Origin of the sequence: Stenotrophomonas maltophilia group sp. RNC7 (genome assembly GCF_030910085.1) — a bacterium.
Classification (GTDB): Bacteria; Pseudomonadota; Gammaproteobacteria; order Xanthomonadales; family Xanthomonadaceae; genus Stenotrophomonas; species Stenotrophomonas sepilia.
This window is the reverse complement of sequence record NZ_JAVFVN010000348.1, coordinates 1-57671: the sequence shown is the minus strand read 5'-3', so window position 1 is coordinate 57671 and position 57671 is coordinate 1. Positions and strand designations below refer to the sequence as shown.

Annotated in this window: 47 protein-coding genes and 1 pseudogene (1 of these 48 running past the window's edge); 26 read left to right on the top strand and 22 right to left on the bottom strand. The window is 67.9% G+C overall.

The features are described 5' to 3' along the window. The 4 genes from yidC to RCF13_RS05660 form a co-directional block, all read left to right on the top strand. Window positions 1-1098 carry the 3' portion of a membrane protein insertase YidC gene (gene yidC, locus RCF13_RS05675; RefSeq protein WP_061480431.1) on the top strand. The gene continues 618 nt to the left of window position 1, outside the view, so 1098 of the gene's 1716 nt are visible here — the last part of the coding sequence; its start codon lies beyond the left edge, outside the window; it ends in the stop codon at window positions 1096-1098. Between the two features lie 115 nt (window positions 1099-1213). Next, window positions 1214-3883 carry a polysaccharide deacetylase family protein gene (locus RCF13_RS05670; RefSeq protein WP_134968174.1) on the top strand — a complete coding sequence of 890 codons (2670 nt, stop codon included), beginning with the start codon at window positions 1214-1216 and terminating at the stop codon, window positions 3881-3883. A 3-nt stretch (window positions 3884-3886) separates the two neighbouring features. After that, window positions 3887-5236 (top strand): tRNA uridine-5-carboxymethylaminomethyl(34) synthesis GTPase MnmE, encoded by a 1350-nt coding sequence (mnmE, locus tag RCF13_RS05665; RefSeq protein ID WP_231352418.1) that lies wholly within the window; start codon window positions 3887-3889, stop codon window positions 5234-5236. Between the two features lie 137 nt (window positions 5237-5373). Beyond that, window positions 5374-6480: a glycerophosphodiester phosphodiesterase gene (locus RCF13_RS05660; protein ID WP_111201476.1), complete on the top strand. Its 1107-nt coding sequence runs from the start codon at window positions 5374-5376 to the stop codon at window positions 6478-6480. 144 nt (window positions 6481-6624) lie between these two features. Here the strand turns inward: RCF13_RS05660 and RCF13_RS05655 are convergent, their stop codons facing one another. Together RCF13_RS05655 and RCF13_RS05650 are read right to left on the bottom strand one after the other, a co-directional pair. Then, window positions 6625-7395 carry a rhomboid family intramembrane serine protease gene (locus RCF13_RS05655; RefSeq protein ID WP_134955687.1) on the bottom strand — a complete coding sequence of 257 codons (771 nt, stop codon included), beginning with the start codon at window positions 7393-7395 and terminating at the stop codon, window positions 6625-6627. 106 nt (window positions 7396-7501) lie between these two features. Beyond that, complete coding sequence (locus RCF13_RS05650) at window positions 7502-8464, bottom strand: TerC family protein (protein ID WP_308140946.1); 963 nt, start codon at window positions 8462-8464, stop codon at window positions 7502-7504. Window positions 8465-8813: 349 nt separating this feature from the next. On the opposite strand from RCF13_RS05650, the gene RCF13_RS05645 reads away from it, so the two are divergent. The 4 genes from RCF13_RS05645 to RCF13_RS05630 all read left to right on the top strand — a co-directional run bounded on the left by RCF13_RS05645 (window position 8814) and on the right by RCF13_RS05630 (window position 12468). Further along, window positions 8814-9983, top strand: a complete 1170-nt coding sequence (locus RCF13_RS05645) for a class I SAM-dependent rRNA methyltransferase (protein ID WP_049417152.1) — start codon at window positions 8814-8816, stop codon at window positions 9981-9983. Window positions 9984-10079: 96 nt separating this feature from the next. Then, window positions 10080-10760 (top strand): YafY family protein, encoded by a 681-nt coding sequence (locus RCF13_RS05640; protein ID WP_061480426.1) that lies wholly within the window; start codon window positions 10080-10082, stop codon window positions 10758-10760. Window positions 10761-10819: 59 nt separating this feature from the next. Further along, window positions 10820-11122, top strand: a complete 303-nt coding sequence (locus RCF13_RS05635; protein ID WP_061480425.1) for an antibiotic biosynthesis monooxygenase — start codon at window positions 10820-10822, stop codon at window positions 11120-11122. A 104-nt stretch (window positions 11123-11226) separates the two neighbouring features. Next, window positions 11227-12468, top strand: a complete 1242-nt coding sequence (locus RCF13_RS05630) for a dipeptidase (protein WP_134968176.1) — start codon at window positions 11227-11229, stop codon at window positions 12466-12468. Between the two features lie 93 nt (window positions 12469-12561). On the opposite strand, the gene RCF13_RS05625 is transcribed toward RCF13_RS05630, so the two are convergent. The 4 genes from RCF13_RS05625 to RCF13_RS05610 form a co-directional block, all read right to left on the bottom strand. Beyond that, on the bottom strand, window positions 12562-13989 hold the full coding sequence (locus RCF13_RS05625) for an amino acid permease (RefSeq protein WP_134968177.1): 1428 nt from the start codon (window positions 13987-13989) through the stop codon (window positions 12562-12564). Window positions 13990-14147: 158 nt separating this feature from the next. Continuing rightward, entirely contained in the window at window positions 14148-14567 is a 420-nt protein-coding gene (locus RCF13_RS05620) for a hypothetical protein (protein ID WP_134968178.1), read from the bottom strand. Beyond that, on the bottom strand, window positions 14564-15193 hold the full coding sequence (gene leuE, locus RCF13_RS05615; protein WP_049417162.1) for a leucine efflux protein LeuE: 630 nt from the start codon (window positions 15191-15193) through the stop codon (window positions 14564-14566). Before leuE ends, RCF13_RS05620 begins: the two co-directional genes overlap by 4 nt. A gap of 14 nt (window positions 15194-15207) precedes the next feature. Beyond that, window positions 15208-16179 carry a LysR family transcriptional regulator gene (locus RCF13_RS05610; protein WP_134968179.1) on the bottom strand — a complete coding sequence of 324 codons (972 nt, stop codon included), beginning with the start codon at window positions 16177-16179 and terminating at the stop codon, window positions 15208-15210. 91 nt (window positions 16180-16270) lie between these two features. Between RCF13_RS05610 and RCF13_RS05605 the strand changes: the two genes are divergently transcribed. Next, window positions 16271-17278 carry a zinc-binding alcohol dehydrogenase family protein gene (locus tag RCF13_RS05605; RefSeq protein WP_134968180.1) on the top strand — a complete coding sequence of 336 codons (1008 nt, stop codon included), beginning with the start codon at window positions 16271-16273 and terminating at the stop codon, window positions 17276-17278. Between the two features lie 161 nt (window positions 17279-17439). On the opposite strand, the gene RCF13_RS05600 is transcribed toward RCF13_RS05605, so the two are convergent. Further along, on the bottom strand, window positions 17440-18045 hold the full coding sequence (locus tag RCF13_RS05600) for a glutathione S-transferase N-terminal domain-containing protein (RefSeq protein ID WP_134968181.1): 606 nt from the start codon (window positions 18043-18045) through the stop codon (window positions 17440-17442). A gap of 45 nt (window positions 18046-18090) precedes the next feature. On the opposite strand from RCF13_RS05600, the gene rmuC reads away from it, so the two are divergent. From rmuC to RCF13_RS05585, 3 genes are all read left to right on the top strand, one after another. Continuing rightward, window positions 18091-19647: a DNA recombination protein RmuC gene (gene rmuC, locus RCF13_RS05595; RefSeq protein WP_134968182.1), complete on the top strand. Its 1557-nt coding sequence runs from the start codon at window positions 18091-18093 to the stop codon at window positions 19645-19647. Between the two features lie 71 nt (window positions 19648-19718). After that, a complete protein-coding gene (locus tag RCF13_RS05590; protein ID WP_061480418.1) occupies window positions 19719-20114 on the top strand; it encodes a hypothetical protein in 396 nt (131 codons plus the stop codon). Between the two features lie 124 nt (window positions 20115-20238). Next, window positions 20239-20784, top strand: a complete 546-nt coding sequence (locus RCF13_RS05585) for a glutathione peroxidase (RefSeq protein ID WP_061480417.1) — start codon at window positions 20239-20241, stop codon at window positions 20782-20784. A gap of 85 nt (window positions 20785-20869) precedes the next feature. Here RCF13_RS05585 and RCF13_RS05580 read toward each other — a convergent pair whose 3' ends face one another. The 6 genes and pseudogenes from RCF13_RS05580 to RCF13_RS05555 all read right to left on the bottom strand — a co-directional run bounded on the left by RCF13_RS05580 (window position 20870) and on the right by RCF13_RS05555 (window position 24954). After that, window positions 20870-21871 carry a VacJ family lipoprotein gene (locus tag RCF13_RS05580; RefSeq protein ID WP_154351674.1) on the bottom strand — a complete coding sequence of 334 codons (1002 nt, stop codon included), beginning with the start codon at window positions 21869-21871 and terminating at the stop codon, window positions 20870-20872. A gap of 1 nt (window position 21872) precedes the next feature. Continuing rightward, entirely contained in the window at window positions 21873-22184 is a 312-nt protein-coding gene (locus RCF13_RS05575) for an STAS domain-containing protein (RefSeq protein WP_049417176.1), read from the bottom strand. Then, window positions 22174-22836, bottom strand: coding sequence for an ABC transporter substrate-binding protein (locus RCF13_RS05570; RefSeq protein WP_061480753.1), 663 nt, complete (start codon window positions 22834-22836; stop codon window positions 22174-22176). The genes RCF13_RS05575 and RCF13_RS05570 overlap by 11 nt, the downstream gene beginning before the upstream one ends. A gap of 56 nt (window positions 22837-22892) precedes the next feature. Continuing rightward, a pseudogene (gene mlaD, locus RCF13_RS05565) lies at window positions 22893-23357 on the bottom strand (outer membrane lipid asymmetry maintenance protein MlaD); the annotation flags it as partial. Window positions 23358-23416: 59 nt separating this feature from the next. After that, window positions 23417-24166, bottom strand: a complete 750-nt coding sequence (locus tag RCF13_RS05560) for an MlaE family lipid ABC transporter permease subunit (RefSeq protein WP_005414955.1) — start codon at window positions 24164-24166, stop codon at window positions 23417-23419. Next, window positions 24166-24954: an ATP-binding cassette domain-containing protein gene (locus tag RCF13_RS05555; protein ID WP_014039019.1), complete on the bottom strand. Its 789-nt coding sequence runs from the start codon at window positions 24952-24954 to the stop codon at window positions 24166-24168. The genes RCF13_RS05560 and RCF13_RS05555 overlap by 1 nt, the downstream gene beginning before the upstream one ends. Before the next feature lie 192 nt (window positions 24955-25146). Here RCF13_RS05555 and recC point away from each other — a divergent pair, with 192 nt between their 5' ends. The 4 genes from recC (at window position 25147) to RCF13_RS05535 (ending at window position 34703) form a co-directional block, all read left to right on the top strand. Further along, complete coding sequence (recC, locus tag RCF13_RS05550; protein ID WP_231352416.1) at window positions 25147-28491, top strand: exodeoxyribonuclease V subunit gamma; 3345 nt, start codon at window positions 25147-25149, stop codon at window positions 28489-28491. Further along, the gene (gene recB / locus RCF13_RS05545) at window positions 28488-32168 is read left to right on the top strand and encodes an exodeoxyribonuclease V subunit beta (protein WP_231352415.1); all 3681 of its coding nucleotides are present in this window, start codon (window positions 28488-28490) and stop codon (window positions 32166-32168) included. The genes recC and recB overlap by 4 nt, the downstream gene beginning before the upstream one ends. Then, complete coding sequence (gene recD / locus RCF13_RS05540) at window positions 32165-34045, top strand: exodeoxyribonuclease V subunit alpha (protein WP_231352413.1); 1881 nt, start codon at window positions 32165-32167, stop codon at window positions 34043-34045. The genes recB and recD overlap by 4 nt, the downstream gene beginning before the upstream one ends. Window positions 34046-34175: 130 nt before the next feature. Further along, complete coding sequence (locus tag RCF13_RS05535) at window positions 34176-34703, top strand: hypothetical protein (protein WP_134969383.1); 528 nt, start codon at window positions 34176-34178, stop codon at window positions 34701-34703. 277 nt (window positions 34704-34980) lie between these two features. Here RCF13_RS05535 and RCF13_RS05530 read toward each other — a convergent pair whose 3' ends face one another. The 6 genes from RCF13_RS05530 to RCF13_RS05505 form a co-directional block, all read right to left on the bottom strand. Next, window positions 34981-35379 (bottom strand): hypothetical protein, encoded by a 399-nt coding sequence (locus RCF13_RS05530; protein WP_134969384.1) that lies wholly within the window; start codon window positions 35377-35379, stop codon window positions 34981-34983. Between the two features lie 94 nt (window positions 35380-35473). Next, window positions 35474-37513, bottom strand: coding sequence for an FUSC family protein (locus tag RCF13_RS05525; protein WP_134969385.1), 2040 nt, complete (start codon window positions 37511-37513; stop codon window positions 35474-35476). A 3-nt stretch (window positions 37514-37516) separates the two neighbouring features. After that, entirely contained in the window at window positions 37517-38986 is a 1470-nt protein-coding gene (locus tag RCF13_RS05520) for an efflux transporter outer membrane subunit (RefSeq protein ID WP_231352411.1), read from the bottom strand. Continuing rightward, window positions 38983-39900, bottom strand: coding sequence for an HlyD family secretion protein (locus RCF13_RS05515; protein WP_061480710.1), 918 nt, complete (start codon window positions 39898-39900; stop codon window positions 38983-38985). Before RCF13_RS05515 ends, RCF13_RS05520 begins: the two co-directional genes overlap by 4 nt. After that, window positions 39897-40106: a DUF1656 domain-containing protein gene (locus RCF13_RS05510; protein WP_134969452.1), complete on the bottom strand. Its 210-nt coding sequence runs from the start codon at window positions 40104-40106 to the stop codon at window positions 39897-39899. The genes RCF13_RS05515 and RCF13_RS05510 overlap by 4 nt, the downstream gene beginning before the upstream one ends. A gap of 108 nt (window positions 40107-40214) precedes the next feature. Then, on the bottom strand, window positions 40215-40670 hold the full coding sequence (locus RCF13_RS05505; RefSeq protein ID WP_012481667.1) for a MarR family transcriptional regulator: 456 nt from the start codon (window positions 40668-40670) through the stop codon (window positions 40215-40217). An 838-nt stretch (window positions 40671-41508) separates the two neighbouring features. Between RCF13_RS05505 and folE the strand changes: the two genes are divergently transcribed. The 4 genes from folE to RCF13_RS05485 all read left to right on the top strand — a co-directional run bounded on the left by folE (window position 41509) and on the right by RCF13_RS05485 (window position 47787). Continuing rightward, window positions 41509-42120 (top strand): GTP cyclohydrolase I FolE, encoded by a 612-nt coding sequence (folE, locus tag RCF13_RS05500; protein WP_004141296.1) that lies wholly within the window; start codon window positions 41509-41511, stop codon window positions 42118-42120. Window positions 42121-42232: 112 nt separating this feature from the next. Next, window positions 42233-43702: a DUF3375 domain-containing protein gene (locus tag RCF13_RS05495; RefSeq protein WP_134968863.1), complete on the top strand. Its 1470-nt coding sequence runs from the start codon at window positions 42233-42235 to the stop codon at window positions 43700-43702. Next, window positions 43689-44390 carry a DUF4194 domain-containing protein gene (locus RCF13_RS05490; RefSeq protein WP_005421303.1) on the top strand — a complete coding sequence of 234 codons (702 nt, stop codon included), beginning with the start codon at window positions 43689-43691 and terminating at the stop codon, window positions 44388-44390. Before RCF13_RS05495 ends, RCF13_RS05490 begins: the two co-directional genes overlap by 14 nt. A gap of 16 nt (window positions 44391-44406) precedes the next feature. Then, the gene (locus RCF13_RS05485; RefSeq protein ID WP_053496750.1) at window positions 44407-47787 is read left to right on the top strand and encodes an SbcC/MukB-like Walker B domain-containing protein; all 3381 of its coding nucleotides are present in this window, start codon (window positions 44407-44409) and stop codon (window positions 47785-47787) included. 105 nt (window positions 47788-47892) lie between these two features. Here RCF13_RS05485 and RCF13_RS05480 read toward each other — a convergent pair whose 3' ends face one another. Beyond that, window positions 47893-48672 (bottom strand): TSUP family transporter, encoded by a 780-nt coding sequence (locus tag RCF13_RS05480; RefSeq protein ID WP_061480655.1) that lies wholly within the window; start codon window positions 48670-48672, stop codon window positions 47893-47895. A gap of 102 nt (window positions 48673-48774) precedes the next feature. Between RCF13_RS05480 and RCF13_RS05475 the strand changes: the two genes are divergently transcribed. Then, a complete protein-coding gene (locus RCF13_RS05475) occupies window positions 48775-49167 on the top strand; it encodes a YchJ family metal-binding protein (RefSeq protein WP_134968864.1) in 393 nt (130 codons plus the stop codon). A gap of 3 nt (window positions 49168-49170) precedes the next feature. Here RCF13_RS05475 and RCF13_RS05470 read toward each other — a convergent pair whose 3' ends face one another. Next, window positions 49171-50451 (bottom strand): GGDEF domain-containing protein, encoded by a 1281-nt coding sequence (locus tag RCF13_RS05470; RefSeq protein WP_134968865.1) that lies wholly within the window; start codon window positions 50449-50451, stop codon window positions 49171-49173. A 166-nt stretch (window positions 50452-50617) separates the two neighbouring features. On the opposite strand from RCF13_RS05470, the gene egtB reads away from it, so the two are divergent. From egtB to RCF13_RS05445, 5 genes are all read left to right on the top strand, one after another. Continuing rightward, window positions 50618-51889: an ergothioneine biosynthesis protein EgtB gene (egtB, locus tag RCF13_RS05465; protein WP_134968866.1), complete on the top strand. Its 1272-nt coding sequence runs from the start codon at window positions 50618-50620 to the stop codon at window positions 51887-51889. Then, window positions 51886-52860 (top strand): L-histidine N(alpha)-methyltransferase, encoded by a 975-nt coding sequence (gene egtD, locus RCF13_RS05460; RefSeq protein ID WP_134968867.1) that lies wholly within the window; start codon window positions 51886-51888, stop codon window positions 52858-52860. Before egtB ends, egtD begins: the two co-directional genes overlap by 4 nt. A gap of 83 nt (window positions 52861-52943) precedes the next feature. Next, window positions 52944-54212, top strand: a complete 1269-nt coding sequence (locus RCF13_RS05455) for a lytic murein transglycosylase (protein ID WP_154351667.1) — start codon at window positions 52944-52946, stop codon at window positions 54210-54212. A gap of 40 nt (window positions 54213-54252) precedes the next feature. After that, window positions 54253-55119: a D-hexose-6-phosphate mutarotase gene (locus RCF13_RS05450; RefSeq protein ID WP_134968869.1), complete on the top strand. Its 867-nt coding sequence runs from the start codon at window positions 54253-54255 to the stop codon at window positions 55117-55119. A 50-nt stretch (window positions 55120-55169) separates the two neighbouring features. After that, entirely contained in the window at window positions 55170-55943 is a 774-nt protein-coding gene (locus RCF13_RS05445) for a DUF2628 domain-containing protein (protein WP_231352410.1), read from the top strand. A gap of 6 nt (window positions 55944-55949) precedes the next feature. Here RCF13_RS05445 and RCF13_RS05440 read toward each other — a convergent pair whose 3' ends face one another. Further along, a complete protein-coding gene (locus RCF13_RS05440) occupies window positions 55950-57140 on the bottom strand; it encodes a benzoate/H(+) symporter BenE family transporter (RefSeq protein WP_134968871.1) in 1191 nt (396 codons plus the stop codon). Between the last annotated feature and the right edge of the window lie 531 nt (window positions 57141-57671).

Sequence of the window (57671 nt, the reverse complement as noted above, 5' to 3'; positions counted from 1 at the left end):
TGGAACGGCTACGTCTACCGCACCCTGGACCGCACCCCGACCATCCTGTCGCGGAGCATGACCAACCCGGACTCCTTCAGCTTCAACGGTGCCACCTGGTACGACAACGACAAGAAGTACCAGCGTCGTGCGTTCAAGGACTACCTGGAAGACGGCACGCTCAACCAGAACATCACCGGCGGCTGGCTGGCGATGCTGCAGCACCACTTCTTCACCGCCTGGATCCCGCAGAAGGACCAGACCGCACACTACGTGCTGTCGCAGGTGGCCGGTCGTGACCTGATCGAAGCGCGTGGCCCGGCCTTCACCGTGGCGCCGGGCCAGTCCACCAGCACCGAAGCCCGCCTGTGGGTCGGCCCGAAGCTGGTCAACCTGATTGCCAAGGAAGACGTGCCGGGCCTGGACCGCGTGGTCGACTACAGCCGCTTCTCGATGATGGCGGTGATCGGCCAGGGCCTGTTCTGGGTGCTGAACCAGGTGCACAAGCTGGTCGGCAACTGGGGCTGGGCGATCGTCGGCCTGGTGGTGCTGCTGAAGCTGGTGCTGTACCCGCTGTCGGCGACCCAGTACAAGAGCGGTGCCAAGATGCGTCGCTTCCAGCCGCGCATCGCGCAGCTGAAGGAACGCTATGGCGACGACCGCCAGAAGTTCCAGACCGCGATGATGGAGCTGTACAAGAAGGAAAAGATCAATCCGATGGGCGGCTGCCTGCCGATCCTCATCCAGATGCCGATCTTCTTCGCCCTGTACTGGGTGCTGGTGGAATCGGTCGAACTGCGCCAAGCGCCCTGGTTCGGCTGGATCCAGGACCTCACTGCACGCGACCCGTACTTCATCCTGCCGGTGATCAACGTGGCGGTGATGTGGTTCACCCAGAAGCTGACCCCGGCACCGGGCATGGACCCGATGCAGCAGAAGATGATGCAGTTCATGCCGCTGGTGTTCGGCGTCATGATGGCCTTCATGCCGTCCGGCCTGGTCCTGTACTGGGTGGTCAACGGCGGCCTGGGCCTGCTGCAGCAGTGGTGGATGACCAAGCGCCATGGCGGCGAGCCGGTCCCGGCCACCACCGCTCCGGCTCCGGTCAAGAAGAAGTAATCGGCAGAGCCGGCCACTGGCCGGCCGACCCCAGCAGAAGCCCGCCGCAAGGCGGGCTTTTCGCATGCGGCGTTAGAATCGCCTGCACACCGTTCCTCCCATCTTCGAGTCCGCCATGCGTGCGTCGTCGTTCCGCCTGTTCCTGCCCTCGCTGCTGTTGACCCTGGCCGTAGCGGGCTGTGGCGACAAGGACGCGAAGGTGCCGGCGAGCACGGTCACCCAGCCCAGCGCGCAGGCCGCCGCCGCTGCCGATCCGGCCGCCGCGCCGTTGCTGGCCGCGCTGCAGAAGCAACTCGATGGCTACCGCCGGATCATCGTGCTGCTGGCCGACGAGGAGCAGCAGTCGACCGCCGACCGTGGCACCTCCACGCGTGTGGGCCAGCAGCTGTTCCACGATGGCCTGGAACAGCGCACGACCATCGCCGCGCAGTTCGACACCCTGCTGCGCGATTCCAGCCCGCAGCGCTTTGCCACCCTCGGCACGGTGCTGGACTACATCGAGTCTGCGCCCGAACTGTTCGACGCCGATCGCCTGGCCTTCCGTGAAGTGCTGCGTGACCTGCATGAGCGGGTCGGCACCGATTCCTCGCTGCCGGCGGTGAAGCTGCACCAGCGCATCGGTGAGGATCTGGAAGCGCTCGATGAGATCGAGCGCAACTACAACCAGGAACTGACCCGCATCTTCAGCCGCTTCGAGCGCACCCGCGCCATCGAACTGAAGCGCGAGAAGTGGGACGACTACATCGCCCACCTGCACAAGGACTACAGCCGTGAAGCGATCCTGCGCGACTACGGGGTGATCGAGCCGTATCCGATGTCGATGAAGGACAGCGACCGCGAGATCTTCGGCCGCGACCTGCCGGCCAAGACGGTGGTGCTGACCTTCGACGATGGCCCGCACAAGGCCTACACCGATGAAGTGGTGGCCATCCTCAAGCGCTACGACGTGCCGGGCGTGTTCTTCGAGGTGGGCCGCAACCTGGGCAAGGTCGAGGCCGATGGCAAGGTCAGCCTCGGCCCGATGGCGAAGATCAGCCGCAACCTGATGGAAGAAGGCTATGCGGTGGGCAACCACAGCCTGACCCATGCGCAGCTGTCGCGTACCACCGGCGATGCGCTGCGCCAGCAGGTGCTGGACACCGACACGCTGCTGAAGGATGTCGACAGCAAGCGCGCGCCGCTGTTCCGCTTCCCCTATGGCGCGCGTAATGCCGAAGGCCTGCAGCTGCTCAACGAAGCCGGGTTGAAGTCGATCATGTGGAACATCGATTCGATGGACTGGGCCGACCCGGTGCCGGAATCGATCGTGCAGCGCGTGCTCGACCAGGTGAACAAGGAACAGCGCGGCATCATCCTGTTCCATGACATCCACGACCGTGCGGTGAAGGCGTTGCCGCAGATCCTCGACCGGCTGATCGCTGATGGCTACCAGTTCGCCGGGTGGAATGGCCGCGACTTCACCGTCGCCCGCGCGCGCAAGGGTGACACCAGCCCCGCCACCGTCACCACCGGCTACGAGAAGTCGTGGGCGATCGTGGTCGGCATCGACAACTACGCCAAGTGGCCAAAGCTGGAATACGCCAGCCACGATGCGCAGGCGGTGGCCGATACCCTGACCGGGCAGTTCGGCTTCCCGTCTTCGCAGGTGATCGTGCTGAAAAACGAGCAGGCCACGCGCAACAACATCCTGGCCGCGTTCCACGACCGCCTGGCCGATGACCGCACCGGGAAGAACGACCGCGTGTTCGTATTCTTCGCTGGCCACGGCGCGACCCGCCAGCTCGCCTCCGGGCGCGATCTCGGCTACATCATCCCGGTCGATTCGGATCCGAAGGAATTCGCCACCGACGCGATTGCGATGACCGACATCCAGAACATCGCCGAAAGCATGCAGGCCAAGCATGTGATGTTCGTGATGGATGCCTGCTACAGCGGCCTGGGCCTGACCCGTGGCGGCCCGTCGTCGTCGTCGTTCCTGCGCGAGAACGCGCGTCGCAGCGCGCGGCAGATGCTGACCGCCGGCGGCGCCGACCAGCAGGTGGCCGATGCCGGCCCGAATGGCCACTCGGTGTTCACCTGGGTGCTGCTGCAGGCGCTGGCTGGCAAGGGCGATCTCAACGGCGATGGCCTGATCACCGGTACCGAGCTGGCCGCCTACGTGGCGCCGGCCGTCTCAGCCGTTTCGCACCAGACCCCGGCCTTCGGCAGCCTGCCGGGTTCGCAGGGCGGCGAGTTCGTGTTCCAGGTGCCCGACAGCCAGGAATTCCTCAACGCCGATACGCGCCAGCTGACTGCCGATGCGATCGCGCTGAACAACAGGGTCGATGCCGCCAGCGAGGCCAAGGGCAGCCAGGCACCGGTGACCGTGGCCGACCTGCAGGGCGGCAAGGCCAAGCTGGTGGTGCCCAGCGCCGGTCCGGCTTCAGACCGCCAGCGCGCACAGCAGGCCAATGACCGCGGCCTGCAGTTGTATCGCGAGAAACAGTACGACGAGGCGGCTGCGCAGTTCACCGAGGCACTGAAGCTGCGCCCGGACTTCGCCCAGGCCGCCAACAACCTCGGCTTCGTCTACTACCGTCAGCAGCGCTACGCCGAAGCCGCACGCTGGCTGGAGAACACGCTGAAGATCGATCCGTCGCGTGCGGTGGCCTATCTCAACCTGGGCGATGCCTACTTCAACGCCGGCGACAAGGCCAAGGCGAAGCAGGCCTACACGACCTACCTGGCGCTGCAGCCGCAGGGCAGTGGTGCCGCGCAGGCACGCGCGCAGCTGGAGAAACTCTGAACCATGAACGACGCGATCCGCACCGACACCATCGTGGCCATCGCCAGCGCTCCGGGCGCCGGCGGTGTCGGCCTGCTGCGCCTGTCCGGCCCGCGCGCTGCAGCGATTGCCAATGCGCTGGGCGCACCTGCATTGCGTCCGCGCCACGCGCACTACGCGCGCCTGCGTGATGCTGACGGCGAGGTCATCGACGATGGCATCGTGCTGTGGTTCCCGGCACCGAACAGCTTCACCGGCGAAGAAGTGGTGGAACTGCAGGGCCATGGCAGCCCCGTGCTGCTGCAGCAACTGGTTGCGCGCTGCATCGCGCTCGGTGCACGCCAGGCGCGGCCGGGTGAGTTCAGCGAACGCGCTTTCCTCAACGGCAAGCTCGACCTGGCCCAGGCCGAAGCCATCGCCGACCTGATCGCGGCCGGCGACAATCGCGCCGCGCGCGCCGCGCGACGTTCGCTGGATGGTGTGTTCTCGCGGCGCATCGACGCCGTGGTCGAGCAACTGGTGCTGCTGCGCATCCACGTGGAAGCGGCCATCGACTTCGCCGACGAACCGCTGGATACCCTCGGTGGCGCGCAGGTGCGGCGTGGGCTGGAACAGGCGCGCAGTGATCTGGCCCTGCTGCGCCGCGACGCCGAACGCGGCCGTCGCCTGCGCGACGGCCTGCATGCGGTGCTGATCGGTCCGCCGAACGCGGGCAAGAGTTCATTGCTGAACGCGCTGGCCGGCAGCGAGCGCGCCATCGTCACCGACATCGCCGGCACCACCCGCGACACGCTGCGCGAGACCATCCGCCTGGACGGCCTGGAGCTGACCCTGGTCGACACTGCTGGCCTGCGCGACGGCGGCGACGCCATCGAACGCGAAGGCATGCGCCGCGCGCACGTGGAAATCGAGCGCACCGACCTGGCGCTGATCGTGCTGGATGCGCGCGATCCGGCTGCGGGAGAAGCCGCACTGGGTGAGGCCGTGGCAGCGGTGCCGCACAAGGTCTATATCCACAACAAGTCGGACCTGCTGGCGGCGCTGCCGACGCTGGATGATCCGGGCCGCGTCTTCGTTTCGGCTGCGACCGGCGCCGGGCTCGAAAATCTGCACGCGCGTTTGCGCTCGATTGCTTCGGCCGGGGCAGGGGAGCAGGTGGACGGTGAGTTCTCCGCGCGCACGCGCCATGTGCATGCCATCGAGCGAGCGCAGGAACACGCGCAGCGCGCCGATGGCGAGCTGGCGAATGAGCACCTGGAACTGGCCGCCGAGGAATTGCGGCTGGCCCATGACGCACTGGGCGAGATCACCGGGCAGATGAGTGCCGATGATCTGCTGGGAAGGATCTTCTCCAGTTTCTGCATCGGCAAGTAACTGTAGAGCCGAGCCCGTGCTCGGCTGTTCTACCGGTCAGCCGAGCATGGGCTCGGCTCTACAGGTGCAGGCTTCCCCCACCTGTCACATTGCCGCCGCATACTGACGGCCATCACATACCGCTTGGGGAAGTCGCAGTGAAGTCGTGGGGTTGTGCGTTGCTGTTGTCGCTGGCCGTGGCACCATCGGTGGCCATGAGTGCTGAATCCTCCACCCCGGCCGCACCCAAGGTGTCGGTCTACGGCCATCGCGGGGCAAGCGCACTGCTGCCCGAGCACACCTTGGCCTCGTATGCGCAGGCGATCGCCGATGGCGCCGACTACATCGAACCGGACCTGGTGATGACCAGGGACGGGGTGATGGTGGCCCGCCACGAGAACGAAATCGGTGGCACCACCGACGTCGCCTCGCATCCGGAGTTCGCCAGCCGCCGCACGAGCAAGGTGATCGACGGTCAGAAGGTCGATGGTTGGTTCACCGAAGACTTCACCCTGGCCGAGCTGAAGACGCTGTACGCACGTGAGCGCCTGCCGGAACTGCGCAGCACCGCCTACGATGGCCAGTTCCGCATTGCCAGCCTGGACGAGATCCTGGCCTTCCTGGTGCAGCAGGCCGGGCGTGCCAACCGCGGCATCGGCCTGGTGCCGGAGATCAAGCACCCGACCTACTTCCAGTCCATCGGCCTGCCGATGGAGGACAAGTTGCTGGCTGCGCTGCGTGGCAACGCGTACACCAATGTCGGGCCGGTCACCATCCAGTCGTTCGAGACCGCCAACCTGCGCTACCTGCGCGGCAGGATCGGCCAGGGCAGCAACATCCGGCTGCTGCAGCTGCTGTGGAAGGGCGATACCCAGCCGGCCGACATCGTCAAGGCCGGCGGCGCGCTGACCTATGCGCAGATGATGACCCCGGCCGGCCTGAAGGACATTGCCGGCTACGCCGATGGTATCGGCCCCGAGCTGCGTTCGATCATTCCACTGGATGCCAAGGGGGCGCTGGGCACGCCGACCTCGCTGGTACGTGATGCGCACGCCGCTGGCCTGATGGTGATTCCGTATACCTTCCGCCCGGAAAACCACTTCCAGCCCAGCAACCTGCGCAAGGGTGCCGACAGCGCGCGCAATGCCGAGGGATCGATTGCCGAGATGCGGGCTTACCTGGCGACGGGCATCGATGCGTTCTTCACCGATGACCCGGCGCTCGGCCGGCAGGCGGTGGATGGGATGGGCGCGGCGGGGAACTGATTCTCCTGGTAGTGGCCGGCCCCGGGCGGCCACCCAACCCAATGGAACCAACCTAGATTAGATATAAGGGCAGCGGCCCGCACCGCCCCCCCCCCCACCTTGTGTACATTTTTGGGCCGCCCCGCCCCCGCCACTACCCTCGCCTCATCCGCGCGGTTCGTCCGGGCGGCGGAACGGGATCACCACGTAGTCCTGGCCCTCGCGCGGCTGCCACAGTACCGGCACGCGCTGCGGTGACGGCGGCTCCAGTTCGTCGTCGGACAGCGGCTCAGCCTCGTCTTCTTCGTCTTCCCAGCTGTAGCGCTGGCGCGGTGGCAGTGGGTCGGCGTTGCGGAACAGCAGCGCGGCGATGATGCCGGCGAAGGCGCCGCCCATGTGCGACTGCCAGGACACACCATCGGCGTGCGGCAGGATGGTCATCAGCATGCCGCCGTAGAACAGCATGCCGATCAGACCGGTGGCGATCGCCGCACGGTCGCGGCGCAGCAGGCCGAGGCTGGCCAGCAGGAACATCAGGCCGTGGGTCACGCCACTGGCGCCCAGGTGCACGCTGCCGGGATTGCCCAGCATCCACGCGCCGAGGCCCGAACCCAGCCACAGCAGGGGCAGCGCGCGTACGGTGGCCTTCGGATACACGCTGCCGGCGAGGGTGCCGAGGATCAGGATCGCGATGCTGTTGGCGGCGATGTGCTCGACCGAGGCATGCAGCATCGGGCCGCCGATCAGGCCGAGCAGGCCCTTGGCTTCCAGCGGTGCGACCGCCCACGGTCGCCAGTCGAACGTGCCCTGCAGGGCGAACACGGCCACCAGCACCAGCACGGCGGCCAGGCTGACATTGAACGCCCGCAGGATGCGTGAGCGATCATTGCGGGGGGCCGGCACGTCGCCGGCGGGCAGGGGCGCGTTGTTGTCCATACCTCAGCAATGGCGGTGACTGGCGCGAAACCAAGGCCACCGTAACGGGAGAGTGGAGGCGGCCGGCGGGACAATCCCACCGGCCGCGCCGTTCAACGGGTCAGGCTCAGGCCTGGCCTTCGCCTTCCTTCGGCGGGTACTTCAGGCTCAGCACCACGGTCGCGGCGATGATCACCGCCACCACGCCCAGCGAGACCGGGGTCGGGATCTTGAACAGGTCGATGATCATCATCTTGATGCCGATGAAGCCCAACAGCAGTGCCAGGCCGTACGGCAGCAGGTGGAAGCGGTCGGCCATGCCGGCCAGCAGGAAGAACATCGCGCGCAGGCCCAGCACCGCGAACACGTTGGAGGTGAGCACAATGAACGGGTCGGTGGTGATCGCGAAGATCGCCGGGATGCTGTCCACGGCGAAGATCACGTCGGTGACCGCAATCAGGATCAGCACCGCGAACAGCGGGGTGAACCAGCGCAGGCCATCACGCTTCACGCTCAGCGCGTTGCCGGCGTAGTCCGGCAGCAGGCGCAGGTGCTTGCGCATCCAGCGCAGGGCCGGATTGGTCTCCAGGTCCGGCTCCTGGCCGGCGGCGAACCACATCTTCCAGCCGGTGAACAGCAGGAAGGCACCGAACACGTAGAGCAGCCAATGGAACTGGCTGATCAGCACGCTGCCGGCGAAGATCATGATCGTACGCAGTACGATCGCACCCAGAATGCCGATGATCAGCACCTTCTGGCGTTGCTCCTCCGGCACCGCGAAGTAGCTCATGATCATCAGGAAGACAAAGATGTTGTCGACCGCCAGCGCCTTCTCGACCAGGTAGCCGGTCAGGAACTCGAGGCCGACCTTGTTGGCCACGACCTGGCCGGCGGTCTCATTCAGGTAGTACCAGAGGCCGGCGTTGAACAGCAGGGCCAGCGCGACCCAGCCGATGGACCACCACAGGGCCTCCTTGAAGGTGACCTTGTGCGGTCCACCATGGCGCATCAACACGAGGTCGACCAGCAGGGCGATGACCACCACCGCTGCGAAGCCGCCCCACAACCACACGTTACCGATCGTCTGCATTGGGAATGTCCGTTGGAAAGATGAATGCCAGGCCGGACGGCGAGGATCTGCAACGGAGGATCGGGAGGGGATCCAGGGACAGAGCTTCGCCGGTACGGCGAAGGTCTCGCTCGCAGTTCCAGTCGGCTGGAACTGCCGTTGCACCGGAGCCTGCGGGCTCGAAATGACGGCGACAACGTCTGGGAGCTACTCCCCTTCTGGCGCCGATTCTGCCGTCTGGCCCCGCCGCCGTCAAATGCCGGTTTGCCGGGGTCGGATCCCCAACGGGGCTCCGACCCTGGGCCGTCGCCACACTGGGGTCAGAGCCCCTGCGGGGATCCGACCCCGGCGCCCGGTTTACAATGGGTGGATGAATACCCCCCTTCCGATTGTCCGCCTCAAGAATGCGTGGCGCTCCAGCCACCCGTGGATCTTCCAGAAACTGGTCGAGAAGCCGACCGTCCGGCCCAAGCCCGGTTCCATCGTCGACGTGGTCGGCATCGATGGCGAGTTCATTGGCCGCGGGTTCTACAACGGACACTCGCGCATTGCCGTGCGCATCCTTGAAACCGATCAGAACGTGCCGGTGGATGCCGGCTGGTTCTCGCGCAAGATCGCCCAGGCGGTGTCGCTGCGCCGTGAGGTGCTCAAGCTCGATGCGGTGTCCGACGCCTGGCGTGTCGTGCACAGCGAAGGCGATGGCCTGTCCGGCCTGGTGGTCGACCGCTACGGCGATCTGGTGGTGGTCGAGTTCTTCGCCGCCGGCATGTTCCGCCACCGCGAGTGGATCTACGACGCCCTGCGCGAACAGTTCCCGGGCTGCCGCTTCCACAGCTTCGCCGACGAGCACGTGCAGAAGCAGGAAAGCTTCGATTTCCACGGCAACACCACCACCGAAGCGTCGGTGATCACCGAGTACGGCATCAAGTTCCGCGCCGACCCGGCCGGTGCGCACAAGACCGGCTTCTTCGCCGACCAGCGCGAGAACCGCGAATGGCTGAGCCAGCAGGTGGAAGGCAAGAGTGTGCTCGACCTGTGCTGCAACACCGGCGGTTTTGCCGTATACGCGGCGGCGCGTGGTGCTTCGGAAGTGATCGGGATCGACATCGACGAGGACGTGATCCAGATCGCCAAGGGCAATTCGCGCCTGAACAACGTGCGCCCGAAGTTCATCCAGTCCGATATCTTCCCGTGGCTGCGCGACGCCGCCAACCGCGGTGAGCAGTACGACGTGGTGATCCTGGACCCGGCGAAGATGACCCGCGACCGCGACCAGGTCATCACCGCGCTGAAGAAGTACCTGGACATGAACAAGCTGGCGCTGGGCGTGGTCAAGCCGGGCGGCCTGTTCGCCACCTTCTCCTGCACCGGCCTGGTGGCCGAGGACCAGTTCCTCGACATGCTGCGCCGGGCGGCGTACTTCTCCGGCCGCACGATCCAGATCCTGAAGGTGGCCGGCGCTGGTCCGGACCATCCGTTCATGGCCCACGTGCAGGAATCGCGTTACCTCAAGGCCGTGTTCTGCCGCGTGGTGGATTGACCGCGGGACCGCCGATCTCTGTAGAGCCGAGCCCACGCTCGGCTGATCGGCCTGGCAGCCGAGCATGGGCTCGGCTCTACACAACCAAGACCGACCATGCGCAAAGCCGACCGCCTGTTCCAGCTGGTCAACCTGATCCGCGTGCGCCAGCCGGTGACCGCCGCCGTGCTGGCGGCGGAACTGGGCCTGTCGGTGCGCAGCATCTACCGCTACGTCGATGATCTGTCCGTGGCCGGCATCCCGCTCTATGGCGAGGCCGGTATCGGCTATCGCCTTGATCCCGGTTTCGAACTGCCGCCCCTGAGCCTGGATGCGGCAGAAGCCGAGGCACTGCAGCTGGCCGTGGAGATGCTGGCCTGCAGTGGCGCGGGCGACCTGCAACCTGCGGCGCGTTCGCTGCTGCACAAACTGCAGGCGGCCATGCCCACGCGTGCGACCAGCCCACGCACTGCCCGCGCGCTGCGTGCCATACCCGTTTCGCTGCCGTGCTGGCAGCCACTGCATACGGCTATCGCCGACGGCCGCAGTGTGCAGCTACGATATCGCACGTTGCAGGGCGCATCGAGCGAGCGGACCGTGCACCCGCTTGGCCTGTTCCACTGGGGCCAGCACTGGACACTGGGCAGCTGGTGCGCGCTGCGCCAGGACTACCGCGATTTCCGCCTGGACCAGATCGAAGCCCTCGCTGAAGCAGAGGGGCTGGACCTGCCGGCGCAGGTCGGTCTGGAAGCCTATCTGCGCCACCAACAGCGGGCCTGGGCGCTGCGCGGCCACTGACACCCCGCTGGCAGCAGGGGCTGCGCAGACTGCGCGCTCCTCCCACAAAGGGCATCTCCATGCACCCTGCTTCTTCCGTCCTCGAACTGGCCGTGTTCACCGTCAAACCGCACGCCCGTGCCGACATGCCGATGCTGCGTGAGCGGCTGCGCGCGGCCATCGCGCAGTTTCCCGGTCTGATCGACTACCAGCCGTTCTCGCCGATGGACGGCGACGACCGCTTCGTCGACATCGCGCACTGGCAGGACCTGGCCAGCGCGCAGGCGGCGGCACAGGCGTTCGCCGGTGGTGATGCGCGCTTTGCACCGTACATGGCCGCCATCGATGAGCTGCAGCTGATGCAGCACTTCCTGCCGGGTTGATCGACGCCTGGCACCCGTCTGTCAGTGCCGGGCTCATGCCCGGCCCTACAAAAAGGCCCGGCGCAGCGCTATGGTCGGGCTCTTCCCATTGCCGGTGAGAGCCCATGCCTTCGTTGCGCCACCTGTCCGTCGTGCTCGCCCTGGCGCTGTGCGCGCCGCTGTCGGCCCACGCCATCGAGTTCAGCGCGCAGGAGCTGGCCCGTGCCAAGGCGCTGCAGCAGCGCCTGGTCACGCTCGACAGCCACCTCGATACACCGGCCAATTTCGGCCGAGCCGGTTTTGACATCGAGCAGCGCCACGACCGCAACGCCCTTTCGCAGGTGGATTATCCACGCATGGTCGAAGGCGCGCTGGATGGCGGCTTCTGGGCGATCTACACCGATCAGGGCGACCGCAGCGCCGCAGCGCATCTGGCCGAACGCGACCACGGGTTGCAGCGGTTGATGCAGATCCGCGAGATGCTGGCGGCCAATCCCGAGCGCTTCGCACTGGCGCTGACCGCCGATGATGCCGCGCGGATCAAGGCCGCCGGCAAGCGCGTGGTCTACATCAGCATGGAAAATGCCAGCCCGCTGGTGGCCGACCCCAGCCTGCTTTCGTTCTACCACCGCGCCGGCCTGCGCCTGCTCAGCACCGTGCACTTCGCCAACAACGAGTTCGCCGATTCGGCCACCGATCCCAAGGGGGCCGAGTGGAAGGGCCTGAGCCCGGCCGGCAAGGAGCTGGTGCGGCAGGCGGTGAAGCTGGGCATCGTGATCGACCAGTCACATGCATCGGATGCGGTGTTCGACGATCTGCTGGCAATGATGCCGGTACCGTTCGTGCTGTCGCACAGCTCGGCCAAGGCGGTCTACGACCACCCACGCAATCTCGACGACGCGCGCCTGCGCAAGCTGGCCAAGGCCGGCGGCGTGATCCAGGTGAATGCCTATGGCGGTTACCTGATCGACACCGCAAAGACGCCCGAGCGCAAGCAGGCCGAGGAAGCGCTGAGCAAACAGCTGGGTGGCTGGGAAGGCATGGGCATCGAACAGGGCGTTGCCCTGCTGAAGGCCGAGCAGGCGCTGGACCACGAGCATCCAGTGCGCCATGCCAGCCTGGACGATTTCTTCGCCCACTTCGAGCACATCCTCAAGGTGGTCGGGCCCGAGCACGTGGGCATTGGCCTGGACTGGGATGGCGGCGGTGGCCTGAGTGACCTGCCCGATGTCAGCCAGCTGCCGAAGATCACCGCGTGGCTGCTGCGCAAGGGCTATACCGAGAAGCAGATTGCCGGCATCTGGGGCGGCAACCTGCTGCGGGTGATGCGCCAGGTGCAGGATTACGCCGCAAAGCAGGGCGGTTGAAACGCCCTGCGGTAGTGCCGGCCGCTGGCTGGCATTGCCCCTGTCAACAGGATGCGGGTTGCCGGCCAGCGGCCGGTACTACCGGTGATCCGTCTACTTCGCGATCAGTGCGTGGCGGCGGCTGTACAGGAAGTACAACACCAGGCCGGCCACGTTCCACAGCAGGAAGTACAGCTGAGTGGTGTGCGGCAGGCTGATGAACAGGTAGACGCAGCCCAGTGCGGCCAGCGGGCCGACCACGAAAGCCACCGGCGTGCGGAAGGTGCGCTCGCGGTTCGGCTCGCGCAGGCGCAGCACCACCAGGCAGACACCCACTGCAGTGAACGCGGCCAGGGTGCCGGCATTGGCCAGCGCCGCGATCTCGTCCAGGCGCGCCACGCCGGCCAGCGCCGACACCACCACCGCGGTGAACAGCGTGGTCGCCACTGGCGTGCCGGTGCGTGCGTTGACCTTGGACAGGCCACGCGGCAGCAGGCCATCGCGGCTCATCACGAAGAAGATGCGGCTCTGGCCGTACAGGAAGGCCAGCAGCACGGTCGGCAGCGCGATGATCGCGATCACGCCGATCACCATCGCTGCGGTCGGATGGCCCAGCTGGCGCATGATCAGCGCCAGCGGCTCGGCGCTGTGGCCGAACACCGCGTAGCTCATCGCACCCACCGCAGCCAGCGCCACCAGCACGTAGACGATGGTGCAGCCGATCATCGAACCGATGATGCCGATCGACAGGTCGCGGCCCGGGTTCTTGGTCTCCTCGGCGGCGGTGGAGATCGCATCGAAGCCGTAGAAGGCGAAGAAGATGATCGCTGCCGCCGCCATCACGCCGTGCTCGACGCCATCGGGGCCCATCGACTTGGCAAAGCCGTACGGCATGAACGGCTGCAGGTTGGCGCTGTCGAAGGCGGGCAGGGCCACGGCCACGAAGATGGCCAGCGCGATCAGCTTGAACACCACCAGGATGGCGTTGAGCGTCGCGCTCTCCTTGGTGCCGGCCATCAGCATGCCGGCCACCAGCCAGGTGATGATGATCGCCGGCAGATTGATCATGCCGCCTTCCACATGCGGGCCGGCCGCCAGCCAGGCCGGCAGGTGCACGTTCCAGCCGAACTGGGTATGGACCCATTCGAGGAAGCCGACGAAGTAGCCGGACCAGCCCACCGCCACCGTACTCACCACCAGCGAGTACTCCAGGATCAGGCTCCAGCCCACCACCCAGGCAAACACCTCGCCCAGCGCGCTGTAGCTGTAGGTGTAGGCACTGCCGGCGGCCGGCATCATCGTCGACAGCTCGGCGTAGGACAGCGCCGCACAGGCGCAGACCGCACCGGCGATGGCGAAGGAGATCAGCACGGCCGGGCCGGCCAGATTGGCACCCACGCCGATCAGCGTATAGATGCCGGTACCGACGATGGCACCGATGCCCAGCGCGATCAGGTGCGGCCAGCTGAGCGTCGGGATCAGACGCCTGCCGGCTTCGTGGACGGTGACGGAATCTAGGGACTTGCGCCGGAACAGGGACATGCAGGCCTCGGAAGGGGTGACTAAGAACGACAAGTTCCCGAGTGTGACCGAACGCAGCGCAGCATTACCACTGACGGGGGTCATGCATGGCGGGGCGCGCGCTGCGCCCCGGCCAGGCTGCCGGAATCGGCATAAAGGGCCGTCGGCCCGGTGCCGCCTCAGGGAGTGCTGGGCCAGTGGCAGCCGTCTTCCTGCCAGGCCTCGGGGTCATCGTGGAAGGCGGTGGTGCGGCCGTCGCGGGCGCGTTCGTAGCTCAGGTCCAGCACCAGCGCGCCCTGGGTGCTCAGCCGGTAGCGGCCGTTGACCCGTCCGTCGATGCGCTCTTCCCAGACTCTGTCGAACTGGTAGGGGCGATCCTCGGCCAGCACCGTGGTTTCCAGCGAAACCCGGCGCAACCGCAGGCGTTCGCGATGTCCGGCGTAGCGCACGTCGGACTGCCCGTCCTCCAGCCAGCGCCATTCCAGGTGGATGCTGCCGTTGCGACCGCCGGTCAGGCAGCGATGGTCCTGTACGGTGGCGCCAGAGGCGGTGCCGGCGAACAGCAGGGCCAGGCCGAGCAGCGGCAGCCGCCCGTTCATCCGTTCAGCCCCAACCGGATGCCGAACCCCACCAGGAACAGGCCGGCCACGCGGCGCAGCGCGTCGCTGATCCGCGGGTGCTGGATCAGCCGGCGACGGGCCAGGTTGCCCACGCCGATCAGCATCGAGCAGTAGGCGATGCTGACCACCAGGATGATGCCGGCCAGCGCCGCGAAGGTGGCGATGCCCTGATGTGCCTTGGGATCGATGAACAACGGCAGGAAGGCCATGTAGAACAGGATTGCCTTCGGGTTGAGCAGGCTGACCAGGATCGCCTGCTGGAAGTAGCGGCCCGGCTGCATGCGGATCGGGCCGGCATCACCGCCCTCGTGTTTCGGTGTGCGCAGCAGGCCGATGCCGACCCACACCAGGTAGGCCGCACCCAGGTACTGCACGGCGTGGAACACCAGCGGGTTGGCCTTGAGCAGCGCGGCCACGCCGGCCAGCGCGAGCCACATCAGGATCTGGTCGCCGACCAGCAGGCCGGCCAGTGCGGTGTAACCGCCGCGCACGCCACCACGGCCGGTGGCGGTCAGCAGGGTGAAGGTACCGGGGCCGGGCAGGGCGAGAAACACCAGCACGGCGACCAGAAACGTCCACAGGTCCTGGATGCCCATCCACGGCATGGCGGCGTTCTCTCTTACGGGGGGCCGCCATTGTCGGCCAGCGCCGGGACTGGCGACAGGGGGCCGGCAGGACCCTCGGGCATGCCAGACAGCAGAGGTTGCAGGTGCTGGCGCAGCTGCGCGTGCAGCTGCCGCACCGCCGGCGAGAACTGTTTGCGGTGCGGGCAGACCAGCTGCAACGGTATGTGGCTGCCGATGCCGTCGAGCAGCAGCTGCAGGCGTCCTGCGAGCACATCCTCGCGCAGGTCCAGCCAGGATTTGTAGGTGATGCCTTCGCCGGCCACCGCCCAGCGCCGCACCACATCGGCGTCATCGCAGACCAGCGGGCCGCGCACCGGAATCACGCTGCGGCGCCCGTCGACCTCGAACGACCAGCGATCATAGGCGCGGCCACTGAGCTGGTAGACCAGGCAATCATGCTCGCGCAGATCCTCCAGGCGCGTGGGCGTGCCGCGCCGCTGCAGATAGCCGGGTGACGCCGCGAGTACGCGCCGATTGCCTTCCAGCAGGGGCAGGGCCACGTAGTTGGCGTCGTCGAAGTGGCCGATGCGGATGGCCACGTCGACCGGGTCGCGGAACACGTCGGCCACTTCGTCGGACAGGCGCAGGTGCAGGCGCAGCCGGGGGTGCGCGGCGCGAAAGGCGCTCAGCCAGGGCAGCAGCAGATTTCGACCGAAGTCCGACGGCGCCGACAGCTGCAGGGTGCCGTGCAGTTCGGTGTCTTCGCCCTGCACGCGCGCCTGGCCCTCGCGCAGGGTGGCCAGCACCTCCTGCGCATACGGCAGGTACAGCGCCCCCTCGCCGGTCAGGCGCAGGCTGCGCGTGGTGCGCACGAACAGGCGCAGGTCCAGCTCGCGTTCCAGCCGCGCCACCGCCGCAGCAACCTGCCCCGGCAGCAGGTCGGCTTCGCGGGCCGCCTGCGAGAAGCTGCCCAGTGCGGCAGTACGGACGAACAGCTGCAGATCGTCGAAGCGGATCATCTTCATCGCCAGAGTGAAAGTGCTGCCCGATTCTGCGCCTTTCCGAGGGACCGCGTGCGGCGCAACCTGTCGCCTCCTTCCCCACTGGACCGCTGCCATGCGCGCCATTGCCTACACCCAAGCCGGCCTGCCGATCGATGACGCCCAGGCCCTGATCGACATTGAACTGGAACTGCCGCAGCCCGGCCCGCGTGACCTGCGGGTGGCGGTACGCGCGGTGGCGGTGAACCCGGTCGACACCAAGGTCCGCCGTGGCGTGGCCACCGACGGCCCGCGCGTGCTGGGCTGGGATGCGGTCGGCATTGTTGATGCGGTGGGCAGCGAGGTGACCCTGTTCCAGCCCGGCGACGCGGTCTACTATGCCGGCGTCATCGACCGCCCGGGCAGCAATGCGCAGTACCAGCTGGTGGACGAGCGCAGCGTCGGGCGCAAGCCGGCCAGTCTCGACGATGCCGCCGCCGCAGCGTTGCCACTGACTGCAATCACCGCCTGGGAGCTGCTGTTCGACCGCCTGCGCATCCCGGAGGGTGGTGGCGAAGGCCAGACCCTGCTGGTGATCGGTGCTGCCGGTGGTGTTGGTTCGATCCTGGTGCAGCTGGCACGGAAGCTGACCAGGCTGACCGTGATCGGCACCGCCTCGCGCCCGGATACCCAGGACTGGGCGTACGCAATGGGGGCACACCACGTGATCGACCACAGCCTGCCGCTGGCCGAGGGACTGGCGCGGCTCGGCATCAGCGAGGTGCAGCATGTCGCCAGCCTGACCCACTCCGACCAGTACTACGCGCAGATCGTCGAACTGCTGGCACCGCAGGGCCAACTGGGGCTGATCGATGACCCGGGCCAGATGGACGTGATGGCGCTCAAGCGCAAGGCACTGTCACTGCACTGGGAGTCGATGTTCACCCGGCCGCTGTACCGCACCGCCGACATGCAGCGCCAGCACGACCTGTTGAACCGTGTGGCCGAGCTGATCGATACGGGCGTGCTGCACACCACCCTGGGCGAGCACTTCGGGCGCATCGACGCGGCCAACCTGCGGCGTGCCCACGCGCTGCTGGAAAGCCAGCGCGCCAAGGGCAAGATCGTGCTGGAAGGCTGGTAACACCCGGTTTTTCCTGTAGAGCCGAGCCCACGCTCGGCTGCCGTCAGCGCACGCCGCTCAGCCGAGCATGGGCTCGGCTCTACAGAGATTCATCCACGAATGGCATGGATCCACCGTGTCGACCCAGGTCGACACCTGCTAACAGCGGCCGGCACCTCCCCTCAGGCCACGCCGTTGTCGACGTGGGCGGTGAAGCCCGGTTGCTCGCGCAGCCGTTCGAACCACGCCGAGAGGTGTGGCAGCACGGGCTTGTTGCCGGGTGTGCTGCGCCAGCGCTGGGCCGACAGCCCGAGCACGATGTCGGCCAGGGTGAAGGCGTTGCCCGCCACGTAGCCGTTGGTGGCGGCCAGCTGTGCATCAAGCACAGCCATCAGCCGGTTCCACTGCGCCAGGCTGGCCTCGGCGCGGGCATCGTCCGGGTAGTCCGGATGCTGGCGCACGCGCGCCATGAACACGTGCCGCCAGGCGTTGTTGAGGTCGCTGGCCTGCCAGTCCATCCACTGCTCGACCTGGGCGCGGCCCTGCGCCGTACCGGGCAGCAGGTCATCACGGCCAGCACGTGCGGCCAGGTAGCGGCAGATGCTGTTCGATTCCCACAGCACGAAGCCGCCATCGCGCAGGACCGGCACCTGCCGGTTCGGATTCAACGTGGCCAGCAGGTCCGCCGGTGGTTCTGGCTCGTGCTGGAGTGGCAGGTCGAGGCCGGCGCACAGCCACAGCACCTTGCGCACGTTGATGGAGGTCGGCTTTCCGTACAGAGCGAGCATGGTCCTGACGCAGCAGCTGAGACTCGGCCAGCCTACACTTGCCCCATGCAAACCGAATACCTGCTCATTGCCGGCCTTCTATTGGCCGTGCTCATCCTGCAGCTGGTCGCCCTGCTGCGCCGCCCGCCGCATGACCGCCTGGAACAGGCCGTGCGCGAGGAGGCGCGCGCCGGGCGCAGCGAACTGCGCGAACAGCTCGATGGCTTCGCCCGCGCGCTGACCGATCTGTCCACCCGCACCGATCAGCGCCTGGACCTGCTGCGCGAAGCGCTGGGCGAAGATGCCCGCAAAGCGCGCGCCGAAGTGGCCGACAGCCAGCAGCGCGGCGCAGCATTGATGGGGCAGCGGCTGCAGGAACTGCGCGGCCAGCTGGAGACCTTCGGCCAGCAGCAGGAGGCACGCATCCATGCGTTTGGCCAGCAGCTGCAGGAGCTCACTGCGCGCACCGATACCCAGCTCGGGGCGCTGCGCCAGACCCTGGTGGACGATGCACGCAAGGGCCGCGAGGAGGGCGCGCTGTCGCAGCAGCGCCTGACCGACAGTCTGGGCCTGCGCCTGCAGGAACTGACACAGCGCAACGAGCAGCGCATCGCCGAGATGCGCGCCACGCTGGAGGAACAGCTGCGCGCGCTGCAGAACGACAACGCGCAGAAGCTGGAGCAGATGCGCCACACCGTGGACGAGAAGCTGCAGTCGACGCTGGAAACGCGGCTGGGCAATTCCTTCAAGCTCGTCTCCGAGCGCCTGGAACAGGTGCAGCGTGGCCTCGGCGAGATGCAGCAGCTGGCCACCGGCGTCGGCGACCTCAAGCGCGTGCTGACCAACGTCAAGAACCGCGGCAGCTGGGGTGAAGTGCAACTGGAGAACATCCTCGAGCAGACGCTCACCCAGGAGCAGTATGCGCGTGCGGTGAAGGTGCGCCCGGAGAGTGGCGAGATGGTCGATATCGCGGTGCGCCTGCCGGGCCGCAGCAGCGACGACACGCCGGTGTGGCTGCCGATCGACTCCAAGTTCCCGCGCGAGGACTACGAGCGCCTGCTGGACGCACAGGAACAGGGCGATGCCGAAGGCGTGCGCCTGCAGGGCATCCAGCTGGAGCGCGCGGTGCGCGTGCAGGCCAAGTCGATCTGCGACAAGTACATCGTGCCACCGCACACTACGGACTTCGCGGTGATGTTCCTGCCCACCGAAGGCCTGTATGCCGAGGTGATCCGGCGCCCGGGCCTGGTTGACCTGCTGCAGCGCGAGCACCGTGTGGTGGTGGCCGGACCGACCACGGTCACTGCGTTGCTCAACAGCCTGCAGATGGGCTTTCGCACGCTGGCCATTGAAAAGCGATCCAGCGAAGTGTGGAGCCTGCTGGGTGCGGTCAAGAGCGAGTTCGGGAAGTTCGCCGGCATCCTGGAAAAGGCCGAGAAGCAGATCACTACCGTTGGCCGCAGCATCGGCGAGGCCAGCCGCAAGACCCGCACCATCGAACGCCGCCTGCGTGGCGTGGAGTCGCTGGCGTCCGAACAGGCGCAGTCGCTGCTCGGCGACCTGGCCGAGGGTGATGCGGTGGCCGAGGAGGAAGGCAGTGACGGCGAGGGCGATGAGGCCTGAGCCACGCTGACACGCCGCCTGCATCGCCGATGGGTATGCTGGCGGCCTGTCCGCTTCGACCAGGTACCGCCATGCGCCTGCCCCGCTTCACCAGCCTTGTCCTGACCGCGCTGCTCGCCGCCTGCGGCAGCGCGCCAACGACCGTGGGCACGACCACGCAGGCCGCCTCCAGCACCCCCGAAGCGGTCGAGGCCTACCGCGAAGCACGCGACGTCGACTGCCAGGCCGCCGGTGGCACCCTGCAGCGGCTCGGCCGGCTGCAGCGCGAGCAATGCGTGATTCCCTATGCCGACGCCGGCAAGGCCTGCAGCCGCAAAAGCGACTGCACGGGCCAGTGCCTGGCCGCAGGCGAGGCACTGGCCGGCGATGCGGCGTCCGGTACCTGCCAGCGTGATGCCAGCCAGAACTTCGGTTGCCGCCAGCGTATCGAGGACGGCAAGGCGCAGGGCATGATCTGCGTGGATTGAATCCTGCCTGTAGAGCCGAGCCCACGCTCGGCTGATGCCACAGCAGCCGAGCGTAGGCTCGGCTCTACAACTGCGCGCGCGGCGCTATGCTGGTGGGCCATTCCCGCCGTAGCCGGAGCCCCGCGTGAGCACCCCGATCCAGGACATTCCCCTCACCACCATCGACGGCCAGCCGTCCTCGCTTGCCGACTACCAGGGCAAGGTGCTGCTGCTGGTCAACGTCGCCTCCAAGTGCGGCCTGACCCCGCAGTACGAAGGCCTGCAGGCGCTGTATGCGGAAAAGCATGCGCAGGGCCTGGAAGTGCTGGGCTTCCCCGCCAACAACTTCCTTGGCCAGGAGCCGGGCAGCGAGGCCGAGATCCAGCAGTTCTGCCAGCTCACCTACGATGTCAGTTTCCCGATGTTCTCCAAGATCAGCGTGGCTGGCGAGGACACCCACCCGCTGTACCAGCAGCTGACCGCCGCGCAGCCGCAGTCGATCGGCGAAGGCCCGCTGCGCGAGCGCCTGGCCAGCAAGGAGATCCCGATCCATCCGGCACCGGCGGTGCTGTGGAACTTCGAGAAGTTCCTGGTCGGCCGTGATGGCAAGGTGATTGCACGCTTTGCCCCGGACGTGGCGGCCGATGACGTGCGCCTGCGCGACGCCATCGAGGCCGCGCTGGTGGCCTGAGCAAAGCGTGCCAATCCGGGTTGGCACCTGCCGGAAAAGAAAAACCCCGCCGAGGCGGGGTTTTTTCATGCACGGGTTGCAGCGATCAGTTGCTCCAGTTCGGCATCGGCATCGCATCCACGGGGATCGGCGAATTGGCATCGTCATGGCCGCGGTCGCGCTTGCTGCGCAGGTCGTTCTCGATCTGGTAGTTGCGGCGCTGCATCCACGCATCGCGCACCAGCGAGTACTCGTCCACGGCGGTGTCGCGCAGATCATCGATCGCCAGCAGCTGTGCGCGGGTGTCGACCAGCTGCAGGCCCTGCAGGCCGATGCGGACCTTGTCTTCCTCGATGCGGCGGATCGGCGACAACGGGATGTCACCGGCCAGGCCGAACACATCGCGCACGGTACGCGGGCCGAAGAACGGCAGTTCCACGTAGCGCGAACGACGCCAGCCCCAGGCACCCAGGGTCTGGCCAAAATCTTCATTGCGACGCGGCACCATCGCCTTGCTGGCCGGATCGAACAGGCCACCGATGCCCAGCGTGCTGTTCATCAGGAAGCGGCCGAGGCTGTCCCACGCATCGGCACCGCGGCCCTGCAGCAGCTGGTTGGTGATGGTCACCGGTGCGCGCAGGTTGCTGAAGAAGTTGCTGACGCCGGTACGCGCGAAGCGCGGCACCACGTGGGTGTAGGCCGTGGCCAGCGGGCGGGCGATGCCACGGTCGACCGCGTTGTTGAACTTGTGCACCTTGCGGTTGAACGGTTCCCACGGGTCATAGGCGGCCGCACTGCCGGTGTTGCTGGCACCACCGTACAGGGCATCGAAATCATCATCACCGCCCGGTGCAGTGGCCGCGGCGGTCTTGGCCGCATCGGCATCGGCACTGGTTGCGGGCGGGGTCGGCGCCGCAGCGGTGGCGATCGGCGGGCTGTCCACCGGGGCCACCTCGGTCACGCCGGTGTCGGCGGGCGCCGCTTCGGCGGGAGCGCCGGCCGCGACCACGGTGCTGGCGACCGGTGCGTCGCTGCGCGCGGGCTTGCCGGCACAGGCGGTCAGGGCGATGGCCAGGAGGATCAGGGGGAAAGTGCGTACGACGTTCATGTCAGCTCGCAGCAGAAGTAGCGTTGAAGTCCAGGTCGGGCGACAGCCGGTAGGCCGCGCTCAGCTCGTTGAAGCCGGCCGGCGCGCCGGAAATGGCCAGCGCATGGCCCGCCTTGCGTGCCCGGGAGGCCAGTTCGGCCAGCAGGGCCAGGCCGGCGCTGTCCACGCGCTCGACCTCGCCCAGCTCCAGCCGCGCCAGCTTGGCTGGCAGGGCCTGCAGTTGCGGCCACAGTGCAATCACCGCGGCACGGTCGAGCACCCCGCGCAGGCGCAGGGTGTCGCCTTCCAGCAGCGCCAGTGCGTTACTTGCCATTGCCCGCCGGCCCGGCCTGCATGCTGCCGCTGTGCAGCTCGCTGGCCACCTGCTTGATGCCCTTCTGGCGCAAGGGCGTATCGAACTGGTTGCGGAAGGTCTGCACGTAGGAAATGCCTTCGATGTTGACGTCGAAGATCTTCCACTGGCCGTTCACGTTGCGCATCCAGTACTCGACCGGGGTCGGTTCGTTGCCGGCGCGCACCAGTTCGGTGCTGACGCGCACGCCACGGTTGCCCGGCAGCGGGCTTTCACCCTTCAGGCGGAAGCTCGGCTTGCCCTGGATGTTGAGCAGGGTCGAACCGTAGCGCTGCATCAGGCTGTCGGCCATCGCATCGGCGAACAGCTTGATGTCGGCGTCGGAGGCGCCGCGGGCGTGCGGGCCCAGCACCAGGCGTGCCGCATAGTCGCGGTCAAAGGTGCGGTTCAGTTCGCTGTCGATGTAGCTGCGCAGGCTGGCCGGGTTGCTGCTGAACTCGCTGCGGCGCTGCTGCAGCGTGGTGAGAATGCGCGTGCTGGCATCGATCACCACCTTGCCGGCCTGGCCCTGCGCTGCGGCAGCGGCGGGGGCGGCGGCCTGGGCCTGGGCAAGGAACGGGGTGGCCATCAGCAGCGCCGAGGCGAGCAGGGCGGGGATCAGTTTCATTTTCATGGTTGCGGTTCCGTTGCAGGCGCCTGCGCGCCATCGTTGGGCTTCTGAGCAGCGCCGCCACCGGCGCCGCCACTGAACATGTACTTGCCGACCAGCTGGATCAGGTCCACCGCCGGCTGGGTGAAGACGATCTCGTCACCGGCCTTCAGCACGTCCGGGTCACCGCCCGGCTGCAGACCGATATAGCTCTCGCCGAGCAAACCACTGGTGAAGATGCCCGCCGAGGTGTCCGCCGGCAGGTCCTTGACCTTGCTGTCCATGCGCAGGGTCACGATGGATTCGAACTTCACCGGATCCAGGTCGATCGAGGCGACCTGGCCGACGGTGACGCCGCCGATCTTCACCGGCGCCTGCTTGCGCAGCTGGCCGACCTGGGAGAAGCGCGCCTTCAGCTCGTAGCCCTGGCTGCCCCAGCTCCAGCGCTGGTTGGTCGAGGCCACGGCCAGCACCATCAGCGAGGCCAGGGCCAGCAGCAGGAATGCGCCAACAGAGAATTCGAGTCTGGGACCGCGGATGGCCATGTGGATTACCTGATCGAGTCGTGGTGGCCGCGCGCGCCTGCGCACCGCCGGTGGAGGGGTTAGGTGAACAACATTGCCGACAGCACGAAGTTGAACATCAGCACCAGCAGCGAGGCATTGACCACCGCACGGGTGGTCGCCACCGAGGTGCCCTCGATGGTCGGCTCGGCGTGGAAACCAACATAGGCGGCGACCAGCGCTGCGGTGCCGCCGAAGATCGCCGACTTCAGCATCGCCACGCCGAAGTCATCCCAGAAATCGACGCTGTTGCGCAGTGCCGACCAGAACACGCCATTGTCCAGGCCCAGCACATGCACCGCTTCGAAGTAGCTGGCGCTGATCGCCAGCGAGCAGAAGATGCCGGTCAGCAGTGGCACGGTCAGCACCGCCGCCCAGAAGCGCGGTGCGACGGCTTTGGCCACCGGGTCGATCGCCATCAGCTCCAGTGCCTTGATCTGGTCGGTGGCGCGCATCAGGCCCAGTTCGGCGGCGATCGAGCTGCCGGCGCGGCCGATGAACAGCAGCGCGGTCAGCACCGGCGCCAGTTCCCGGTACAGCGACAGGCCGAGCAGGGTCGACAGCGCGTCGGCCGCACCGAAGGTGGTCAGCGTGCGGTAGCCCTGCAGGGTCAGCACCAGGCCGACGAAGGCACCACCGACGGCGATGATCGGCAGCGAGCGTGCGCCGATCTTGTAGATCTCGCGGGTCAGCTCGGCCAGGAAATCACGGGTCGGCAGCGAACCACGCAGCACGGTCAGCGAGAACAGGCCGGCGCGACCCAGCGAGCGGGTGGCTTGGACGAACGGCATCAGGCGACCCTCGCGCGCGGCGCGGCATCGAACGGAATGGGGCCATCGGGCTGGCCGTGCAGGAACTGCCGCAGCAGCGGGTCCTGGCTGGACTGCAGCGCCTCGGGCGTGCCCTGGAACACGATGCCGCCATTGGCGATGGCGATCACCTGGTCGCAGATCGGCAGGGTCTCGTGCACGTGGTGACTGACGATGATGCTGGTCAGGCCCAGGCTGTGGTTGAGGCGCTGGATCAGGCTCATGATCACGCCGGAGGCGATCGGGTCCAGCCCGGTCAGCGGCTCGTCGTAGATCATCAGTGGCGGATCCAGTGCCAGCGCGCGGGCCAGCGCGACGCGGCGCGCCATGCCGCCGGACAGTTCGCGCGGCCAGGCATCGGCAGCGGCCAGCAGACCCACGGCATGCAGCTTCATTTCCACCAGGCGGCGCAGCACGGCGGTCGGCAGGCGGGTATGCGTGCGCAGCGGCAGCGCGACGTTTTCGGCGACGGTCAGATCGGTCAGCAGGCCGTTGCCCTGCAGCAGAACACCCACGCTCTTGCGCATTTCCAGCAGCGCGCCGCTGTCATGCGGGATCGGCTTGCCGAACAGGGTGACCTCGCCGGCGACCGGACGCAGTTCGCCGGTCAGTGCCGCCAGCAGGGTGGACTTGCCACTGCCGGACGGGCCCAGCACGGCCGTGATGCTGCCCTTGGGCACCTGCAGCGACACGTCGCGCAGGATCGTGCGCCCGCTCCGGTCGATGCGGACGTTGGATAACTGCACCAGACTGGAGGTGGAAGCCGACATGGGCACCATTAACGTTTTTTAGACATCGAAGGATCGGGCCCATCGGCTGAACATAAGCAGACTGGACGGTCCAGTATTGTGGCACGGCATGACCCTTGCCAGGCCGGGACAATCGGCTGGCAGCGCGGAACAATCCGTACCGGCGATGGGCGGGCCATTGAATACTGCCTGCCGTGCTGCACACTGTGCACGATGAGTGACCCGGGCAGCGATTTCCGCCTCTACCATTCCAACTCCCTGGACGTGCTGGCTGCGCTGCTGGCGCGCAACGTGCGTGAGCCTGTTCCGGGCCAGCCGTTGCTCGCGCCGGAGGTGGTGCTGATCCCGCAGGTGGCGATGCGGCGTTGGCTGCAAGCGACACTCGCTGCCGAATATGGCGTGGCCGCCAACCTCGAGTTCCTGACCCCGGGCGAGTTCGTTGCCCGTGCACTCAATGCCAATGTGCCGGGCGAACGCGACGACCTGGACGCGGCGGGCCTGCACTGGAAGCTGTACCAGGCACTGCGCGACCCGGCGCTGCTGGCGCAGCCACCGATGCGCGCGCTGCAGTCCTATCTTGCCGGCGGCGACGCCCTGAAGCCGTGGGCACTGGCCGGTGAACTGGCGTCGGTGTTCGAGAAGTACCAGGCCTGGCGCCGCGACTGGTTGCTGCGCTGGGAGGCCGGCGCCGACCCGGCTGACCCGCAGGCGATCCTCTGGCGCACCATCGCCCATGGCCGCGACTACCGCGCGCGCCGCATCCAGGCGTACCTGGATCGCTTCGAGGGCGCCGGCCAGCCGCTGCCACAGGGCCTGCCACCGCGCATGTCCGCGTTCGCGACGCTCAACATCTCGCCCGACGTGCTGCGGGTGATGGCCACCCAGGCGCGGGTGGGCGAGCTGCACTTCTATATGCCCACTCCGGTGCAGTCGTACTGGGGTGACCTGCAGACGCTGGCCGAGCGCCTGCGCAGCGGCGCACCCGATCCCTTCGGTGAAGCGGCTGGTGAGAACCGCCTGCTGGAAGCCTGGGGTGCGGCCGGCCGCGACTTCATGGCGGTGCTGGGCAGCTACGAGGTGGTGCACCCGGCCGGCGAGATTGCCGCGTATTCGGATCCGGAAGAAGACACCCGGCCGACCCTTGACGAAGGCGGCCTGTCCGACAGCCTGCTGCATCGCCTGCAGCGCGATCTGTTCCACCGCCGCGCACTGCCCTCGGGCGAGCTGCGCGATGGGCTGCGCAGCGACGACCCCAGCCTGCAGGTGCATGCCTGCCACACCCGGCTGCGCGAGCTGCAGGTGCTGCACGACCAGTTGCGCAGCCTGCTGCAGGACCCGCGCTTCGACCCGCCGCTGCAGGCGCGCGAGATCGCGGTGCTGGCGCCGGACATCGATCCCTATGTGCCGTACCTGGAGGCGGTGTTCGGCGGCCGCGGCGGCGAGGAGGAGCATATTCCCTACGCGCTGGCCGACAGCAGCCCACTGGCAGGAGAGCCGCTGGCCGATGTGTTCGTGCACCTGCTGGGCCTGCCGGTCTCGCGTTTCGGCCTGAACGAGGTGCTGGACCTGCTCGCCAGCGCGCCGCTGGCCGAAGCGGCCGGGCTGGAAGCAGTGGACTTCGATCGCCTGCATGGCTGGCTGCAGCAGGCCGGCGCACGCTGGGGCCTGGATGCGAAGCACCGCAACCAGCACCAGGCCCCGGCTGATGACGCCTACACCTGGCAGTTCGCACTGGACCGCCTGGTGCTCGGTCACGCCACCGGCAGCGAGGCGGACCTGGCCGGCGTGGCGCCGTGGATCGAGCTGGAAGGCGGCGCGCTGGAAGCACTGGACCGGCTGCTGCGGCTGCTGCGCGTGCTGGCGGTCTACCAGCGTCGCCTCGGCGAGCTGCTGACCCCGGCGCAGTGGCGGCAACGGCTGCTGTCGCTGCTGGACGCGCTGCTGCCGACCGCGCCCAGCTCGCCCAACAGCCAGCGTGCCCTCGAGCGCCTGCGCAAGCTGCTGAATCAGTTCGCCGACGATGCCGCCAAGGCCGGGTTCGAAGACGGCGTGCCGCCTGAGGTGGTGCGTTCGCACTTCGCCGGTGTACTGGGTGAGTCCGATACGCGCGCGCCGCTGCTGACCGGTGGCATCAGTTTCGGCCGCATGGTGCCGATGCGCCTGCTGCCGTTCCGGGTGATCTGCGTGCTCGGTCTCAATGATGGCGATTTCCCGCGTCGTGACCCGGCCGCGGGCCTCAACCAGCTCACCGCCGAGCTGGACACGCCACGCCGCCGCCCGGGCGATCGCTCCACCCGCGAAGACGACCGCTTCCTGTTCCTGCAGCTGTTCGCCGCCGCGCAGGAGGTGTTCTACCTCAGCTACCTCGGCGCCGATCCACGCGATGGCAGCGTGCGTGAGCCGTCGGTGCTGGTCAGTGAACTGATCGATGCCGCCGCCGCGTATCACCTCGATCCGCCTGCGGCGGTCCGCGACTTTACCGTGCGCCATGCACTGCAGCCGTTCTCACCGGCGGCGTTCGGAGAGGGGGATCCACGCCGCTTCAGCTATCGGCGGCAATGGCATCCCGCTGCCGGCCGCCTCACCGGCCAGCGTGGGGGCCTGCAGCCGTGGTTCGATGCCCCGCTGCCGCCGCCGCCCGACGATGCCGTGGAAGACGAGCTCGCGCTCGACACCCTGCGCCGCTTCCTGTGCGACCCGGCCGGGCAGTTCCTCGCACAGTCGATGGGCCTGCGCCTGGCCGACGATGCCGGGGAAGTTGATGACCTGGAACCGCTGGTGCTGTCATCGCGCGGCCCGGAAAAGCGCAGCGTGCAGGCGGCGGTGGTGCGCGCCACGCTCAGTGGCGATACCGAACCGTTGTACCCGCGGCTGCGCGCGCGTGGCCTGCTGCCGTCCGGTCCATTGGGCCAGCGCCAGTTCGAGGTGGAGCAGTTGAAGACTCGCCCGTATGCCAGTGCGTTGCTGGGCTGGATGCAGGGCGAGCCGCTGGAAAGCCGTCGCTACGAAGTGGACATCGATGGCGTGCGCCTGCACGGCCGCGTGGCCGATCGGCATCCCGAAGGCCTGGTGCGGCTGCGTGCCGGCACGCTCAATGGCAATGTAGTGATCCGCCAGGGCCTGGACTGGCTGCTGGCCAACGCCGCCGGCGACGCACTGCCCCTTGTGCAGTTCCACGATGGCGGCGACGCCGGTCCCGGCCCGCATGTACTGCCGGCACTGAGCGCGCCTGCTGCACGCGCGGCGCTGCGCGCGCTGCTGCTGTTGCGCCAGCGCGGCCTGCGTGAGCCGCTGCGCTTTGCCCCGTATACGGGCTGGGCGCTGTACAACGCGCCGGCAGAGAAACAGCGCAGCGAGGGCTGGAAGCAGTGGCACGGCAGCGACCGCAGCTGGGGTGAATCCAGCAGCGACGCCTGGCAGCTGCTGCTGCGGGGTGCCGACCCGTTCGCCTCCGATGCCAGTTATGCCGACCTGCTGCGCAACAGCCAGGTGGTCTTCAGCGCGGTGCGCGAAGGCCGCACCCTCGGCGCCGCAACGCGCCAGGAGGGCAGCGCATGAGCCCCGCCTTCATCGATGAGCGAGCCCAGTGCATGGCGGTCGATCCCTATCTGGCCCTGCCGCTGGATGGCATCCGCCTGATCGAAGCCAGCGCCGGTACCGGCAAGACCTTCACCCTGGCTACGCTGTTTACCCGCCTGGTGGTAGAGCAGGGCCTGCGCATCGGACAGATCCTGGCGGTGACCTTCACCGATGCGGCTACCCAGGAACTGCGCAAGCGCATCCGCGAGCGCCTGGCGCTGGCGGCGCGACTGGTCGATCTGGAAGCGGTCGAAGGCGAAGCACCGGACGTGCGGCTGACCCGCGAGGTGCTGCAGCGCCATCTGCAGGGAGGTACCGAGCGCGCCGCCGCACTGAAGCGCCGCCTGCAGGTCGCCGCCGATGAGATCGACCTTGCGTCCATCTTCACCATCCATGGCTTCTGCACCCGCGTGCTGCGCGAGCATGCGCTGGAGAGCGGCCACACCTTTGATCCGCCGGAGCTGCTGGCCAGCGACCGTGAGTTGCTGGAAGCGCTCGCGGCCGACCTGTGGCGGGTACATGCCAATGACCCGGCCACGCTGGAACCGCTGACCTGGCTGTGGTCCACCCCGGACGCACTGGCCGCCGATCTGCGCGCGCTGCTGGCCGCGCCGCCGCTGCACCCGTTGCCACAGGCGGTGGCGCTGCCCGATCCGCAGGCCGCCCTGCAGGGTGTTGCCGAAGAGCTGTCCGCAAGCGTGCGCGAGCATGGCGAGCAGTTCTTCATCGACCTCTGCGATGCGGTCGACAACAAATGGATCAACGGCGTGTCGTACAAGCTGGGCTGGCTGCACCCGCTGGGCCGGCAACTGCTGGGCTGGGCCGAGCGCGCCGACCCGCGCGAGCTGCTGACCAGCGAGCGCCTGCCGGCACTGCTGCCGGAGGCGCTGGCAGCCAAGACCAACAAGAAATTCGCCGAGCGCACGCCATCGTCGCCATTGCAGGCGCCGTTGGCCCGCTATGTCGCGCTTCTGGCCGAACGCGATGCCTGGCTGCGTGCCACCGCATTGAACTTCCTGCACGTGCTTCGCGACGAAGCCAGACAGCGCCTGCAGGCGCTGAAGCGCACCCGCCGGGTGCAGACCTACGACGATCTGATCGATGGCGTGGCACTGGCCCTGGAAGGCCCGCAGCGGCTGGCATTGGTCAAGCAGCTGCGCGCGCAGTACCGCATCGCGCTGGTCGATGAGTTCCAGGATACCGACGACCGTCAGTGGGGCATTTTCCACACCGTGTTCGGCGATTCACCGGAAGTGCGCGAGCTCGGCCTGGCACCGGCGCTGTTCCTGATCGGCGATCCCAAGCAGGCGATCTACGGTTTCCGTGGCGGTGATATCCACACTTACCTGAAGGCCAAGCGGGCGGCGCAACAGGCGCCGGTGCTTGACCAGAACTTCCGCTCGCGACCGGCCGTGCTGCGCGCGCTGCAGGCGCTGTACGACAACGGTGGCGAAGACGCCTTCCTCGAGCGTGACATCCAGTTCGAGCCGGTGCGGCCCGGTGGCGTGCGCAGCGATGCGGACTACCAGCGCGACGGCCATGCCGCCCCGGCACTCACCCTGCGCGTGCTGCGAAGTGGCGGTGACAAGGCGATGAGTGCCGATGCCTCGCGCGAAGCAGCGACCCAGGCCTGTGTGGCGGCGATCCACCAGATCCTGGTCGCGGCGCGCGCCGGCAATGCGGTGCTGCGTGGGCGCCCGGTACAGCCGGGTGACATCGCGGTGCTGGTGCGCTCGCATCGTGAGGCCACGCTGGTGCAGCGCGCGCTGGCCGCGGTCGGCATTCCTGCCGTGGCAGCGGGCAAGCAGAGTCTGTTCGCCACCAGCGAAGCGCGTGATCTGCGTGCACTGCTGCTGGCGCTGCTGCAGCCGGCTGACGAGGGCCGCCTGCGCGCGGCGCTGGCCACGGTGCTGCTCGGCCAGCGCGCCAGTGCGATCGCGGCGATGGAGCACGAGGGCGACCTGCAACGCGGGTTCCAGGCGCAGCTCCTGCATTGGCGCGAGCGCTGGCAGCGCGGCGGCCCGTTCGCGGTGATCGCCGACGTCTGCGCCGCGCAGGGCGAACGCCTGCTGGCCCTGATCGATGGCGAGCGCCGCCTGACCAACTACCTGCAGCTGGGCGAACTGCTGCAGGAGGCCTCGGCGCAGGCGCTGGGCATGCACGGCCTGCTGGACTGGCTGCAGGGCCAGATGGCCAGCGCCGACCAGGATGACGAGCAGCAGCTGCTGCGCCTGGAATCGGATGCGCGCCGCGTGCAGATCATCACCCTGCACAAGAGCAAGGGCCTGGAGTACCCGCTGGTGTTCCTGCCCTTCGTGGGCATCGACGGCGGTGCGCCCAACACCGCCTCGCACTGCACGGTGCATGTGGGCGGCCAGCGCCAGCTGCACTGGAAGCTGGGCAAGGACGAGGCCTGGGAAGCGGCCACTGCGCAGCGCGAGCGCGAGCAGCGTGCCGAGGATGCGCGCCTGCTGTATGTCGGCCTGACCCGCGCCGAGCACGCGCTGTGGATCGCCGTGGGTGATCTGGCCGGGCTCGGCAGGACGCGGCTGGCACCGCTGCTGGGTGACCTGCAGGCGCTGCGCGCGCATGCCGATGTGTGCATCGATGACAGTGAGGTACCGGCTGCGCTGCCGCAGCTGGCGGCCGAAGTGGAAGGGGATCTTCCGGCGGTGCGTGCACTGACCCGGCGCGTTCCGCACGACTGGTGGGTGTACAGCTTCACCCAGCTGGCCCACGCCGATGCCGGCGCGGGCAGTGACATCGAAGCCGCTGCCACCGCGCTGCCGGCGCCGGCAGCCGACGAACCCACCGGCCCGGAGCTGCCGCTGGAACCGGCACTGCCGGAAGCCGCCGCGGTGGCCGAGGACAGCGCGCCGCTCGACTCGCGTTTCATGGGCAGCCGCTTCGGCAACGTGCTGCACGAGGCAATGGAAAACGTCGACTTCGCCGCATGGGCTGACTGGCAACCAGGCCGGGAAGCTCCCGAGGGCCAGGTCGAGGTGCTGCGCAAGGCGCTGCACGATGAGGGCTATGCCGACGTCGATCTGGACGATGGCGTAGCGGTGCTGGTGCCGCTGGTGGGCCACACGCTGACCGTACCGCTGCCCGAAGGCGGTGCGCTGTACAGCCTCGGTGAAGGCGAGCGCCGCGCCGAAATCGACTTCCATTTCGCCATCGAGGCGACCACCGTGCCGGCGCTGCTGCAGGTGCTGCATGCGCACGGTGTTTCCAGTGGCCGCCGCGGCTTCGGCCAGCGCCGCCGCCTGGAGGGGCTGATGACCGGCATGATCGACCTGACCTACGTGCGTGATGGCCGGTGGTACGTGCTCGACTACAAGTCCAACCGCCTGCCCGGCTACAGCCCGGACCTGCTGGCCATTGCCATGCGCCACAGCGAATACGATCTGCAGGCGCTGATCTACACCGTGGCCCTGCATCGCTGGCTGCGCTTCCGCCTGGGCGCCGCCTACGACTACGAGCGCGACATGGGCGGCATCCGTTACCTGTTCTGCCGCGGCCTGGATGGCACGGGCAATGGCGTGCACGTGGATCGTTTCCCGTTCGCGCTGGTGGATGCACTCGACGCGCTGTTCGCCGGCGGCGAGCAGGCCCAGGCCCAGCTCGCCGCGCGTGCCCGAGGAGCCAGCGCATGAACCTGCTGAAGGAACTGCACCAGAAGGGCCTGCTGCGCACCCTCGACCATGCATTGGCGACCAGCCTGCAGCGGCTGCGCGACGACACGCCCGACAGTGTGGCACTGGCGGCGGCGCTGGCTTCGCTGGCGGTGTCGCAGGGCCACGCCGCGTTCGATCCGGCACAACCGCAGCGGTTGCTGGAAGGCGTGCCCGAGTGGCCCGCCGCGCAGGCCTGGCTGGCGCAGCTGCGCGCATCGCCCTGGGTGGCGACGCCGGAGCAGGCTGACGCCATCGCCGGGGATGCCCCCTTGGTGCTGGAGAACGGCCTGCTCTACCTGCGCCGCTACCGCGAGTACGAGCGCCAGTTGGCCACCGGTCTGCAGCGCATCGGCCGGCATCCGCTGCCGGCGCCGGACATGGCAGCGTTGGCGCCGTTGTTCGCGCAGCTGTTCGCGCACGCATCGCGCGGTGAAGATCACCAGGCACGCGCAGCCGGCGTGACGCTGCGCCATCCGCTGGCGCTGGTCACCGGCGGCCCCGGCACAGGCAAGACCACCACCATCGCACGCCTGTTGCTGCTGCTGGCCGCGCAGGCCCGGCACGCCGGCCAGCCGCTGCCCGAGGTGGCGTTGGCCGCGCCGACCGGTCGCGCTGCCGAGCGCATGGCCGAGAGCCTTCGCGTAGCCGTGCAACGTCTGCAGGAACAAGGAGTGGATGCGACGCTGTGCGCGGCATTGCCCAGTACCGGCACCACCCTCCATCGCCTGCTCGGCGTGATTCCCGATTCACCGCGCTTCCGCCACCACGCTGATAATCCACTGCCGGTGGATGTGGTGGTGGTCGACGAAGCGTCGATGATCGATCTGCCGATGATGGCCAAGCTGGTCGATGCGATTGCCAGCGGCACCCGCCTGATCCTGCTCGGCGATCCCGATCAGTTGCCGTCGGTCGAAGCCGGTGATGTGCTCAGCGCGATCCTGCGCGCCAGCGGTGATGGCATCGGCACCCGCGCCGACGATGCGCTGGCGCTGCATGGCCTGCTGGCACCGGCCACCTTGCAGCCGCAGGCCGCACCACGCGCCTTCGCCGGCCGTCGCGTACAGCTGCAACGCGGCTACCGGCAGAGTGATGCGCTGGACCTGGCACCGCTGGCGCATGCCGTGCGTGAAGGCGACAGCGGCACCGCGCTGCAGCTGCTGCGTGGCGGTTCACTGGCTGGCGTGCATTTCCATGAAGGCGAAGCCGATCCATTGCGTGGCCAACGCGAGCATCTGCTCGGCCACTGGCGCGCGCTGGCCGAGGCCGCTGATCCGGTAAGTGCCCTGCAGCAGGCCGGGCGCCTGCGCGTGCTGACCGCATTGCGCGAAGGCCCGCAGGGCGCGCGCGGGCTCAACAGCCGTATCGAACAGCTGCTGGCAGGCAACACCCCGGGCTACTTCCAGGGCCGCCTGCTGCTGGTCACCGAGAACAGCTACCGGCACCGCCTGTTCAACGGCGATATCGGCATCTGCCTGCGCGATGGCAGCGGCGCGATGGTGGCCTGGTTCCCCGGCGACAGCGTCGACCAGCCGCGCGCCTTCCACCCCGCAGCACTGCCCGCGCACGAAAGCGCCTTTGCGATGACCGTGCACAAGGCACAGGGCTCGGAGTTCGATGAAGTGTGGTTGCAGCTGCCACGCCAGGACAGCCGCGTGCTGTCACGCGAACTGGTCTACACCGGCCTGACCCGCGCCCGCCAGGTACTGCATGTGGCCTGCAGCGCCGACGTGCTGCAGGCCGCACTGAAGCGGCACGCCAGCCGCTTGGGCGGCCTGGCCTGGCGGTTGGGTGCGGAAGACGTGGTTGAAGCACCAACGCGTGTCGAACAGCCCACGGTGCAGGGCACCTTGTTCTGAATCGGGGTCGGATCCCGTTCCCATCGGGAAAGGGCTCTGACCCCATCGCCCCGATGTCGCATTTGCCGTTTGATGACGCCGTTGGCGCTACCTATCCTGCGTTGCTATTCCACGACACAGGAACCGGCACATGGCCCTTATCGCTCTGGATGACCCACGATGGGCCGAACTGCAGCATGCCTATGGCGCTGCGGATGACATTCCGGAGCTGCTGGCCAATCTCAGTATCCCGAAAAACGAAAGATCCGAAGACGATCCGATCGAGGACACCTGGCACGAGTTGTGGAACAGCCTGTGCCATCAAGGGGACGTCTACAGCGCTTCGTTTGCGGCTGTGCCGCATATTGTAAGAACACTTCTGACATGGCCAGAGTTGCTAACGTTTCACTTCGTTGGACTGCCAATCTCGATTGAAATGCAGAGGCGGGAAGCCATCATTCCGCTTCTCGATGTCGTGGAGCCAGAGTATTCGGAGGCTTTACAGAAGCTCGCGCGATTTGCTGCGAGCATTGTCACGGGAAGGCATGATGAACGTATGAGCTCGTGCCTGTTGACAATACTCGCCTTGGAACATGGAAACTTCGGTGCAGCGCGGATGCTGAGTCAGATTGCACCTGAGGAAGTGGATGAGATGATGGAGCTGTTCCGGAATCGCTAGCAGAAGCAGTCGAGCATCGCTCGACTCTACAAAAGCGTACTTCGATCATTTCCACGCTCATCCACGCATGGCGTGGATCTACCGGCCACCGGAAAACTGTCGAAGGCGGGGTGGGTCCGGTTGCGGGGGCGTGAGCCGCATGGATGCGGCGACCGAGCTTACAGGGACGTACTTGTAGCGTCCCCCGCAACCGGACCCACCCCGCCATCCCACGGATAGCCCGCTTTTGACGTTGACGTTGATCCGGCAGGTGCAGGGCGCAGCCCTGCCGCCCCCGTCATTCAGCAATCAACACCAACCCATCCGGAAACACGATCGCCGCTTCATCCGCACTCACGTCGAAGAAGCCCACGCCGTGCTTCTCGGCCAGATCCTGCACCCGCCCGTGCGCGCGCTCGGCCACCGAGTGCGCGAACGCGCCGTAGATCACCTGCCGGCCGATGCTGTACTCGGTCACCTCAGCGCGATCATCACCGTCGTTGCTCAACGGGCCGTCCAGGGGCGGGAACTCCTGCGCCATCTCCGCGAACCACGCCTGCAGCGCCAGGCTGCTGACCGCCGGGTCGTCGTACTCGTGGCGCTCGTTCCACTGCGTCTGCTTCTCGAACCAGGCGATGAAGGCCGCCGCTTCGCGCGGGGCCGCGCTGGCCTCGAACACCATCATGTCGTAACTCATTGAACCGTCCTGTGGGGATCGCGAGTGGCCGCCGGGCACGGCCCGGCGCTACCGGGCCACGATGGTAGCGCCGGGCCGCGCCTGGCGGATCGCATTACACGGACGGCGATTCGGCGCCTACCCATCCCGGCGCCAACGCCTTCGCCTCCGGGAACAACGCAAAGCGCAGCCCGATCAGGCCCATCAGCGCCTCGTCGCGGGCCTTGCAGGCGCCCACGCTGCCGACCCGGCCCAGCGAGGTATCCAGCCGCTCACGCAGCGCCTCGGCCGCCACAATGGGTTTGCGCGCGGCGATCTGACGGCGGTAATGCACGGCGATCTCTTCAAGAATATGCTCGACCGCCTCACGGCTGCGCTCGGGCAGTTCCAGCCGTGCACGGCGCAGCTGCAGGATATTCAGGCCGATGCGCGCCTCATTGAGCATGTCCACCGAAGCGATGTCACTGCCCTCGGGCGTCGCCGCCAGGCGCGGGGCGAGCAGGCCCAGCAGGTCGAGCATGCGTGCGGCGAAGCGCTGCCGATCCTGCTGGCCGCGTCCTTCGGCGGCTTCGGCCAGCGTGGTCCAGCCCTGCCGCACCAGCCGGCGCGCGGTCCACTCGGCACCTACCGAACGGAACAGGCGGGTCATCACCACCGCAAAGCCAATGCCGATGAACATTGCGATGGACGAGTTGAGGAAGGTCTGGATGTTGGCGCTGTAGGTGTTCTGCAGGCTCAGCAGCGCGGCCAGGTTCACTGTCAGCGGCAGCGCGAACAACGCGCTCTTGGGGTGGTGCAGCATCAGCCCCAAGGGCAGGAACGCCACCGCCAGCACCAGTGCCAGCAGGCCAAAGTCGTGCACGGCCGGGAACACGCCGAACAGGTACACGCCCGCCACTACCGAGGCGACCATCGCCCACACCAGGAACTGCACCATGCTGGGAGCCGGATCGTCCTGTGCGGCAAAAAATGCGGCCGTCACCGCCGCCATCATCGCGCCGTTGCCGCCGCCTTCCCAGCCCAGCGCGATCCACAGCACGCAGTAACTCATCAGCGCCACGCCGGCACTGAGCGCGGAGAACAGTGCCATGCCGTAGTCGACGTGCCTGTCGGCGGCCACCCGTTCGGTGCGGATGCGGTAGTGCGCGCGATCCAACGGCGCGGTGCCCTGATCGATCGCGTGCTGCAGGGTGCGGCAGTCCTGCCACAGGTCCACCAGTTCCTCCAGGCGCAGCAGCAGGCTGGCCAGCTGCAGGTGCTGCAGGTCGCGGTCCACCTGCGGCTTCAGCGCGCTGATGCGCGCGCGCAGGCGGGCGTACTCGCTGGCGTTGGTCGGGCCATCCAGCCAATCGCGGATGTCGTCGACCAGCGCCGGCAGCCCATCCGGCAGGGCCTGGCCATCGCTGCGCAGCGCACTCAGGCGATCGGCGATTGACGACAACACCGGCAACAGCAACAGCATGCGCTCGCGCAGGCGCTCCATCGACACTGCCGAACCGGCATGGCGTGGATCATCGCGGCGCAGGAATTCGATCAGCGCCTCGAACTGCACCAGGTCGGCAGCCAGCCGGTTGCGCGGCGCGTGTGCGCGGCCACGCTCAAGGATCTGCCGGCACCACTGCGCGGCGTCCTCCATCCAGTTGCCGATGCGGGCGCGCAGCATCGGGCGTACCGACGCCGGGAACAGCAGCGAGGCAAACAGCACGGCCACCACCGTGCCGAGGATGATCTCCTCGCTGCGCGCCACCACGGTGTCGAAGATGGTCTCCGGCGAGGTGACTGCCGGGAAGCCGATGAAGGCGGTGGTGTAGCCGGCCAACAGGAACGCGTAGCCGCGAGGGCCGCGGTTGAGCAGGGCCATGAACAGGCAACCGGCCAGCCAGATCGACATCGCCGCACTCAGCACCAACGGGGTTTCCACCAGCGCCGGCAGTACCAGCAGCGTGGCCAGCCCGGCCACCAGTGTGCCGACGATGCGGTACACGCCCTTGGCGCGGGTCGGGCCCAGCAGCGGCTGGCTGACGATGTACACCGTGCCCATCGCCCAGTAGGGGCGCGACAGGTTGCCGGCCATGGCGATGTACAGCGCGGCCACCGCGGCCAGGTAGGTCTTGATCGAGAACAGCCACGCCTGGCGGTCGGTCAGCGCGTTCATGGCTTACTTCGCCGAGGCCTGTGCGGTGGCCGGCGCCGCCGGGGCAACCGTTGCCTGCCAGCCGCCACCCAGCACCAGGAACAGATGGATCTGGTCGCGCGAGACCTGCGCTTCGGCGGCGGCCAGGGTGGCGTCGCTGGTGGCCAGGCTGCGGTCGGCATCCAGGCTGGACAGGTAGGGTGTGCGGCCGCCCTGGTACAGCCGGCGGTTCTGCTCGGCGGCCAGCGCGGCCTGCTCCTGCGCCACGCGCAGCGACTGCAGTCGGCGCAGGTCCTGCGCATAGCGGTCCAGCGCAGTCTGGGTCTCGCGCAGTGCCTGCAGCACGGTGTGGTCGAACTCGGCCAGCGCGGCGTCGGCACCGGCTTCGGCGGCGTGGATGCGGGCATGCGTGCCCGAGGAGGGCAGTGTCCACGAGATCAGCGGGCCGATCGACCACTGCTGGGTCATCGGCGTGCCGAAGTCTTCCAGCAGGCCGGCGGCACCGACCGAAGCGCCGAGGCGGATGTCCGGGTACAGCTCGGCGGTGGCCACGCCGATCCGCGCGGTGGCCGAGGCCAGCTTGCGTTCGGCCTGGCGCACGTCGGGGCGGCGCTGCAGCAGGGCCCGGCCATCACCGACCGGCAGCGGCTGCGCCAAGCCGGGCGCGTGCGCGCAGTCGATCACGCCGGCCGGCAACTGGCCTGGGGTCTGGCCCAGCAGTGCGGCCAGCGAATAGGCCGCGGCCGAACGCTGCGCGCGCAGCGGCGGCAGTGCCGCCTCCAGCAGTGCCACCTGCGCATTGGCGCGGGCCAGTTCCGGCGGCGTGCCGCGGCCGGCCGCGATCAGGCGCTCGGTGACACTGCGGCTGCGCTGCTGCAGCTGCAGCGAATGCTCGGCCACGTGCAGTTCGTGGTTGGCGTGGCAGATTTCCAGATAGCTGTCGGCGACCTGCGCGACCACGCTGACCTGGGCCAGGTCGCGCGCCGCAGCGACCGACTGCTCGTCGGCACGCGCTGCCTCGGCGCCGCGCTTGAGCTTGCCGAACAGGTCGAACTGGTAGCTGACCGCGAACTTGCCATCGGCCAGGTTGATCACCGGCAGCTCGTGCTCCTGCAGGAACGATTCGGCCGACAACTGCGCGCGGCTGACGCCGGCCTCGGCCTCGTACTCGAATCCGCCCGCGTCCAGCGCCTGTTCGTACACGGCGGCCGCACGGCGCAGGTGCGCATCGGCGGCCTTCAGTTCCACGTTGTCACGCAGTGCCTGGGTGATCAGCCCGTCCAGCACCGGGTCGTTGTACAGCGACCACCAGCGGTCGGGCAGCGCCTGGTTGGCAGCCACCTGCGGGTTCTGCGTATCGATGAAGGCCGCATTGGCCTGCGGGCGCTTGAACGCCGAGCCTTCCGGCAGTGCATAGTCCGGGCCGACGGTTCTGCACGCGGCCAGGCTGGCCAGTGCGACGATCAGGCCGAGACGGGGCAGGGCGGCGTTCACAGGCCCGCCTGTGTCGGCGAAGCGCCGGCCTTGTCGTTGTGCGGATGGCGGCCGGTGTCCACGGTCACCGTGGCGGTGCGCCCGGCGATCAGTTCCACGCCCTTGGGCACTTCGTCGATGGCGATGCGCACCGGGATGCGCTGAGCCAGCCGCACCCAGTCGAAGGCCGGGGTCACGTTCGGCAGCAGGGTGCTGCCGTTGCTGCGGTAGCGGTCCTCGATACCGGCGGCAATGCTTTCCACGTGGCCGCGCAGCGGCGTCGATTCACCCATCAGCCGGATGTCCACCGTCTGCCCCGGCGCCACGCCGCGCAGCCGGGTCTCCTCGAAGTAGCCATCGATGCGGAACGAGCCGGTATCCAGCAGCGCCAGCACCGGCTTGCCGGCCACCACGTAGTCGCCCACGCGCATCGTGCGGTCACTGACCCGGCCATCGGCCGGGGCGCGCACCTCGGTACGGCCGAGGTTGAGCTCGGCCAGGTCGACCGCAGCCTGTGCGGTGGCCAGCGCCGCCTGTGCGGCCTGCAGCTTGGCGCGGCGTACTTCGGCGTCCTCGGCGGCGACCAGGTCCTGCAGGCTGCGGTCGCGGCCGATCTCGCGGCGCAGCTGTGCCACCGAGGCCTGGCGCTCGGCCAGGCTGGCCTTGGCCTGCTCCAGCGCGATGCGGTAGCGGGCGCGATCGACGACGAACAGCAGGTCGCCCTTCTTCACCGCCTGGTTGTCGGCCACGTTCACCGTTTCCACCAGCCCGGACACGTCCGGCGCCACCTGCACCACGTCGGCGCCGACGTGGGCATCGCGGGTCCACGGCTCATCCATGTAATAGACCCACAGCTGGCGCAGCACCAGCAGGGCGATGATCACGGCTGCGCTGGTGAGCAGCACCGGCAGGGTCTTCTTCACGATCTTGTTCACGATTGCATCCAACGCAGGAGGTGGAACAGCAGGCCCAGCACGATCCCGTACAGCGCCAGGTTGAACAGCGCCGGGTGCCATACATGGCGGTAGGCGCCGGCACGCTGCAGCAGCGCGTGCAGGCCGCTGTTGACCAGATAGGCCAACACCATCAACCCAAGCAGGGTCGGGACTAACACTCCGTGGAGACTGAATTCACCGGGCATCGGTAGGGGCGGGGACGAGGTGGGGGAGGGGAGGGACACCGAAACAACAGCAACGGGCAAAAGCCGCTGGCGTGTGCACGGCAGCGGCGGCGTTCGGGGGCAGCGCTCTTACGTGATGCGGTCGGCGGCCTCGGCCAGCAGGCGCCAGGCCTTCAGCACGGCGTGCAGTTCATCCATGGAAAGCTCGCCGAACACGTCCTGGCGCAGGCCGATCAACTGGTCTTCCAGCTCGCTGACCAGCGCATGGCCCGCGTCGGTCAGCCACAGCAGGTTGGCGCGGCGGTCGCTGGCGTCGCTCTCGCGGCGGACCAGGTCGCTGGCGCACAGCTTGTCCAGCAGGCGCACCAGGGAAGGACCCTCCATGCCCAGCTGCTGGGCCAGCGCCACCTGGCGGATGCCACCGCCGGACCGGCCGATCATCAGCAACGGCATGGTGCAGGCGGTGGAGATGCCATAGCTGCCGAGCCGGCTGTCGGCCAGGCGCTGCCACTGCCGCCCTGCATAAAGCAGGCCGGAGCTGAGCTGCATCTGCAGCACGGTGCGCTCGTCGAGGGGTCGGTCCATAAGAGATAGATAGGATACTACTAATTTCATTCCTATCAATGGGTTTTTATGAATGGGTGGGTGTGTTGAGGAAAGCGTTGCGCCTGCCTGGTGTCGGGTGGGGCGGCGGGGGGGGGGCCCGGGGCGGCCCCCCCCCCCCCAAGGCCCCGGGTGGCGGGGCCGGCCCGCCACCAACCCCCCCCGTCAAAAAAACCCCATGTTAGGTAAGGAAATATTAGTATGCGATGAATAAGATATTGATAGTATACTACTAATTTCATTCCTTTCATTGGTTTTTTTTTATTGGGTGGGGTTGTTGAGTAAAGCTTTGCGCCTGCCTGGTGTGGGGTGGGGCGGGGGGGGCCGGACGGGGCAGGACACGCCGCAAGTACGTCCCTGTAGGCTCGGCCGCGGCATCCATGCCGCGGACGGTCCTGCCCCGCCCGGCCCCCGCTGCCTTCCCATCACCCCGCGAGCGCGGTGGGTTGGCTCTTGGAAGCAAGAGCAGAAGCAGTGCGGACCAACGGTCCGCACCCACCAAAGCAGAAGACACCACAGCAGCGGCGCGCTGCTTCCGAAGCCATGAACCCCCGCCTTTGCCCCCGCTTTCGGGCGGTCCGGCCGCGCCCGCAGGAAACTGTCAGGGATGGGGAAGGGCGGCAGGGCAGGACCGTGAGGCGCATGGATGCGCCGACCGAGCCCCATGGATGGGTTTACGGCGTGTCCTGCCCTGCCGCCCTTCCCCATCCAGACCCGTAACAGGCAGGCGCCGCCAGACCCCCCGATGAACCGTCCCCACAGGACGACCCACCCCCCGGTCGGGTACGATGCTCGCCCCCCGTTCGGGACGCTGTACGCAATGAGCAAGAACAACGAAAAGGCCGCCCCGCAGGGCGACGTGACCCAGGACCAGGCCGAGGATGCCGTGCGCACCCTGCTGCGCTGGGCCGGTGAGGACCCGTCCCGCGAAGGCCTGCTGGATACCCCCCGCCGTGTCGCCGAAGCCTATGGCGACTGGTTCAGCGGTTACCGCGACGACCCGCGCGCCTACATGGAGCGCACCTTCGAGGAAGTGGCCGGCTATGACGAACTCATCGTCCTGCGCGACATCGAGTATGAAAGCCACTGCGAACACCACATGGCGCCGATCATCGGCCGCGTGCATGTCGGCTACCTGCCGGCCGGCAAGGTGGTGGGCATCAGCAAGCTGGCCCGCGTCGTCGAAGCCTACGCCCGCCGTTTCCAGGTGCAGGAGAAGATGACCGCGCAGATCGCCCAGTGCATCCAGGATGTGCTGCAGCCGATCGGCGTCGGCGTGGTCGTCGAGGGCGCCCATGAATGCATGACCACCCGCGGCATCCACAAGCGCGGCGTCAGCATGGTCACCTCCAAGATGCTGGGCAGCTTCCGCGACGACGCGCGTACCCGCGCCGAGTTCCTGCGCTTCATCGAAGTGGGCGGCAAGCGCTGAGCCGCTTGACCGCACTCCGCCGGCCTCTGCGGGCCGGCATGCCCACGGCTGCCCGCGCGGCCGCCGCGGGCGGCTGCTCGTCCCCGCCAGCCCTCATGACTCCTTTCGCTGCATGAAGCACCGCGAACGCATCTCCCGTTACCGCCATCTGCGCGAACAGCCCCAGTGGAAGCTGCTTGCCGCCGACCACGCCCCGGAAATCATCGGCCTGCTGCAGGGGCTGCTGATGGACGGCGAGCGCACGCTGCCTTCGTCGGTGCTCAACGAGCGCCTGCAGCGTGCGCTGGACCAGCTCAACGGCGACGAACTGTCGCGCGAGCTGCCGCGTACCGCGCAGGCCTACATCGCGCACTGGCTGGCCCAGGGCTGGCTGGAACGCCGCCTGCCCGAGGGCGCCGACCAGGAGCAGTACGAGCTGTCGACCGCGGCACTGCAGGCGATCCGATTCGCCGACGGCCTCGAGCAGGCCCGTGTGGCCGCCACCGAAAGCCGCCTGGCGCTGGTCATCGAACAGCTCTCGCAGCTGGCCGCGCAGACCGAATCCGATCCGGACGCCCGCCTGTCGGCGCTGCGCGACGAGCGCGACCGGATCGACGCCGAGATTGCCCGTGTCGGCGCCGGCCGTGTGATCGCGCTGGACGGCAAGCGCGCGCTGGAACGTGCGCGCCAGATCATCGGCCTGGCCGATGAGCTGACCGAGGACTTCCGCCGCGTGCGCGACGACTTCGAGCAGCTCAACCGCGAGTTCCGCGAACGCATCATCGACGACGAGGGCGAGCGCGGCGATGTGCTGTCGCAGCTGTTCGAAGGCGTGGACGTGATCGGCGAAAGTGATGCCGGGCGCAGCTTCCAGGCCTTCTGGCGCCTGCTCAACGACGCCGAGCAGAGCGCCCAGCTCGATGCCGCGCTGGAAGCGGTGCTGGCGCGTGGCTTCGCCCGCCGCCTGGACCGCAACGAACGCAACTTCCTGCGCGGTTTCACCAGCACCATGCTCGAGCGCGGTGGCCAGGTGCACGATGTGCTGCAGAACTTCGCGCGCAGCCTGCGCGGCTTCGTGCAGAGCCGTGGCTACCTGGAACAGCGTCGCCTCAACCAGCTGCTCAAGCAGGCGCAGTCCGAAGCGCTCGCTCTGCGCGACGAGTTCCCCGCACAACGCGGCATCGGCCGCGACCTGCAGCTGACCACCAGCCGCCTGCGCTCGTGGTCGCAATGGAAACTGCACGATCCGCGCAGCGCCCAGGTCGATGGCAACGTCGAATACAACGACGCAGCCGCGATCAGCCTGGAAAGCGTTGGCGATCTGGTCGCTTCGTCCGAAATCGACTTCCGCACCCTGCGCCGCGACCTGCACGACCTGCTCGATGCACAGCCGCGTCTCAGCATCGCCCAGGCCCTGTCGCAGCGCGAAGCGCCGCAGGGTCTTGGCAGCGTCATCGGCTACCTGTCGCTGGGCACGCGCTTCGGCAACGTGGTCGTCGGCGAGCAGGAGCTTGCGCAATGGCGTGGTGGCGACGGCCAGATCCGTCGCGCCCGCATCCCGCTGGTTTGGTTCACCCAGGAGAGACGCCATGAGCTGGCATGAAGATCCCATCGACGCACCGCAGGCCGACGTGGCGGAAGACGCCTACGAGGCCGAGCCGGTGGCGGCCGTGGCGCAGCCCCGCCGTGGCAACGACGTGTACTACCTCGGCGATACCGGGCGCCTGCCGCTGGATGCGCGCCGTGCGCTGTGCCAGCTGCTGATCGGCCCCAGCATCGACCAGCTGCGCCACGCCAAGCTGTGGCCGGCGCTGATCCGCAGCGAGGCGGCCATCCGCTCGTCGCTGGCGGACCTGTTCCTGGAACTGGTGCTCGACCGCGACAGCGGCGTGGCGTTCACCCGCCAGGCCGATACCGAAGACGTTGATGCGCCGGTGCTGCTGCGCACCTCGCCGCTGACCTTCATCGACTCGGTGCTGCTGCTGTACCTGCGCCAGCAGCTGGCCGAGGCCGATGCGCGCGGCAACCGCGCAGTGGTCGCCGACGCCGAGATGGCCGAAGCGCTGGCCATCTACGAAAAGAACCTGTCCACCGACCGCGCCGGCTTCAACCGTCGCGTCGCATCGGCGGTGCAGAAGATGAAGGACAACCACATCCTGACCCGCCTCAGCGGCCAGGAAGACCGCCACGAAGTCTCGCCGGCGCTGAAGCTGCTGTTCTCCGCCGAAGACGTGTCCCAGCTTTCGGCGGTCTACCGCCAGCTGCGTGAAACCCCGGCCGCCGAGGCCTGAGAGACCCGACCATCGCATGGCTATCTCCAAGCACACTCCCGCCCTGTTCAACGAAGGCCTGCCGGACCCGCGCCTGCAGCAGTTCCGCATGCGCCGCCTGCAGGTGCATAACTGGGGCACCTTCAACGGCCTGACCGAAGTACCGATCGCCGAGCGCGGCTTCCTGTTCGTCGGCCGCTCCGGCTCGGGCAAGTCGACCCTGCTCGATGCCATGTCCGCGCTGCTGACGCCACCGGCCATCGTCGACTTCAACGCCGCTGCGCGTGAAGCCGAGCGCAGTGGCCGCGACCGCAACCTGGTGTCCTACGTGCGCGGCGCGTGGGCCGACCAGCAGGACAGCGGCACCGGCGAAATCGCCACCCAGTACCTGCGCAAGGGCGCGACCTGGACCGCGCTGGTGCTGGAATACCGCGCCGGCGATGGCCGCGTGGTCAGCCTGGTGCGCCTGCTGTGGATCTCCGGCAACGGAACCTCGGCCGGTGACGTGCGCAAGCACTACATGATCGCCGAGCGTCCGTTCGACATCGCCAAGGATCTTGGCGGCTTCGACCTGGACCTGCGCAAGCTGAAGCAGAAGCTGCCCGACCTGCACCACTTCGACACCTTCTCCGGCTACGCCGAGCGCTTCCGCGACCTGCTCGGCATCGACAACGAGATGGCGCTGCGCCTGCTGCACAAGACGCAGTCGGCGAAGAACCTGGGCGACCTCAACGTCTTCCTGCGCGACTTCATGCTCGACACGCCGAAGACCTTCGACGCCGCCGAGCGCCTGGTCAGCGACTTCGCCGAGCTTGATGGCGCGCACCAGGCGGTGGTCACTGCCCGCCGCCAGGTGGAAACCCTGTTGCCGGCGCGCGCCTACTACAACGACCTGAAGGAAATGCACCGCCGTCGTGGCGACGACGAAGCACTGAAGCTGGGTGTCGACAGCTTCCGCGAAAGCCGGCGCCAGGCGCTGATCGAAGCGCGCCTGCGCGAGATGGACGTGCGTGACCGCGGCCTGCTCGGCGAAGAAGCCCAGCGCCGTGCCGCACTGGACAATCACACCGAGCGCCTGGCCGAGCTGGAGCTGCAGCGCCGCCAGCAGGGCGGTGAGCGCATCGAGGAACTGGAACGCGAGCAGGGCCGTGCCGAAGCTGAGCGTGACCGCCGCCAGGCCAAGCGCGAGCAGGCACGCCAGGCGGCGCAGCAACTGGGGGCCGAACTGCCGGACGACGCCCATGGCTTCGCCGAACTGGTCGAGCGCGCACAGAACGAGCTGCAGGACCGCCAGCGTGCCTCCTCGGCACTGGACGACGCGATCAGTGACCGCCTGGGCGGCAAGCGCGATGACGAGCGCCGCTTCGGCGAGGTCCGTGCCGAACTCGAAGCGATGCAGCGCACGCCCTCCAACATCCCGGCGCCGATGCAGAAGCTGCGCGCGCGCCTGGCCGAGGAAACCGGCATCGCCGAGGCGGCACTGCCCTTCGTCGGCGAACTGATCCAGGTCCGCTCGGAAGAGCAGGGCTGGCAGGGTGCCATCGAGCGCGTGCTGGGTGGTTTCGCGCTGTCGCTGCTGGTCGATGACAAGCATTACAACGACGTCGCCGAATGGGTGAACCGTACCCATCTTGGCATGCGCTTCACCTACTACCGCGTGCGCCGCAACGATGATGCATTCGCCCGTGAGCCGTCGGCGAAGTCGCTGCTGCACAAGCTTGAACTGCGCGAGCATGTGTTCGAAAGCTGGCTGCGCCGCGAGCTGGGCAAGCGCTTCGACTACGAATGCGTGGATGCCAAGCAGCTGCGTAACGTCGACCGCGGCATCACCCGCGAAGGCCAGGTCAAGCATCCCGGCGACCGTTTCGAGAAGGACGACCGCAGTGCGGTGGGCGACCGCCGTCGCTGGATCCTCGGCTTCAACAACCACGACAAGGTGGGCGCCTTCGAGCGCGAAGCACAGGAGCTGGCCAAGCGCATCGCCAGCTGCGAGACCGACATCGCGCGCCTGCGCGGGCAGCGTGACCGCGACAACGAACGCCGCCTGGCCTGCCACGAGCTGGTCAGCATCAGCTGGAACGAGATCGACATCGCCGCTCCGCAGCAGCGCCTGAGCGATATCGAAGCCACCCTGCGCGACCTGCGCGAAGGCAACGCCGATCTCGCCAAGCTGGCCAAGCAGATCGACGCCGTGCGCGCCGACATCGAGCAGTCCCGCCGCACCTATGAAGACGTCCGCGTCGAGCGCGGCCAGCTGGTCAAGGAACGTGATCGCCTGGACCGCGCACGCCAGCAGAGCCGTGCACTGGTGCTGCCGAGCCTGGCCCAGGAGCAGGAAGCCGGCCTCGCCGAGCGCCTGCAGGAACAGGGTCCGCTCAGCCTGGAAACGCTCGAAGCGCACATGCGCCAGGTCAGCAACGCGCTGAACGAGCAGTTGTCGTCCTCGCAGCAGGACCTCAACCGCATCGAGAACCAGCTGATCGGCTGCTTCCGTCGCTTCATCCAGCAGTGGCCGGAGGAGTCGGGCGACTTCACCGTGTCGGTGGCCTCGGCCGAGGACTTCCTCGCACGCCTCGAACGGCTGGAACGCGACGGCCTGCCACAGCACGAAGAGCGCTTCTTCGACCTGCTGCAGAACCAGAGCAAGAACAACCTGCTGGCCCTGCAGCGCCACAGCGCAGAGGCCCGCAAGTCGATCGGCCAGCGCCTGGACGAGGTGAACGCCAGCCTGGAGCAGGTGCCGTTCAACCGTGGCACGCTGCTGACCATCGAACTGAGCGACCGCCGCCTGCCGGAGGTCGCTGAGTTCCACCTGCAGCTGCGCGAGGTGCTGTCGCAGCAGCAGACCGAGCAGCGCGAGCTGGCCGAATCGCAGTTCACTGTGCTGCGCCAGCTGGTCAACCGCCTCGGCTCGCAGGAAGGCGAGGACAAGCGCTGGCGCGAGCTGGTGCTGGACGTGCGCATGCACGTGGAGTTCATCGGCGTCGAGCTGGATGCGGAAACGCGCCAGCAGGTCGAGATCTACCGCAGCGGCGCCGGCAAGTCCGGTGGCCAGCGCCAGAAGCTGGCCACCACCTGCCTGGCGGCCGCGCTGCGCTACCAGCTTGGCGGCGCTGACAGCCAGCTGCCCAGCTACGCGGCGGTCGTGCTCGACGAGGCCTTCGACAAGGCCGACAACGAGTTCACCGCGCTGGCGATGAACATCTTCGACAACTTCGGCTTCCAGATGGTGGTCGCCACCCCGCTGAAGTCGGTGATGACGCTGGAGCCGTTCATCGGTGGCGCCTGCTTCGTCGAAATCAGCGGCCGCCACGACTCCGGCGTGCTGCTGATCGAGTACGACGAAGAGGGCAAGCGCCTGAAGCTGCCCGAGCGCAGCCGCCAGCAGGCCAACGAACCGGAAGAAGCCGAGGCCTGAGCGCCTCGGGCAATCCACCTGTAGAGCCGAGCCATGCTCGGCTGCTCTTCGCGACCGGAAACGGCGTGCCAACCAAGGTTGGCACCTACCATTTCATAACGTCCCTCACGAACCGCGGAACGTATCCCACGCCATCCGCGCGATCAGCACCACCACCAGCCCCACGAACAGCTTGCGGATGAACGGCGTGCCGCCCTTCAGCGCCAGGCGCGTGCCCACCACCGAACCGATGATGTTGGCTGCGGCCATTGGCAGCGCGAACAGCCACAGGATGTTGCCGGTCGGCACGAAGAACGAGATCGCTGCCACGTTGGTCGCCAGGTTCACGACCTTCGACGCCGCTGACGCGCGCAGGAAATCCAGCCCGAAGAAGCGCACGAACAGGAAGATCAGGAAACTGCCGGTGCCTGGCCCGAAGAAGCCGTCGTAGAAGCCGATCGCCGCACCGATCGCCAGCGCGATCACCAGTTCGCGGCGGCCGATCTCCTGCGGCCGGTGCAACGCACCGAAGTCCTTCTTCCACAGCGTGTAGGCCAGCATCGCGACCAGCAGCACCAGCACCAGCGGCCGTACAGCATCCTTCGGCAACAGGCTGACCGCCGTGGCCCCGGCAAAGGAAAAGATGAAAGCGGTGCCGGCCGCGAACAGCACCGGCTTCCACGGGAAGCGCACATTGCGCGCATAGCGCCAGGCAGCCGCACCGGTACCGAACATCGAACTGAACTTGTTGGTACCAAACAGCATCGCCGGTGTCTGCTGTGGCAGCACCGTGAACAGGCCGGGCAGCTGTACCAGGCCGCCGCCGCCCACGGCAGCATCCACAAGACCGGCGATGAAGGCGATCACCACCAGCCACCACAACTCAGGGGGAACCAGTTCCAGCACGGCGATCAATCAATGTGGGGGCGCGACAGCATACGCCTGTCCTGATCCGGGCGACTGCCGCCGCGCGTGCATCAATTCCTGCAACCCGGCGACAATGCCGGCATGAGCCGAAAATCCGCCGATCCCTGCCCCTGTGGCCTTCCCGCCGATTATCCCGCCTGCTGTGGCCGTTTCCATGCCGGCGGGGCCGCGCCCGATGCCGAGCGCCTGATGCGTTCGCGCTACAGCGCCTATGTGAGGGGCCTGGCCGGCTACCTGCGCCACACCTGGCACCCGGACACACGTCCGGCCGAGCTGTCGCTGGACGACGCGCCAGGCCAGCGCACCCATTGGCTGGGCCTGACCGTGCACGACCACACGGTCACCGGCGCAGACAGTGCTGAAGTGCGCTTCACCGCGCGCTACCGCATCGGCGGCGGCAGCGCGGTGAGAATGACCGAGCACAGCCGATTCCGGCGCATCGACGGCCGCTGGTATTACCTCGACGCGGTCTGAGCCCTACGCACTGGATGCAGCCAGCAGGCGCTGGCCGCCGTGCGCGCGGACCTGGTTGCGACCTCCGTCCTTGGCCATGTACAGCGCCTGGTCGGCGGCCTTGACCACTGCCGTCGGTCGCGGATCCACGCGGCTGTCGGCCAGCCCGATACTCACCGTCACCTGCACCACCTGGCCGGTGCCGCCGCGTCCGCGCTGCTGACGGCCGGCTTCGTCGTCACGGCTGCGGGTGCTGCGGTCGCGCAGCTGCATGCGGGTGTCCTCGATGCTCTGCCGCAGTGCTTCGACGGCCTCAATGCAGGCCGCCGCTGGGCGGTCGAGGAACACCACTGCGAATTCCTCGCCGCCATAGCGGAACGCTCGGCCACCGTCGCCGACACGCGCCAGCCGCGACCCCACCAGGCGCAGCACGTCGTCGCCGGTATCGTGGCCGTGGGTGTCGTTGAACGACTTGAAGTGGTCCACGTCCACCATCGCGATGCTGTAGGTGCCGCGCGCCCGCTGCAGGGTCTCGTTGAACGCCCGTCGCCCGGGCAGGCCGGTCAGCTCATCGCGGAAGGCCATGTGGAAGGATTCCTGCAGCATCGCGCCCAGCATCAGCAGCAGGGCGGCGCTGCTCAGCGCCGGCAGCAGTACCGGCTGCAGGAAGATCCGCGGCAGCATCCACCACAGGCATAGCAGGGCCAGCAGCATCGCCGTGTGCAGTGGCCGCGGATGCCGCCACGCCTGCCAGCCCAGCGCTGCGGTCGCCAGCAGGAACAGCAGCGCCGGCAGCTGCGCCAGCGCGTTCCAGTCGGCGGGAATCCAGGCCCAGTGACGGCTCGACAGCAGATCGTGCATGCCCTGCGGCTGTTGTGCCGCAAGCAGCAGGAAGATCACCAGGGCCGCGCCGCAGACCACGCTGCGCAGCAGCAGGTCCTGGCGTCGGCGTCCGCGTTCCGGCCACAGTGCCAGCCCGGCAAACAGCAGCGGCACCCAGGCCGAGATTGCGTGGAAGCGCAACGGAGTCAAGGCGCCGACATGGCCGCTGCGCAGGTAGCCCCCGACGTCCCGGTGCAGCAGGGCGAACACCACCGCCACGACCAGCAGCAGGCACAACGTGCGTATCTGGTGGTAGAGCAGGGCCAGGCCCGCGCCGAGGCAGGCCAGCAGCCAGGGCAGGATGCGTTGGGCCGGGCTGGCCACATCCTCGGTGCCCAGTGCCATCCACAGCACCAGGACGACCAGCACGGCGGGCAGCACGAACAGGTAATGCGCAGGCTGGCGGAGTGGATGCAGGGGCACGCAGGAAGTCCAGTGCGGTGACGATGCGGCCGCAACACTGCCGTTAGCGGCGTCCTCACCCGCTTCTTGAACACGCGCTTTTTGAAAAGGTATGCCCGCAACCATGTGAATGGGGCAGTGTGCCGCCATGACGTCGCACTCACCGCACTGCGCCGATGCTGTAGGCATGGACAGCGTACCCACCGCCGTCGCTGCCCCGCAGCACGACCTCGCCCACCACTTCGCACATGTGCGTGCCCGCAGCCTGCAGTTGGCCGCACCGCTCAGTGCAGAGGACGCCATGCTGCAGAGCATGGCCGACGCCAGTCCCAGCAAGTGGCACCTGGCCCATACCACCTGGTTCTTCGAACGCTTCGTGCTGGCGGGATTCGCCAGTGCGCCTGCGCGTGATCCAGCCTGGGACTATCTTTTCAACAGCTACTACAAAAGCATCGGTCCAGCGCACGCGCGGCCGCAACGCGGCCTGTTGTCGCGGCCCTCGCTGCAGCAGGTGCGCGACTACCGCCAGCAGGTCGATGCACAGGTGCAATCGCGACTGGCGGCGGGTGACCTCGACGCGCAGGCGCTGCACCACCTGCAGTTGGGCCTGCAGCACGAACAGCAGCACCAGGAACTGCTGTTGACCGACATCAAGCATGCGTTCTGGTGCAATCCGTTGCAGCCGGCCTACCGCGAGGACCTGCAGCCTGCCACCAGCGCTGCCAGTGCGCAGGGCTGGACCGAATCACCCGAACGCATCGTCACCATTGGCGCCGCTGCCTGGCCGCAGCACGCCGCCTTTGCCTACGACAACGAATCGCCGGCGCATCGCGTGCTGCTCCCCGCACACGCACTGGCAGAGCGTCCCGTCAGCAATGGCGAGTACCTCGCCTTCATCGAGGCTGGCGGCTACCGCGAGCCGCGCTGGTGGCTCAGCGAAGGCTGGGCGTTGCGCGAAACCGAGGGCTGGCAGCACCCGCTGTACTGGGACGATGCCCTGCAGCGCGAGTACACCCTCGGCGGTTGGCGAGAGCTGGACCCGCATGCGCCGGTCTGCCACCTCAGCTATTACGAGGCCGATGCCTGCGCGCGCTGGGCTGGTGCGCGCCTGCCCAGCGAGTTCGAGTGGGAAGCCGCCGCTGCGTCGCAGCCCCTGCGTGGCCATTTTGCCGACGACGATCAGCTGCACCCTCGGGCGGGGCAGGGCAGTGGGCTGCGGCAGCTGTTCGGCGATGTATGGGAATGGACCCACAGCGCGTATGGCGCCTATCCGGGCTTTCGCCCTTTCGCCGGCAACCTCGGTGAATACAACGGCAAGTTCATGTGCGGGCAATGGGTGCTGCGCGGTGGCAGCTGCGCCACGCCGCGTGGCCACGTGCGTGCCAGCTACCGCAACTTCTTCATGCCCCCGGCGCGTTGGCAGTTCTCCGGGCTGCGCCTGGCCAGGGATTTCGCATGAGTACGGTGCAGGACGCGCTGCAGGCGCTGACCGATCTCACTCCCGGCCGCCAGCAGATCCTTGCCGACGTGGTGGCCGGGCTGTTGCGCACGCCCCGCCAGCTGCCGTCCAAGTACTTCTACGATGCACGCGGCTCGCGCCTGTTCGAGCAGATCACGCATACGCCCGAGTACTACCCCACGCGCACCGAGCTGGCCCTGCTTTCACGGGTACTGCCGGACATCGCCCGAAGCGTCGGGCCGCACCTGCACGTGGTGGAACTGGGCAGCGGCAGTGGCCGCAAGACCGCGTTGCTGCTGGCCGCCCTGCACGACCCGGTGGCCTACACGCCGATTGAAATCTCACGTGCCGCGCTGCTGTCCAGCATCGACCATCTGGCCCCGGCGCTGCCCGAGGTGGAGATGCTGCCGGTCTGTGCCGACTTTACCCGTCCCGTCGCCGTACCCATGCCCGAACGCGAACCCGCGCGACGGCTGCTGTTCTTCCCGGGTTCCACGCTGGGCAACTTTGAAGGCGAGGACGCGGTCGCGCTGCTGCACGCGATGCGCCAGACCATGGGGCATGATGGCCTGGCCCTGGTCGGCATCGACCTGCACAAGGACCCGGCGTTGATCGAGGCGGCCTACAACGATGCGCAGGGCGTCACCGCCGCATTCACCCTCAACCTGCTGGCCCGCCTGAACCGCGAGATCGGCAGCGACTTCGATCTCGATGGCTTCCGTCATCGTGCACGCTACAGCACCGCGCGGTTGCGCATCGAGACCGATCTGGTCAGCCAGCGGGCACAGGACGTCCACCTGGATGGCCGCATTTTCCACTTCGCCGCCGGTGAACCCATTCGCGTCGAGTACAGCCACAAGTACACCGAGGACAGCTTCGACGCGCTGTTGCGGCAGGCGGGCCTGCAGGTGGCGCAGCGATGGGATGCCGAAAGCCCCGTCTATGGCCTGCGCCTGCTGCGCCGCGCCTGAGGTGGTGGCCAGCCGGTGCCCCTTCAGGTTCGGCGGCACCGCTGCCCCTAAGATGGCCGTGCAACGGCAACACGGAGGACGCCATGCCTGTTCTGACCACGCTCGGCCTGGCGGCCGCCCTTGCGTCGACCCCGGCGCTGCCTGCGGCTTCCGCCGCCAGCACCGATCCGGCGTTCAGCCGCTGCTTGGCGGGCCTGCAGGCCACCGCCGCGACCCAGGGCATCGGCGCTGACCGCTTCAACGAGATCACCGCCGGGCTCACCCCGGACCCCAGCGTGCTCGGCCTGCTCGATGCACAGCCCGAGTTCACCACGCCGATCTGGGACTACCTGGCCGCGCTGGTCGATCGCCAGCGCGTGGCTGATGGCCGCGCCCTGCTGCAGCAGCACCGCGACCTGCTCGATCGCGTGTCGGCCCAGTATGGCGTCGATCCGGCCACCATCGTCGCGGTCTGGGGCGTGGAGAGCGACTACGGCCGCGTGTTCGGCAAGCGCCCGCTGCTGCAGTCATTGGTCACGCTGTCGTGCGCCGGCCGCCGCCAACCTTTCTTCCGCGGTGAGCTGCTGGCGCTGCTCAAGCTGATCGACCGCGGCGACCTGCAGGCACAGGGGCTCACCGGCTCCTGGGCCGGTGCCTTCGGGCACACCCAGTTCATGCCCAGCACCTATGCACGCATCGCCGTGGACGGTGATGGCGATGGCCGCCGCGATCTGGTCGGCAGCATTCCCGATGCACTGGCCTCCACCGCCAACTACCTCAAGCGTGCCGGTTGGCGCAGTGGCGAACCATGGGGCATGGAGGTGCATGTGCCCGCCGGCTTCAACGCCAGCCAGGCCGGCCGCACCCAGCGTCGTGCCCTGGCCGATTGGCGCGCGCAGGGCGTGACCGCGCTGGATGGCAGCGCGTTGGCTCCGGCCAACCTGCCGGCGGATGCGCGCGCCGCCCTGCTGCTGCCGGCCGGCAACAAGGGCCCGGCGTTGCTGGTGTTCCGCAACTACGACGCGATCTACAGCTACAACGCTGCCGAAAGCTATGCGCTGGCGATCGCGACGCTTGCCGACCAGCTGCGCGGCGGCAACGGGCTGGCTACCGCCTGGCCGACCGACGATCCAGGCCTGGGCCGCGATGAGCGTCGCCAGCTGCAGACCCTGCTGCTGGCCCGCGGCCACGACATCGGTGCCGCCGACGGCATGATCGGTACCGCCACGCGTCGCGCGATCCAGGCCGAGCAGCAGCGCCTGGGCTGGAGCGAGGTGGACGGCCGCGCAGGCCAGCGCATCCTGCGCACGCTGCAGGAAGAGGCGGCCGCCATCGCACCCGCTGGGCAGAATGCCTTGCCGGCGGCACGTTGACCGCGACATCATCGCCGCGGTCTTCAAGGAGCGTCATCGCATGCAGTCGAATCCGGACATCAGCACCGGCCTGTATCACGGCCTGGAGGCCTGGCAGGTGCGAACCGCCAATGCCACAGCGGTCGTGAGTGTGTTTGGTGGCCAGCTGCTGTCGTTCATTCCCGATGGGCAGCCCGATCTGTTCTGGCTTTCGCCCACGCGCGCCGAGCTGCCCACGCCCATCCGCGGTGGCGTCCCGGTGTGCTGGCCGTGGTTCGGCCGCCAGGGCCAGAGTGCCGATGTACCGGCGCACGGCCTGGTACGTACGGCGCGCTGGGAGCTTCTGCATGCCAGGCAGAGCGATGACGGTGAGGTCGAGCTGCAGTTGGCACCTGCGCCCTGCGCCGATCCCGGCCTGCGCCTGCAGATGCAGCTGCGCATCGGCCGCCAGCTGCGCCAGCAGCTCGTCACCGAGAACACCGGAACCTCGCCGGTGACCTTCACCCAGGCACTGCACAGCTACTTCCGGGTCGGCGATGCCACTCGTGTCGAGGTCGATGGCCTCGACGGCCTGCAGTACCTGGACAAGTACGAGGACGGCGCGCAGCTGCGCCAGCAGCAGGGGCCCTGGTCGCTGTGTGACCCGCGCGATCCGGGGCGCAGCGACCGCATCTATACCGGTGCCGGCGGCCACTACGTGCTTCGCGATCCCGTCCTGCAGCGGCGGATCGAGATCCGCAGCGAAGGCAGCCAGACCCTGGTGGCCTGGAACCCGGGCATGGAGGCAGCGGCGAAGATGGCCGATGTCGGCGAGGGCTGGCGCGATTACGTCTGCCTGGAAGTGGCCAACGCCGGGCCAGAGCAGATTACGCTTGCGGCGGGTACGCGCCATCAACTGGTGCAGACCCTGGGCAGTACCGCGCTGTAGGCGCTGGCAGCGGTTCCAGTTTGTTGAGGCAGGTAGCAGGGACGGAAAACATGCAGGAAGCACAATGGTGGTACGCCAATGGCAGGCAGAGCAGTGGGCCGGTGGATCTGGCCGGTCTTCGCCAGCTGCAGCGGCAAGGGACGGTTACGGCGCGCACCCTGCTCTGGTGCGAAGGCATGCCCTCATGGCGGCCGTTGGCCGAACTGGAGCAGGCTTCCATTCCCACCGCGGTGGCTCCGGCCCCGGATATCGACGCAGCCCCTGCAGTTGAGGGCATTGCGCCGAATATCGGCGATCCGTCCGATCCCTATCGTGCGCCGGTCGCTGTACCGGACAGGGCTGCGGCTGCGGGGCTGGAGGGCGAGAGGGCCTTGTACGCCAGCGTGGTCGGCGGCAACTTCCCGATCTATCGCCAGCGCTGGCGGCTGGATCAGGGCATTCCCACGGGCAGTGGCACCTGGCACTGGCCGGCCTTCCTGCTTGGCCCGATCTGGATGATGTACCGCAAAATGTACCGCCTGGCGGCAATGTGGGTCGGTCTGCTGCTGCTGATCAGCGTGGTGGAGACCTTGCTGGATGTGCCCGAAGGCGTGTCGCTGGTCATCACCATCGCGCTCAGCGTCACCACCGGCACCTTTGGCAACACCTGGTACCTGGCACACTGCCAGCGCCTGATCGCCCAGGCCCGTGCCGTCAGCGGCGGCGATGACGCACGGCTGCGCAGCGAGCTGACCGCACGCGGCGGCACCAGCGTAGCCGCCACACTGGCCGCCATCGTCATCTCGGTGGTGTTGAGCACCGTCGGCGCCGCACTGGCGGGGTAGGGCAGGTCAGCGGCCCTGATGATGGGGCCGCAGCACCAGCAGGCACAGCGCACCGGCCACCAGCCCCCAGAACGCCGAGCCGATGCCGGCCAGGGAGACGCCCGAGGCGGTGACCAGGAAGGTGACCAGTGCCGCCTCGCGGTCCCGCTCTACCGCCAGCGCACTGGCCAGGCTGTTGGCGATGGTGCCGAACAGGGCGATACCGGCCACGCAGGCCACCAGCTCGCTGGGGAAGGCCGCGAACAGTGCGGCCACCGTGGCGCCGAACAGTCCGATGATGATGTAGAAGGCACCTGCCGCCATGGCGGCGGGATAGCGTCGTGCCGGTTCCTCATGTGCATCACGGCCCATGCAGATCGCGGCGGTGATTGCCGCCAGGTTCAGCGCGTAGGCACCGAACGGCGCCAGTAGTGTATTGACCACACCGATCCAGCCGATCAGCGGCGACACCGGGGCGTCGTAGCCGGATGCCCGCATCACCGCCACGCCGGGAATGTTCTGCGAGGCCATGGTGACCACGAACAGGGGCAGGGCGATGCCGGCTACCGCAGTCCAGGACAGGGACGGGGTCACCCATTGCGGTATCGCCAGTTGCAGCTGCACCTGCTGTGCGTGCAGCAGGCCACGGCTGGCTGCGACCGCGATGCCGACCAGCAGTGTGGCGATCACCGCATAGCGCGGGAACAGGCGGCGTCCCGCCAGCCAGGTGGCGAACATTGCCAGTGCCAGTACCAGCTGGGAATTCATGGCCACGAACACGTCCAGACCGAAGCGCAGCAGCACGCCGGCCAGCATGCCGGCGGCCAGCGCCATCGGCACCCGCTGCATCAATCGTGCGAACACCCCGGAGAAGCCTGCCAGCATGCCAAGCACTGCGGCGAGCAGGAATGCACCGGTGGCCTCGGCGAGCGAGGCGCCACCTGCACCGACCACCAGCATCGCCGCGCCCGGTGTCGACCATGCGGTCACCACCGGCACGCGATAGCGCAGCGACAGCCCGATGCAGGTGACACCCATGCCCAGTCCCAGTGCCCACATCCATGAGGCGATCTGTGCCTGGTCGGCGCCGACAGCCTGGGCGGCCTGGAACACGATCACGGCTGAGCTGGCGAAGCCGACCAGCACCGTAATGAAGCCAGCGACGATGGCCGGCATCGAAAGATCGCGCCACCACGCGCGCCGCACCTGCATGCTCATTGCTCTGTCTCCACTGTGCATCCTTGCATTGATAGGGGTTGCGGCGTTGACCGCGCAACGCGCGGGCAACGCCGCCGCGATCTTCGAGCGTACGTCATGCGTGATGTCGCGATGCTTCTGTCATCACCGTGCAAAAAAAGCCTTGACGAAATCTGCAGGATCTCTAGAATTCGCCCCCTTGCTGCAGCGCATCGCTTCCCCGGAAACGACACGCGAACAGCGACGCCACCACCGACGAACGCGTTGATCGAACGAAGGTGTTGACGGACTCGAAAAGTCCGGCATAATAGGCGGCTCGCAACGACGAAAGACCCTCGGGTCCAACGACGAAGCAGCATCGGCAACAACGTCCGCTCCGGTGAGACGGCCTTGAAAAGAGGTGTTGACGAAGCGGAAAAGCCGGCTATAATGGGCGGCTCGCTACGAAGGAAACTTCGCAGCACACGGGAACGGCGCTGAGGCCACTTCCCCGGATCTTTGAAAGTATGCGCAGGTATCTTGTGAAGGCGCCTGCAGGAAGGATGATTGTCC

Excerpts from the sequence above, each read along its gene's own strand:
- RCF13_RS05670 (WP_134968174.1), top strand. The coding sequence starts at position 1,214 with ATGCGTGCGTCGTCGTTCCGCCTGTTCCTGCCCTCGCTGCTGTTGACC.
- mnmE (WP_231352418.1), top strand. The coding sequence starts at position 3,887 with ATGAACGACGCGATCCGCACCGACACCATCGTGGCCATCGCCAGCGCT.
- RCF13_RS05655 (WP_134955687.1), bottom strand. The coding sequence starts at position 7,395 with ATGGACAACAACGCGCCCCTGCCCGCCGGCGACGTGCCGGCCCCCCGC.
- RCF13_RS05650 (WP_308140946.1), bottom strand. The coding sequence starts at position 8,464 with ATGCAGACGATCGGTAACGTGTGGTTGTGGGGCGGCTTCGCAGCGGTG.
- RCF13_RS05645 (WP_049417152.1), top strand. The coding sequence starts at position 8,814 with ATGAATACCCCCCTTCCGATTGTCCGCCTCAAGAATGCGTGGCGCTCC.
- RCF13_RS05640 (WP_061480426.1), top strand. The coding sequence starts at position 10,080 with ATGCGCAAAGCCGACCGCCTGTTCCAGCTGGTCAACCTGATCCGCGTG.
- RCF13_RS05635 (WP_061480425.1), top strand. The coding sequence starts at position 10,820 with ATGCACCCTGCTTCTTCCGTCCTCGAACTGGCCGTGTTCACCGTCAAA.
- RCF13_RS05630 (WP_134968176.1), top strand. The coding sequence starts at position 11,227 with ATGCCTTCGTTGCGCCACCTGTCCGTCGTGCTCGCCCTGGCGCTGTGC.
- RCF13_RS05625 (WP_134968177.1), bottom strand. The coding sequence starts at position 13,989 with ATGTCCCTGTTCCGGCGCAAGTCCCTAGATTCCGTCACCGTCCACGAA.
- RCF13_RS05620 (WP_134968178.1), bottom strand. The coding sequence starts at position 14,567 with ATGAACGGGCGGCTGCCGCTGCTCGGCCTGGCCCTGCTGTTCGCCGGC.
- leuE (WP_049417162.1), bottom strand. The coding sequence starts at position 15,193 with ATGCCGTGGATGGGCATCCAGGACCTGTGGACGTTTCTGGTCGCCGTG.
- RCF13_RS05610 (WP_134968179.1), bottom strand. The coding sequence starts at position 16,179 with ATGAAGATGATCCGCTTCGACGATCTGCAGCTGTTCGTCCGTACTGCC.
- RCF13_RS05605 (WP_134968180.1), top strand. The coding sequence starts at position 16,271 with ATGCGCGCCATTGCCTACACCCAAGCCGGCCTGCCGATCGATGACGCC.
- RCF13_RS05600 (WP_134968181.1), bottom strand. The coding sequence starts at position 18,045 with ATGCTCGCTCTGTACGGAAAGCCGACCTCCATCAACGTGCGCAAGGTG.
- rmuC (WP_134968182.1), top strand. The coding sequence starts at position 18,091 with ATGCAAACCGAATACCTGCTCATTGCCGGCCTTCTATTGGCCGTGCTC.
- RCF13_RS05590 (WP_061480418.1), top strand. The coding sequence starts at position 19,719 with ATGCGCCTGCCCCGCTTCACCAGCCTTGTCCTGACCGCGCTGCTCGCC.
- RCF13_RS05580 (WP_154351674.1), bottom strand. The coding sequence starts at position 21,871 with ATGAACGTCGTACGCACTTTCCCCCTGATCCTCCTGGCCATCGCCCTG.
- RCF13_RS05575 (WP_049417176.1), bottom strand. The coding sequence starts at position 22,184 with ATGGCAAGTAACGCACTGGCGCTGCTGGAAGGCGACACCCTGCGCCTG.
- RCF13_RS05570 (WP_061480753.1), bottom strand. The coding sequence starts at position 22,836 with ATGAAAATGAAACTGATCCCCGCCCTGCTCGCCTCGGCGCTGCTGATG.
- RCF13_RS05560 (WP_005414955.1), bottom strand. The coding sequence starts at position 24,166 with ATGCCGTTCGTCCAAGCCACCCGCTCGCTGGGTCGCGCCGGCCTGTTC.
- RCF13_RS05555 (WP_014039019.1), bottom strand. The coding sequence starts at position 24,954 with ATGTCGGCTTCCACCTCCAGTCTGGTGCAGTTATCCAACGTCCGCATC.
- recC (WP_231352416.1), top strand. The coding sequence starts at position 25,147 with ATGAGTGACCCGGGCAGCGATTTCCGCCTCTACCATTCCAACTCCCTG.
- recB (WP_231352415.1), top strand. The coding sequence starts at position 28,488 with ATGAGCCCCGCCTTCATCGATGAGCGAGCCCAGTGCATGGCGGTCGAT.
- recD (WP_231352413.1), top strand. The coding sequence starts at position 32,165 with ATGAACCTGCTGAAGGAACTGCACCAGAAGGGCCTGCTGCGCACCCTC.
- RCF13_RS05535 (WP_134969383.1), top strand. The coding sequence starts at position 34,176 with ATGGCCCTTATCGCTCTGGATGACCCACGATGGGCCGAACTGCAGCAT.
- RCF13_RS05530 (WP_134969384.1), bottom strand. The coding sequence starts at position 35,379 with ATGAGTTACGACATGATGGTGTTCGAGGCCAGCGCGGCCCCGCGCGAA.
- RCF13_RS05525 (WP_134969385.1), bottom strand. The coding sequence starts at position 37,513 with ATGAACGCGCTGACCGACCGCCAGGCGTGGCTGTTCTCGATCAAGACC.
- RCF13_RS05510 (WP_134969452.1), bottom strand. The coding sequence starts at position 40,106 with ATGCCCGGTGAATTCAGTCTCCACGGAGTGTTAGTCCCGACCCTGCTT.
- RCF13_RS05505 (WP_012481667.1), bottom strand. The coding sequence starts at position 40,670 with ATGGACCGACCCCTCGACGAGCGCACCGTGCTGCAGATGCAGCTCAGC.
- folE (WP_004141296.1), top strand. The coding sequence starts at position 41,509 with ATGAGCAAGAACAACGAAAAGGCCGCCCCGCAGGGCGACGTGACCCAG.
- RCF13_RS05495 (WP_134968863.1), top strand. The coding sequence starts at position 42,233 with ATGAAGCACCGCGAACGCATCTCCCGTTACCGCCATCTGCGCGAACAG.
- RCF13_RS05490 (WP_005421303.1), top strand. The coding sequence starts at position 43,689 with ATGAGCTGGCATGAAGATCCCATCGACGCACCGCAGGCCGACGTGGCG.
- RCF13_RS05485 (WP_053496750.1), top strand. The coding sequence starts at position 44,407 with ATGGCTATCTCCAAGCACACTCCCGCCCTGTTCAACGAAGGCCTGCCG.
- RCF13_RS05475 (WP_134968864.1), top strand. The coding sequence starts at position 48,775 with ATGAGCCGAAAATCCGCCGATCCCTGCCCCTGTGGCCTTCCCGCCGAT.
- egtB (WP_134968866.1), top strand. The coding sequence starts at position 50,618 with ATGGACAGCGTACCCACCGCCGTCGCTGCCCCGCAGCACGACCTCGCC.
- egtD (WP_134968867.1), top strand. The coding sequence starts at position 51,886 with ATGAGTACGGTGCAGGACGCGCTGCAGGCGCTGACCGATCTCACTCCC.
- RCF13_RS05455 (WP_154351667.1), top strand. The coding sequence starts at position 52,944 with ATGCCTGTTCTGACCACGCTCGGCCTGGCGGCCGCCCTTGCGTCGACC.
- RCF13_RS05450 (WP_134968869.1), top strand. The coding sequence starts at position 54,253 with ATGCAGTCGAATCCGGACATCAGCACCGGCCTGTATCACGGCCTGGAG.
- RCF13_RS05445 (WP_231352410.1), top strand. The coding sequence starts at position 55,170 with ATGCAGGAAGCACAATGGTGGTACGCCAATGGCAGGCAGAGCAGTGGG.
- RCF13_RS05440 (WP_134968871.1), bottom strand. The coding sequence starts at position 57,140 with ATGAGCATGCAGGTGCGGCGCGCGTGGTGGCGCGATCTTTCGATGCCG.